This window comes from Microbulbifer echini (assembly GCF_041447225.1).
GTDB classification, from domain to species: domain Bacteria; phylum Pseudomonadota; class Gammaproteobacteria; order Pseudomonadales; family Cellvibrionaceae; genus Microbulbifer; species Microbulbifer echini.
In genome coordinates this window covers 1-57,671 of the sequence record NZ_JBGMEL010000019.1, presented here as the reverse complement: position 1 = coordinate 57,671, position 57,671 = coordinate 1, and the positions used below count along the sequence as shown (strand labels likewise).

The window sequence follows — 57,671 nt, the reverse complement described above, 5'->3', positions numbered from 1 at the left end:
AGAAGCTGTACTTCGGATCAATCTCACTTTGGTGAGGCAGTAGTTCTTTTACCAGGGGAGCGCGGGTTTCACGATTTTTGGGGAACTGGCTGGCGGCCAGGAACAATCCGGAGGCACCATCGCGGAGAATATAGTGATCCTCAACCTTTTGACAGGCCAACTCAGGCATAGGTACCGGGTCCATCTTGGGAGGCGCCGGTTGACCGTTTTTCAGTAGCTTGCGCGTATTTTTGCAGGCTTCATTAGTACAACCGAAGTATTTCCCAAAGCGGCCGGACTTCAACTGCATATCGCTACCGCATTTGTCACACTCAATAATCGGCCCATCATAACCCTTGATTTTGAATGTGCCCTGCTCCACTTCGTAGCCATTACAATCTGGATTATTGCCACAAATGTGCAACTTGCGCTGCTCATCGAGCAGATAGCTATCCATGGCAGTACCGCATTTGCCACAGCGGCGCTTCTCACGCAGCAGGCGGGATTCCGCCTCCTCATCCTTATCGGCATCGACAGCTTCATCACCAGAAACCAGGTTCATGGTGTTGGTACAACGCTCCTTAGGAGGTAGTGCGTAGCCAGAACAGCCGAGAAAAACACCGGTAGAGCCAGTACGAATCTGCATGTGACGACCACATTTATCGCACTCGATATCCGTATCCGTCGGAGCATTGCGGCGCATGCCCGCTTCGCTCGATTGGGCTTTCTCAAGTCTCGAAGAGAAGTCCTGATAAAACTCATCGAGGAGCTGCTTCCAGCCCTTATCACCATCGGCCACCGCATCCAGGGATTCTTCCAGGCTTGCAGTGAAACCATAATCCATCAGGTTTTTGAAACTTTCGCTGAGTCGATCGGTGACGATGTCACCCATTTTTTCAGCATAGAATCGGCGATTCTCAAGGCGCACATAACCGCGATCCTGAATCGTGGAAATAATCGAGGCATAGGTGGACGGACGGCCGATACCACGCTTCTCGAGTTCCTTCACCAGGGCGGCTTCACTAAAGCGTGCTGGCGGCTTGGTAAAGTGTTGCTTCGAATCCAGTTGTTGCAGAGAGAGCTTTTCCCCAACCTTCACGTCAGGCAGCAACAAATCTTCATCTTTCTTACCGGAAGCGGGCGCAACCTTAAGAAAACCATCGAAGCGAATCACTCGGCCACGAGCACGTAATTCAAATTCACCGGCACTCACCACAATGGAGGTCGAAGTGAACTGTGCTGGAGTCATTTGACAGGCGACAAACTGCTGCCAGATTAAATTGTAAAGGCGCTCCGCATCGCGCTCGACACCGGAAAGCATATTTGGGGCAATACGCACATCGGAAGGGCGAATTGCTTCGTGAGCCTCTTGCGCGCCCTCCTTGCTGCTGTAGCTGTTCGCTGTTTCCGGAAGATATTTACCCCCAAAATTCTCACCAATATAGTCGCGTGCAGACTCAACGGCCTCTTTGCTCAGGTTGGTAGAATCGGTACGCATGTAGGTAATGTGACCAGCCTCATACAAACGCTGCGCCAGGGTCATGGTTTTCTTAACACTAAAGCCCAAACGGTTACTTGCCGCCTGCTGCAGTGTCGAAGTGATAAACGGAGCCCCCGGTTTGGAGTTGGTCGGTTTGTCGTCCCGGCTGCTGACGACAAACTGGCCGCCCTGCAGTGCTTTAACCGCACGGCTCGCATCCGCTTCATTGGTTGGGCGAAAAGCCTCCCCAGCCTGCTTTTTCACTTCAAGACGCAGCTTGTTGGCTTTGCTGGTCTCGGTATCAGCAAAAAGCGTCCAGTACTCTTCCGGGATGAACGCGCGGATTTCACGCTCGCGCTCGACTACGAGCCGCACCGCCACCGATTGAACCCGACCCGCAGAAAGGCCGCGGGCCACCTTTTCCCACAAGAGCGGGGATACCATGTAACCCACAATGCGATCGAGAAAACGGCGAGCTTGTTGCGCATGTACCCGGTTAATATTCAGGCGCCCAGGGTCTTTGAAGGCCTCCTGGATCGCAGATTTGGTTATCTCATTAAAAACTACACGACGATAGCGCTCATCGTTACCACCGATTGCTTCGCGCAAGTGCCAGGCGATTGCCTCTCCCTCGCGGTCCAAATCTGTTGCCAGATAAATATGATCGGCATTCTCGGCAAGCTTTTGCAGCTCACTGACTACCTTTTCTTTGCCCGGCAAAATTTCATAGTGAGCCTGCCAGCCATGATCGGGATCAATACCCATACGCTTGATCAGCTGCTCACGATTTTTCTTGCGCTTATAGGCCTCTTTCGCCTCGGGGGCGAGTTTACGTGTTTCAGCCGCACGCCTTGCCCGCTCTTTTGCGTCGACAGGCTGCTTATTGCCCCCACCGGTAGGCAAATCGCGAATATGACCGACGCTGGACTTAACAACGAAGTCCTTGCCGAGATATTTATTGATGGTTTTCGCTTTGGCCGGTGATTCGACGATGACCAGTGATTTACCCATAAGCCTTTGATTTCAAATGAAAAATTTACTGCTTTTAAAAGCATTTCAGTCCCTTCAATCGGGCCTGCGCTGCGCGAATATATAAGCCTCACTTAGTGCGCGGTCAAGCAAAGCTGACAATTTTTGGTGTCTATTCGCCAATTTTTACCCTCCAACAGGGGCAAAATTGTGACATTTTCCCCTTTTTCAGACGCCTGGTGATACGGCTAACGCCTTAGTCCTCAGGGAGTTTGATCGGGCTAACTTTGCGGACAGCACTCTCTATAAGAGGGGCGTACTCCGCCAAACTGTCCGACAACTGAGAAAAAGCCTTTACCCCGCCATTCTCACGCCACTGCACTCCCAATCCGACATCGGTTGCGATAATTGCGCAACAATCCGCCGGGAGACTATTCAACAACTGATGTAGATACGGCCATGCTGCCTGAGGTGCCTTGACCCTGCTGCCCCAATCCCAACTACCGGAAAAATTTAATTCGTGCAGAATACGCTGGCGCTGTAATACCCAGCCAATCTGCAAGCGCTTTCTTTCACCCCATCGGTAGTAATACACCGCTGCTGTTCCCTCCCCTAGTGCCGCTGGTAACGTCTGGATCTGTACGGTAATGCCCTGCCTAGCTGCGCGGCCGCGCAAATCTGCCAGGCGGCTGTCGCGCTGGCTGGGCTTAAGCCACATTACCGGCCCAAGCACCAGGGTAATAGCAAAGCCAATAATGATTACCGGAAGCCACTCGGACATAAAGATTCCTTAAAGGGTTTCAAAAAGCGGCCTATTCTGCGTCGTCTTATATGATCCATGTCAAACAGTTTTTTTTACGGTAGACTGAAAATGGCTGTCGAAAGAAGCCCCTCCGGGCAAAAAGAAAAGGCAGGAGTTAATGGATCATGACGAAATATCAACGAATTTTGGTGGGGCTGGACCTCTCGGAAGAGTCCTCACAGGTACTGGAAAAGGCGGCGGCCCTGGCCGGGGCATTCAATGCCGAGCTGAGTTTAATGCATGCTATTGAGCCCCTGACATTTGCCTATGGCGGCGATATCCCCATGGACTTGTCAGAGGTACAGGATCAGCTACAAAACCAGGCCAAGGAACAACTGCAAAAAGCCGCACTTTCTTTAAATATTCCCACTGAACGGCAACACGTCATTCTGGGCCAGCCATCCACTGAGATACACCGCTTAGCCAAAGAGCTGGACGTCGATCTTATTATTATCGGTAGCCATGGGCGTCACGGTTTGGCGCTATTGCTCGGCTCAACCTCCAATGGCGTCTTACATGGCGCCAAGTGCGATGTTTTAGCCGTCAGGGTGTATGTAGACGAAGAGTAACGATTACCTCCCCTGTCATAGGGAGTGGTGGCAAGCACCACTCCCCTGAACTGCCCTGACCCTACTCATCGCCCCCCTCGAGTTCAGACCAGCGATCGAAGGCCACTTCCAGCTGTGACTGCTTGTCTGCGAGGAGATTCAATCGCTCCTGCATCCTGGCTTGCTCCTGCTGGTAGAACGCTGGATCCGCCATTTCAGTCTCTATAGCGTTAACTTCCCCTTCAAGCTGTTCAATCAGAGCCGGTAAACCATCCAGCTCCCGCTGTAATTTGTAGCTGAGTTTCTTTTTCTTAACCTGGGGGCTCTCCGCTTCAGCAGGCTTGGGTTTTCCCTTGCTCTCAGAGAGTTTTTCCTCTTTAGACTCCTGCTCGAAACTGCCTCCCTGACGAATAAAGTCGGCGTATCCACCAACATATTCGCGGATGCAGCCCTGCCCCTCAAAGGCCAGACACGAATCCACCACATTGTCGAGAAAGGCCCGATCATGGCTCACCAGCAAAACGGTACCGCTGAAGTCCAACAAGAGCTTTTCAAGCAGTTCCAGGGTTTCCACATCCAGATCGTTGGTGGGCTCATCGAGCACCAAGATATTGGCCGGCTGACTGAATAGCTTGGCCAAAAGAGCACGGTTACGCTCTCCCCCGCTCAGTGCCCCAACCTTGGTACGGGCCTTTAATCCGGTAAATAGGAAGTCCGACAGGTAGGACATAATGTGTCGACTTTTTCCACCAACCGTAACTGAATCACGCCCCTGCCCCACATTATCAAGCACGGTGAGTTCAGGATTCAGCTGGTCTCTACGCTGATCAAAGTAGGCGACCTGCTGCTTGGTACCCAAGCGTACCTGCCCAGATTGCGGTTCAAGGTCCCCGAGTAAAACCCGAATCAGAGTACTCTTACCAACGCCGTTGGGACCTATCAGGCCAACCTTGTCACCGCGCATTAAAGTAAATGAGAGGTCTCGGATCAGCGGCGCCTCATTGGGGTAGGCAAAAGAGACGTTGCTGAGCTCTGCCACCAGTTTACCGGAGACCTCTCCACTATCGAGGGACATCCGAGCGATGCCCTGCTGAGTTCTACGCGCCTCTCGCTGGCGTCTGAGCCCCTGTAAAGCGCGCACACGCCCTTCATTGCGGGTGCGCCGAGCCTTGATTCCCTGGCGAATCCAGGTCTCTTCCTGCGCCAGCTTCTTGTCGAACAGCGCTTCATTCCGAGCCTCCTCCTCCAGCAGTTTTTCCTTTTCCTCCTGGTATCGCTCAAATTGGCAGCGGAATACGCGCAAATACCCGCGATCCAAATCCCACACCGTGCGAGACAGACGCTGCGCCAAAGCCCGGTCATGACTTACGAATAACAGCGCACCTCTATAGGTATCCAAGAAACCCTCGAGCCATTCCACCGCGGCAATATCCAGGTGGTTGGTTGGCTCGTCGAGGATGAGGAGATCAGGTTCCGTCACCAGCGCTCGGGCAAGGGCTGCGCGGCGTTGCCAGCCACCAGAGAGATCCGCCACAGACTCCTCCGGGTCCAGACCCAAGCGGTCGAGCACACTGTCAACCCTGGGCAGGAGATCCCAGCCGTGTCCCGCCTCAATCTTGGCCTGCAGTTCAGCCGAGGGCGTGTCCCGGTAGCCGGCCAACACCTGACCTATAGGCCCCAGACCCTCGGCGACATATTGGTAAACGGAGTCGGGGCAGTCCGCTGGCAACTCCTGCTCAAGAGTCGCCATAACCAACCCGCTGGCACGCACAACCTCTCCAGCATCTGGGTCCACTCGACCCGCAATTAACCGCAACAGGCTGGATTTCCCCTCCCCATTGCGCCCTACAAGGCAAATACGGTCGCCCCGTTCAATTTTTGCGCTGACATTGTCAGCGAGTATTTGGGCTCCGTAGCGAAGACTGACCCCATCCAATAGAAGCAACATAATTAGGCACTACAATTAACAAACCCGGTTAACATTCTCGCTCGATAAATGAATGAAACGAAAAATGATGCTACGGGTCCTGTGAAAAGTTCGCTATTTTACGCATTTTTGCCAAGCCGTCTCGTAAACTTACGCGACCAGGCTCAACATTGGGATATCTGACATGCCAGTTAGCATCAAGGCGCTCCCCCTACTACTCGCCTCCCTGCTCGCCTGGATCAGTCTCAACTCCCAGGCAACAACGCCGGAGCCAGAACGACAAGAGGAAATACAGGCCACTGATACCACTAGCCAGCGTCAGCTACTGCAAAAAGCCCGGCTCGCCATCCAGCGTGACGACAAGAAACAGCTAAAACAATTGAAAGCCTTATTATCGGATTACCCCCTGGCCCCCTACATCGACTATTGGGCGATTGGTAGATATTTGCGCCAATTACCCTTGGTAGAAGTCGACCGATTTCTTTCCCACAATCAAAATACGGCCCTGGGTGACTGGATGCGCATTCGGTTACTCAAAGAGCTTGGCCGACAGGGTCGGTTTAAGACCTACCTGAAATATTATCAGCCCGAGAAACACCGTCGCGCGGCTTTGCGCTGTTACCATGCCGATGCCCTATCTCGACATGGAGATAAAGAAAAAGCCAATCAGCTCATCAACGAACTCTGGTTGGTTGGCCGCTCCCAAGCTGAGGAATGCGATCCTGTCTTCGCACGCTGGATGCGCAGTGGCGGCCTCACGCAAGAGAAAAGCTGGGCGCGTCACCTGCTCGCCCTCAAGGAAGACAATCCTGAACTGGCCACCTATATTGCCAGAAAAATGGAGCCCCCCTTTAAGCGCAAAGCCACACTCCTGCGGGAAGTACATAAATCCCCAAAGCTTCTTCTCAACTACTCCCGATTCCTACAGGCTCCCGAGCAAAACCGAGACCTTATTCTGCATGGTTTGCATCGTTTGGCCCAAAAAGAGGCCTCCATCGCCGAGGAGGCGTGGCGGCGCTACAGTGCAAGTATCCTGTTTAGCGATAGCGAACAAGCTGAAATGTTGCGCCATCTTGCACGGCAGTTCGCTCGTCAGGATGATATCCACGGACTGCTCAACCTGACCAACAATCAGGCTATCCGCGATGAGCGCTCAATTGAGTGGTTGGCACGACAATCCCTGCGCAAGCTCGACTGGGAGCAAGTCGCCTACTGGATTGACCGACTCCCTCCAAAGCGGCAGCAGCGCGACCGCTGGCTCTACTGGAAAGCCCGCTCACTGGTAGAACTCTACGGCAACTCCCAGTCTGGAGCGGCATCCATGCTCTACGGGAAAGCCGCTCGCGAACGCAGCTATTACGGCTTCCTTGCCGCCGATGCCCTTGGGCAAAACTACAGTTTCGTACATCGTCCTGCACCAATCACACCGGTGGAGGTACAGAAAATTGCACAGCGTGCCGGCTTGCAAAGAGCTCGCGAACTGCAAGCCATTGGAGAGCTATTTCATGCGCGTAGGGAGTGGAACTACGCAACCAGGGGAATGGATCACGGGGAATTACTTGCGGCGGGGAAAGTGGCCAGTGCCTGGGGCTGGTATCACAAGTCCATCCAGTCTGTGCTCGCTGCAGATTATCTGGATGACCTGGAACTGCGCTTTCCCCTCGCCTTTGCAGATATCGTTCAAAGTGTGAGTGCGCAGGTCGGCCGGCAAAGTGCACCACTGGAACCCTATATGATTTACGCTGTCGCCCGACAAGAAAGTCACTTTAGCCACGATGCAAAATCCAGTTCCGGAGCACTGGGGCTAATGCAACTACTCCCCTCCACCGCCCGCGCAACGGCACGTCGCTCAGGCGTTCGTTACCGCCGCAGCTGGGATTTGCTCAGCCCCAAAACCAATATCGCTTTGGGCAGCTTTTACCTGAGCACCCTGTTACATCGCTTCGATAACAACCGTTTCCTTGCAGCAGCCGCTTACAACGCCGGGCCGACACGGGTCGCTAAATGGCTGAAGGAGACCCGCCAGCGCCTTCCCCACGACGTCTGGATCGAGACCATTCCCTACAGCGAAACGCGAACGTATGTACAGAACGTGCTCGCTTACACCGTAATTTATGCTTATCGAAGTGGGACAAAATTACAACTGCTGCGGGCTAATGAGGCGAGCAGTAAGCTCTAGGAAGCATCTGACACACTCTGTGATAACCCAATTTTCACAGCAACTCGCGCTCCCTAAATGGAGTTGGTGATCAAGCTGATCAGGGCACGCAGGATCTATACACTTTCCTATGAATCACAACGCGGAAGAAGACCTCTGAGAAATACCCTTAGAAATTTCGAAAGCTGCGGAGCTTCCTAGATCAACCGCTTGCTCAACCATTCTTCGAGTTGCTCTTTTTTAAAGGGCCAGGTACAAACTTCTGTCGGGTCGCCAAGCCCCACGACGGGAATTGATAGGCTAAAACGCTCAAACAAAGCTTCGTTATCGGCAATATCCACCTCCCGTAGCTGCAACCCAAACTGAGTCAGTAAAGGCCATATCTCCAACTTGGCCTTTTCGCACAAACTACACCCAAGAGTAGTGTAGAGAATAAGCTCGCGGGGCTGAGTCATGCGAACACTCCCTGAGTATTTACCCATAAATAACCGGCAACGCCCACAACCAATAAAAGAGCCAGCCCAATCGCCCTCAACGACATCCGGGACTTTGCCCCCCCCGCCACCCGGTCGCCTTCCCTATTTTGTCCGACCTCCTGCGGCTCTGAGAACGAAGACCTTTGGGTTACATCTTCACCAGACATTTCACCAGCGACAAACCCTGAGGACTTCATCAATTGAGATGAAATCGCCGGGCGTACTGCTGTTCGATCAAGGTCATCTGCAGGCCCCACTACCGAAAAACTCAAAGAGTCAAAACGCAACTCATCTCCTCGACGTACACGACTTTCTGTAATCCGGCGACCATTGACGAAAGTGCCATTAGCCGAACCAAGATCGACCGCAAATAGAAGACCTTCGCGCACTTCAAGCCGCGCATGACGACGCGAAAGATGCGATAGAGAAAAAGTGATATCGCACTCATCGGAGCGTCCAACCACCGCCCCCCCTTTTACCGGGAATACTTTACCGGCTATCACTTTATGGTTGGCCCTCAGTGCCCAGGCATTATTTTTAGCTTTTCCTACGGCAAGTTTAGTTACCTTGGGATCAACAATTTGTAGCGTTCGGGTACCAATTGCCACTCGATCATTCAGTTTTAATTGGCAAATTGACGCTACTGGCTGGCCATTAACCAAAACCTTAGCGCTACCTGAGACATTCGCCAAGGTCAGCTGATCCCCTTTAATCGCGATCTTTAAATGCCGCTTCGCTATCGAGTCATCTGGTATACACAGATCACAGCTTTGGTCGCGCCCCACGGTTACACCGGGCGGCACCAGCCAAACACTCTGGCCGGAATTATTTACATCACAAAGTTTGAACATTGATCTCGCTCCTCAGCCCCAAGGAGATTGAAAAAGGGATACCCTAAATGTGAGGGCAAGCTCCAATTAATGGTAAAAACTGTAAAAATTTGCTGACTAATGACAGGGCCAAGTTTAACACGGGGCATATCATCAGCGTGTGATTCGGTTTGCAGCTTACAATGGCTTAAAAGTCTAATATGCTAACCAGGCAAGGATGAGCATTTCTGCTGTTACAGGCATCGATGGATAAAGTACACTTGCAGCGCCATAAGGAAAAGACAGGCTTTGCCATAGCGGCGGTCGCCGTCAATTATAATGAGAAACCATTACAGGTAGTTGCACGCCAGTGAGTGAAGCCAAAGTACGCGAAGTATCGCGGCACAGCGAAGTAGTTCAGCGCCCTCCGAGTGCTACGCGTAGCGCTGGCGCCACCCATCCTGGCTATCGACGTGAGCAGAACGAAGATGCCTACTGGGGTGATGAAGATAAGGGGATTTGGATTGTCGCTGATGGCCTGGGTGGCCACCACGCCGGTGAGATAGCCAGCCAGACAGTAGTCGAAGAAATTCAAAAATCTGCTGCCACCGATCGCCACTATGAGCGGGCCCTGCAAAAAGCCCACGCCTTACTCCTGGGAGACGAACACAGTACAGCCAATATGGGCTCTACCGCGGTGGTTCTCGCCGAGGAGGGGGATTACTATCACATCTATTGGGTTGGAGATAGCCGAGCTTACCTCTGGACACAGGGCGACAAAGGCGGGGAGTTGAGCCAGCTAACCAGTGATCACTCCTACGTCCAGATGCTGATGGATTCCGGTGCGATTAACCCTGAAGAGGCCGCTGCACACCCCAACCGCCACGTGATCACCCGATGTATTGGCGGCAGCACCAACCCCAAACTGGAAGTTGATCGAGTATCTTACCGTTGGAGCGCCGAACAAAAGTTGCTACTTTGCAGCGATGGTCTTAGTTCAGAAGTCCCCAGTGAAAAAATAGCCCGAATCATTACCGAGAATACCGACAACGAACGTATCGTAGCACTTCTTGTTCACGCCGCCCTTGATGCTGGCGGCAAAGATAATATCACCGTACAAGTTATCGACGCTCCGTCTGAGGCCCAAGCTATTCCCTCCTCCGCAAACCTTTCGCAAGAGCCTCACAAAAAAAATACACTATTCAAAACGCCCAATAACAGAGGCTGGCGCCTGCTCCTGACTTTAGTTATTGCCTGCGGAGTAATTGCCGCACTGGCCGGTGGAATATCTCAGCTGCTTTGATCGAGCGACAAAACACTATGGAAGTCGTCAACAGTGGCAATTCATCGCTACAAATACCCGGCTATCGCATAGTCCGCAAAATTAATCAGGGTGGCATGTCCACGGTATACTTAGCCATCCAACGCAGCGTGGGTCGCCAAGTAGCCTTAAAAGTTATGTCGCCGGTGCTCAACGCGGACCCCATTTTCAGCGAGCGATTCCAGCGAGAAGCTAATATCGTCGGGCAGCTCTCCCACCCCAATATTGTCGGCATCCACGATATCGGGCGTTATCGCAGCCTCAATTATATCGCTATGGACTATATGTCCGGGGGCTCTGTTGCCGAAAGGCTTGCCCGAGGCCCGATGGAGCCCCTCGAAGCGCTGAATGTTGTACGACAAATCGCCATGGCTCTGGACCATTCCCACAGCAAAGGGTATGTGCACAGAGACTTGAAACCGGAAAATATCCTGTTTCGCGAGGACGGCTCTGCGGTATTAAGTGATTTTGGTGTGGCCCGCGCAGTGGCACACACGACCCGAATGACCAATAGCGGCATGGTGGTGGGAACGCCCCACTATATGAGCCCCGAACAGGCCAGAGGCAATACCATTGATGGTCGCGCCGATCTGTACAGCCTCGGCGTAGTTTTTTATGAAATGCTCAGCGGTGCCGTGCCCTACCTGGCCGAGGAAGCGGTGGCTATCGCCATCAAGCACTTGACCGACCCCATCCCTAAGCTGCCCGCCCGCTATGCGCTATATCAGTCGATCATAGATCGCGCCCTGGCGAAGGACCCGGTCAAACGCTTTCAAAGGGGTTTAGAAGTTGCCGATGCGACCGATCAACTGGTTGCGGCTCTGGCCGGTAAACCCAGCCAGCAAATCAGCCAGCTCAATAATGTTTCTGTCGGAGTATCCAGTCTGGCGCGCGCACTTTTCCTGACTCTATTCAGCGATCTACGAGACCGGTTCAGCAAAATCTGGCAGGTGAAGCAGGGAGACCCCGAAGAGACTAGGCATGCGCGCAAAGAACAGGACACCGTTGTACGATTACGTCAACTGGTCAATGAGCCCATGAAGCACAAACGCCCATGGACACTTAGTACGATCACAGCCGCTTTACTACTGGGCTGGGCTTCTTTTTCCCTGTTCAGCCCCCGGGAACCCCAGCACAGTGAAATTCCAATGTTGGATAACGTCAGTCGCCTTACTGGGGATACCAAAGCGGGGGCAAACAGCCCTGACATACAGCAAGTGAACGAAGAGGAAGCCCCAGCCGCATTGAAGCCAGCCAGGCACGATTTGGCCAATAATGGGATTCACTCTGTTGAGGCAACTCGCGCCCGCGCGCAAAGCCGCTCTCTCAATCCGCCCCAAGTCAGCAAAGCTCCTGATACGCAGCCTTCAGCCATCGCCCCAAGAGAAAGCGTAATCTCACAGGAAAACGCCTCCGCAACAGTCTTCGAAAAGTCTGAAAATGAGGCCAGCCCCACACCATCTTATGGACTCACCGTAAAGACCGAACCGGAAGCGGCCCGAGTTCGCATTATGAATATTACCCCACGCTACCAACCCGGTATCCGACTTAAACCCGGGCTATACGACGTGGAAGTCAGCGCAGCTGGCTTTATCCCTTATCGCCGCTGGGTCCAAGTTGGTGATCGAGACTTGAAACTTACTGCAAAGCTACAGAAGTCTTATATTGCCGGTAAAACAATTCGCTCAAAACTCAACTCAGGCGGCTTTGGGCCACAAATGATTGTGATTAACTCCGGGGGGTTTTCCATGGGCAGCGAGAAGTTTAAAAATAGTCGCCCAGCGCACAGGGTGAATATTTCAAAACCATTTGCCATTTCAATCCATGAAATTACGTTCGCGGAATATGACCGCTTCGCCCTGGCTACAGGTACCAGCCAGCCAAGTGATGCAGGCTGGGGCCGCGGGGAGCGACCGGTAATCAATATAACTTGGCAGGAGGCACAGAAGTATGTTGAGTGGCTTTCAAACGAGACCGGAAAAAAATATCGCCTGCCCAGCGAGGCCGAATGGGAGTACGCCGCTCGCGCAGGTATAGACCATCCATTTTGGTGGAACCGTGCCGATGCACGGGGCAAGGCCAACTGTAGACGAGGCTGCGACAGCGAGTTTAATAGCCTGTTTACGACAAAAAGCGGGCCCGTCGGGCACTACCAAGCCAACCCTTTCGGTCTTTATGACACCGCGGGCAATGTTGCTGAGTGGGTACAAGATTGCTACCAACCCGGCTACGATAAAAGCCGCACTACCGCTTCCCCAGTATCCATTAAAAACTGTCAATTACGGAGTGTTCGCGGTGGCTCCATGCGAGAGCCTTCTAATCGGATCGGGGCAGATTACCGTAAAGGCCTGGATGAAAACAGTCGTGCGAAGGATATTGGAATACGTGTGATAATGGAGCTGAATTGACAGCCAAATAATTAGACTCCGGACTCTTATCAATTCCCTGCTGCCACATACGGCTTTAATAAAAGCGGGGCCATGGTGGAAAAGCTACCGTTTTAATTGCGTTCGTTATTAGCTTTCACAGAGCACTTACCCAGCAAAAGACATCAGCTGTTTTATAGCTAATGCAAAGCAAAATACAAAAAACCATCCACACTTAAAGCCCTCCAGCGTACCCGATAGTTAGCCCACTAGCTTTTAGCAGAGCGGTACAAGTGATACCACCAAAAGCCTAGCCGAATGTACAGGCATCCATACACTATTACTCACACCCAATGTCCATAAAATACTGATATAGATATATCACTCGGCAGACATTTTCCGGAGAAAAAGTGACGCCGGCCACTGGCCGGCGACAACACACCCCTGCACCACATTAGCCCTGTGGATTTTTAGTGATCCGCTCTCAGCCTGTCCTTACCCCTTCGCCCGAATTTCCCAAACATTATGAATTTTGGGGTTGCGCTGAAAATCTTTATCCAATAATGGCAACTGCTGTACGGAAAATGCTTCGGCAACGGACTGATCCATTTTGAAGCTACGCAGGTTATTGGAAAAAATAAGGGTCCCTCGCGGTGCGAGTAGAGACATGCACTGAGAAATCAAACTATTGTGGTCGCGCTGAATATCCAGCACCCCACGCATTTTGGCCGAATTCGAAAAGCTCGGGGGATCAAGGAAAATCAAGTCGTAATGTCCCTTGCGGTTTTGCTGAGCCGACTCCAGCCACTGCAAGCAATCCGCCTCCACAAGCTGGTGCTGATAGGGGTTCATATCATTCGCACGGAAATTTCGCGCAGCCCAGGATTGATATGTCCGGGACATATCCACACTGATACTCTGCGCACAGCCTCCCAAAGCCGCCTGGACCGTGGCGCTTGCGGTATAACAAAACAAATTGAGAAACTTTTTCCCGGAGGCCAGTTCACGTAGGTATTTCCTTACGGGACGATGGTCGAGGAACAGGCCGCTATCGAGATAACTCCACAAATCCACCTCCAGCTCTGCACCAAACTCTCGCACCTGCAAGGTCGATCCTGCCTCAGCCTGTTTTTGGTACTGGCCAGCCCCTTTTGGGCCACTTTTGTGGCTGTGACGACGGCGCTCTTTAATACTGACCCTGCTTCTCGGCAGATCCAATACTGATTGCACCGCGCGAAGCAGATCCCTCAAACGGTTGCGCGCTTTGCCCTCATCAATACTGGCCGGTGGGCGATACTCCTGCAGGTGAGCGTATAAAACCCCCTCCTGGGTCTTGTATAAATCTACCGCAGCGGCGTACTCAGGCAGGTCGGCATCGTAGAGACGGTAACAGTCAATACCGTTTCTAGCGGCCCACTTTCCTGTAGTGCGCAGGTTTTTACGCAAGCGGTTGGCCACCATTTCCACCTCGGGAGAGAGCTTTCGCTCCCTCTCAGAGTCGTCGCCTCGCTCACTGTGTTCACGCACCTCAAATAGCAGTAGCTGACTGGGAATGGTACCGTTGTACAGCTGGTAGTGCTTATGGGAGCGCAACCCGGTGGAGTAACCCAGCTCGGGGTTGCCGGTAAAAATACCCACCTGCCAGCCGGGGAACTCCGCCTTCAGCTGGCGCCCAAGTTCCGCATATGTTTCACGCAACGCTTCCTGCTCCCCGAGGCGTTCACCGTAAGGCGGGTTGCTCAGCACCAAGCCAACCTTAACCTCCCGATGACTTGGCACCTTGAAGGCATTAACAGGCCTGCAGCTGACCCGAACCTGGCGCTCCAGTCCCGCTCTGGCAATATTGGCCTCGGCAGCAAACAGCACCTTGGCATCGGCATCGTAACCGCGAATTTCGGGAAGCGACAATGCTAAACCCGCAGTACGACGCTGCAGGGCCTCTTCGCGAAGCTCATTCCAAATATCGTTCTGGTGATTGAGCCAGCGCTCAAAGCCAAAGCTCTCACGGAATAGGCCCGGTGCGATATCTGCCGCCATCATGGCCGCCTCGATCAAAATGGTGCCCGAACCACACATGGGGTCCAGGAGGGCACCGCCTTCCGCCGCAATCTGCGGCCAACGGGAGCGCATTAGGAGCGCTGCCGCCAAGTTCTCTTTTAGCGGTGCTACACCGACATGGGTTCTATATCCTCGTTTATGTAAACTTTCACCGCTGAGGTCTATGGCGATATCCAAGCGGTCCCGATGAAGTCGCAGAGCGACAGTCAGGTCAGGATTGTGCTTTTCTATACTGGGTCTCTCCCCAGTCTGCTGGCGCAAACGGTCTACGATGGCATCTTTTGTCTTTTGCGCACCGAACTGACTATTACGTATTTCTCGGTTCGTTCCTGAAAACTGCAACCACAGCTTTCCCGAGGGCCCGATATGCGCCTCCCAGGGCTGTTCGGAAACGGCTCGATAGAGATCTTCCGCACCGTCGATACGCACCTGGTCGAGTTGTAGGAGGATTCGGTTGGCCAAGCGGCTCCAGAGGCAGCAGCGATACGCGACTTTCAGTGAACCAGAAAAAGAGATCGCCGCGGGTTGCTCCCGCAGAATATTGGCGCCCAGTGACTTCAGCTCTCCTGCGAGCAGGTTCTCCAGTCCCTTAGGGCAAGTCGCGGTGAACGTAAATTCTTCTATATGTGAGTCGGTCAAAACTTTTACTCGATGAACCCCATTCGGCGGGGTGAATTTAGCGCCTATTGGCGCCATTTAAAATAGTAGGTGATCGGTCAAAGGTGCCGGTATGCAGTATCCACTTCCTCTGACCAACCTTATTTGGCGCGATTATCCCATTTTGTAGCGGCTGAGCCTATGACAGACAGCTTCGGGGCTGTCTCAATAGTCATCTCCATTGCTCTCTTGGCATCCAGTAGCGATGCCCCACAAGGCCACCTAATAAGAACTGGCGAGAGGTCCCAAACATTGCCCGGCCCAGCTTTTTCCGATTCCCTTCAACCCACCATATTCTTGCAATGTGAGGATGCGAAGGGAGTCAAGCAGCTGCCCGCGGAAAAGATTCGCTACGCTTTAGTTGTCGATGCAACAAAATCGTAATAAAGCATCCAACGGGCCGCGCAGCAGTCCGTAAATCTACAAGCGGAGGTGCCGTATAGATGAAACGCCAAAAACGCAATCACGCCGATAGGGCCTTTTACAAAGGATATCTTGCAGCCTTGAACAATAAGTCTATTGATAGCTGCCCCTTTGTGGAAAGTGACCCTCACCAGGAGTGGGTAAACGGCTGGCGTGAAGGGCGGGAAGACTACTGGAATGGCTTTGACAGGACCACCAAGGCGCAAAAACTGGAAATTTATGGCGCCATTTCTACCGATATTCAGTACCCAGACGGCTGGAGTACCATTTAGTCAAAAGGGGTGATGCCGTAAAACCTGCATCTTTTTAAGGCCACCACGATCAAAGCGCGCCTTAACGGCGCGCAAAGCCCGAGGAATCTACCAGGCAACTTTACCTCTTTATTTACTCGAGCTACGTCGGCGCTCCAACGCAATTGCTTCCACAGCTTCACGAATCAGTTGGGGCCCGCGGTAAATAAACCCGGTATAAACCTGAACAGCCGTTGCTCCGGCGCGAATCTTTTCAGCGGCGCTATCGCCCTCAAAGATACCGCCCACGCCAATAATGGGGACCTGCTTGCCAAGAACCTTTGATAATTGTGCGATAACCTCTGTAGAGCGCTGCTGAAGCGGCTTGCCACTGAGCCCACCCTCTTCACGACCATGGGGCAAATTGGCCACAGAGGACTTGTCGATCGTCGTATTTGTGGCGATAACGCCATCTATACTGTACTCACAGAGCGCTTCGGCAATTTGCTCAATAGCCTCTCCCGCTATATCTGGAGCAATTTTCACCGCAACCGGCACGTAACGATCGTTCTTTTGCGCAAGCTCTGCCTGCTTGTCCTTGATACGACAAAGGAGCCTGTTCAGGCTCTCACCGAACTGCAGGTCCCGCAGCCCCTTGGTGTTCGGCGATGAGACATTGGCAGTAATGTAATCGGCATAGGGATAGACTTTTTCCATGCACAAACAGTAATCGTCAGCCGCGCGCTCTACGGGCGTATCAAAATTTTTGCCAACATTGATACCCAAGACCCCCTTATAGCGGCGATGCTTCACCCTTTGAACCAAGTAATCAACCCCCAGGTTATTGAATCCCATACGGTTGATAATGGCCTCAGCTTCCTCCACACGAAATAGGCGCGGCAACGGATTTCCCGGCTGTGGGCGAGGGGTCACGGTACCCACCTCCACAAAGCCAAAGCCCAGGGTACCCAAACCGTTAAACGCCTGGGCATTCTTATCGAGCCCCGCTGCCAAACCAACCGGGTTCGGCAGGGTCAGCCCCATCAATTCTACCGGGTCATGCGTGACGGATTTTTTGAAAAAAGACATCAGGCCGAGGCGTTCGGCGGCACCAATTGCGTCCAAAGAGAGGTGGTGAGCTCGCTCGGGATCGAGCGCAAATAGGGCTTTACGCAGAGTTGAATACATACCTTTCCTTACGTGGGAGCAGAATCCGCTCGCCCGGTACAAACGTGCGGATATCGTGGTTCAATGTGGCCCGTGAAGTAGTGACGCGGATTCGCAAATCTGCGTATATTTCACGGGCTCGCGCCGGTCGCTTCCCGGCACATTAACGGCCTATTCTGCCAGGGACTCGCGGTCTGCTGTGGCGTGGGCAAGATACATCAACTCACGCAACGCAACAGTAAACATCGCAAAATCACTCACAGCGGCCGCCTTCAGCTCAGCAATCATGTTATGCCAACGCTGAATAGCCGGCGCCATAATAGCGCTCCAGCGCGACATTGCACTATCTACGTCCAAATTCTCCGCACTAGAGAGGCGCAGGATATTTACCGCCAGAGTGGCGAGCTGGCTATCCAGGTCATCCATGCTGGTCTCGCGGGCCTGAGCCTGCCAGAAGCTATCCACCGGTAGATCCACGATCAGGTTGCCAAACCAGTGCAGGTTCAAAGCATCGGAGAGGCTGAAGTAAACTTTAGCCACCTCTTCAACCGGCCGATCACTGGCATAGGCAGACTCAGAAATCCCAAGCGCCGAGTACAAGTAAGTTGGAGAGGCTGACAGCAATGCGACATCTTCTGGTAAGCCCGCCTCCAACAGCTTCTGGTAGCGCTGCTCCCACTCGCCCAGCGGAGCCCCACTAAGTACTTTAGGCAACGCCTTAATCACCCTTTGCACCTGGGACTGGAACAGTGCGCAATTCTGCGCGGGCTCCAAGTCACTGCGGCGATTGCGCAAGAACCAGCGCGCGGCGCGGCGAACCCGGCCAATCATAGAGTTGAGTAGCTCGGTCTGCAGCTCGGCGGGCACCTTGTAATCCAATGCGGCCAATTGCTGTTGAAATTCCACCATCTGATACACATCGCGGGCGCTGATATAAGCAGCCGCGACATCGTTGACATCGCCCCCTGTTGCACTGCTAATGCGGCTGTAGAAGGTGATCCCCATGCTGTTCACCATTTCATTGGCTACCTGGGTGGAGACAATTTGGCGCAGCAGTGGATGCTCGTATACCTGGTCCTTGTAGCGTTCAACCAATGCCGCAGGGAAGGCAGATTCCGCCGCCTCGCGCACGCGGGGGTTATTGGTAATTTCCGCCTCCTGAAGCTCTTCCTTCAGTTTTACTTTCACATAGGAAATTAAAACCGAAAGCTCCGGTCGAGTCAGGGTTTGTCCTTTGTGCACCCGCTCAGAGATTTGCTCATTGTCAGGAATAAATTCCAACGCCCTATTTAAGCGGCCATCGTCCTCGAGGCTGTTAATGGTGCGACGATACTCATCCAGGCGCTTGGAGACCTGATATTCAGCCACACTCAAGGCGCGGGTCTGGTCGTAGTTGTTATGCAACACCAGATCGCTCACGGAATCTGTCATACCATGCAGCAACTGGTTGCGCTGCTTTTCGGTGAGGTCACCATTAGCCACCACTTTATCGAGCAGTACCTTGATATTTACCTCGTGATCAGAGCAATCCACCCCGGCGGCATTATCGATAAAGTCGGTATTACAGCGACCACCCTTGAGGGCAAATTCAATACGCCCACGCTGGGTCATCCCCAGGTTGCCGCCCTCACCAAAAACTTTAGCGCGCAATTCAGAACCATTCACGCGCAGGTGATCGTTGGATTTGTCTCCTACCTCACTGTCGGATTCGGTGCCGGCCTTCACATAGGTGCCAATGCCACCATTCCAAATCAAATCTACCGGCGCACGCAGTAGCGCACTAATCAGATCATTGGGCGTCAACCGGTCTTCCTTGATATCGAAAGCCGCCTTCATCTCCGGACTGATACTGATCGCTTTGACCCGGCGCTCAAAGATACCACCACCCTTGGAGATCAACTTGCGATCGTAATCCCGCCAGCTGGAGCGAGGCAGCTCAAAAAGTCGCTGACGCTCTTCAAAACTGATCGCCGCATCGGGGCTCGGATCGATAAAAATATGCATATGGTTAAAGGCGGCCTTCAACTGGATGTGCTTCGAGAGCAGCATCCCGTTGCCAAAGACGTCTCCCCCCATATCGCCAATACCGATTACAGAGAAGTCCTCTTTCTGAACATCCACTCCCATCTCACGGAAGTGTCTCTGCACAGATACCCAAGCCCCGCGGGCGGTAATGCCCATTTTCTTGTGGTCGTAGCCCTGACTTCCTCCCGAGGCGAAGGCATCACCCAACCAAAAACCGTAATCCCCTGCAATACCGTTGGCGATATCCGAAAAGGTGGCCGTCCCCTTATCCGCGGCCACAACTAGGTAGGGGTCGTCCTCATCTCTACGCACCACCAACTTGGGCGGGTCAATTTCACCATCTTTTAGGTTATCGGTAATATCCAGCAACCCGCGGATAAAGGTTTTGTAACAGGCAACGCCCTCTTCCATCATGGCTTCGCGACTACCATCCACCGGGGGACGTCGTACAACAAATCCGCCCTTGGCCCCGCTGGGGACAATCACCGCATTCTTCACCGCCTGGGCCTTCACCAAACCCAATACCTCAGTGCGGAAATCTTCCAGGCGATCGGACCAGCGCAGCCCGCCACGGGCCACCTTGCTGCCGCGCAGGTGTACACCTTCTACTCTTGGGGAATAAACAAAAATCTCAAATTCCGGACGCGGCTCGGGGATACCGGGAATATCCCGCGGGCTGAATTTGATGGAGATATAATCTTTAGGTTGTCCATCCGCTCCCGTTTGGAAGAAGTTGGTGCGCAAGGTGGCGAGGATCAACTCAAGATAACGACGCAGTACCAGGTCTTCGTTGAGGTTTTCAACCGCATCCAGGCCATCGTGAATCTTTGCGATCAAGCGCTCGACTCGGGTTTGCTCCTGCTTACCGCTACTCAGGCGCGGATCGAACAATGCGCGAAACAGCGCTACCAGGTTACGGGTAATTTCCACCTGGCTGGCTAGGGTTGCGGCAATATAACTCTGGCTGGCACCGGACTTTGTCTGCTTCAGATAGCGGGCATAGGCGCGCAGCATGGTAACTTCACGCCAGTTCAGGCGCGCGGCCAATACCAGGCGATTGAAGGCATCACTCTCCGCGGTGTGGTTCCAAATCGCCGCAAATGCATCCTGGAAAAGCCCGCGCGATGCCTGCGCATCGATTTTCGTTGGAAGACCAAACTCCAAGTGGAACTCATGCATCCAAACATCGGTACTACCACTGGGGCGAATGGTATAGGGGAACTCTCCAATTACCCGCAGACCGAGATTCTCCAAAACCGGTATCACATCGGAGAGGGTCAAGCCGCTGCCCCAGTTAAATACTTTGAAGCGCAAACTGCCCTGGGGCGCACCAACCGGCTGATAAAAGCTCATCGCCACCCGATTGTTTTCGTTGAGGTCCTGAATTGCAGCCACATCCTGAACGGCAATGCGCGGTTCAAAGTCCTCCCGATAGCCCGCCGGGAAGGCGCGGCCAAAAGTTCGGAAAAGACGGTTACCCTGCTCCTCTCCGCTGCTGTCAATTAAGGATCGTTGAAAAATGTCTTCCCAGGAGCGGGTTATGTCCACAATTTGCGCCTCCAGCAGCGCTACATCGATATCGACAGGTTCATCAGCCGAAACGCGGAAAACAAAGTGCACCCGCGCGAGAATCGATTCGGAAAAATAAGTCGTAAAGTCAGACTCTTTGGCCTTAATCGCTTTGGAGATATGGGAGCAAATGACTTCGCGCACATCACTGCTAAACTGATCTCTCGGCACATACACGGTGGCGGTAACAAACTTGCCAAAGAGATCCCTGCGCATAAACAGGCGAACATGGGCGCGCTCATTCAGGCTCAGCACCCCCATCACTACATCAAACAACTCCTGAGAGCTGCTCTGAAAAAGTTCATCGCGGGGGAACGTGTCCAGAATACGACGTAACGCCTTGCCATCATGCCCATACCCAGTCAAGCCGCTGGACTCAATAATTGAGGCCATCTTGCGCCGGATAATCGGAATCTTGGCCGGACTCTCTGTATACACCGGTGAGGTATAGAGGCCCATAAAGGCCGACTCGCCAATCACCTCGCCCTCTGCGTTGTAGCGCTTGATCATCACGTAATCTGAATAGGCGCTGCGATGTACACGGGATTTCACCGACGACTTGGCAAAAGTCAGGTAGTTGGGCCCCTGGTAAAAGCGTTGCTTGCCCTCGCTGAACGAGGTTTCATTCATGGGCGCAGCAGCTTCCTCCAGCTTCTTGAAGATCCCCAGACGGCGGTTTTCAACCTCTGTGAGGATTTTCTTGTCGTCAACTTGGCTGAATTCATATTCCCGGTACCCCAGGAAGGTAAAGTTGCCATCGCGCATCCACTGCAGGAAGGCGCTGGCCTCGAGGAGATTGGTATCGTCCTCCGAGATGCCCTCCTTCAGCTGCCCTTCCATCGTGCCACAGGTCTCAAGCATCGGCGCATAGTCATCAACTACCAACTCCACATCCCCGAGCACATCCTTTAAGGCCGCACTAAGGCCCGAGGCAAAGTCGGCCGATGTATCCCGGTTGACCTCTATATAAATCAGCGCCTCACTGATGAGCTTCGATCCTTTGGCAGACTTGCTCTCCTTCGCCGTGACATGATCAAAGCTCAGATTCTGGATGGCGTCTCGAGAAGGGTGTAGGTGTTTTAATTTGCCACTGGCACTGCGCTCAAGGTGAAACACCGTACTTATTATCGAGTGGATAACAGTATTTTTCTGATTGACCTCCATTCGCACCGAGTCCACCAGAAAGGGCATATCGCGCACCAGTAACCCTATTACCGTGTGCGGACATTCCCAGCCGTCATCCTCCAGGCGTGGGTTAAAAATCCGCACCTTGGGCAAACCATCAGAGCGTTGCTGGATAAAGTTCCACCAGGAGTAAATGCAGCCGTAGACATCCACCAGGCGCCGGCCCTGCAGGTCTTCCAGCGGGTACTGGTGCAGAAACTGCTGAGCAAAGGCCACAACGGGCTCGGCATCAGATGCCAACGTATCGCGAATCAGTTCACAAACCTGTGCGACCAACTCTTCACGGCTATCGGTAATCACCGTCGCCATATTCACGGGGAACCTCCCAATCTCATTTTTGTCACATCGAATCTAATGACAGTAGATCCGAAAAGATCGTCATCTCATCCCCTAAATACTGCAGGGACGAGTCCTAAAAATTAAACTTTCCATTAACCTTTGAAGTGGCACCAGAGCCCCTCAAAAGAATGTCGCCTATCAATGGGCGTAAGTTCGGTGGTTGCCTCTTTATTTGGTGCCGCTAAAATCAACAAGTCCCACCGCTTTGGCGGCGACTATATATAAAAGATGGTAGATAGCCACCCGTATCGACAGGTCGGGCACATTTATAGAAGAAGAGACGCTATGGAAGCAAAACGGAATATCAGAGATCGTATCACCGCACTGGGCGACTGGCTGGAAGAACAGATCATCGGCCAGGAGACACTGGTTAATCGCATCTTGATTGCTCTGCTTGCCGATGGCCACCTTCTCGTGGAGGGGGCCCCAGGCCTGGCCAAAACCAAGGCGATCAAAACACTGGGCGAAGCTATTGAGGGAGACTTCCATCGAGTTCAATTCACGCCAGATCTACTGCCGGCAGATATTACCGGCACCGACATTTACCGGCCGGAAACCGGAGAGTTCCATTTTCAACCGGGACCGGTATTTCACAACCTTATCCTAGCCGATGAAATAAACCGCGCGCCCGCCAAAGTACAATCGGCGCTGCTGGAAGCCATGGCCGAACGACAGATTAGTGTAGGTCGCAAAACCTATCCGCTACCGCAATTATTTTTAGTGATGGCCACCCAAAACCCTATTGAGCAAGAGGGGACCTATCCTCTACCTGAAGCGCAATTGGACCGATTTCTTATGCAGGTAAATCTTGCCTACCCCGGCGCCGAGGCGGAAGCAAAAATCCTGCGCCTGGCCAGATCCGAGGCCACGCTTGGCGAAAATCGCCCTACAGAAACTATTAGCCAAGAGACGATTTTCCAGGCCCGTAATCAGATCCTGGAAATGCAAATGGTCGAGGCCGTGGAGACCTATACTGTCCAACTTATCATTGCTACGCGCGAACCGGCGAAGTATGACAGCGAGCTGGCGTCATGGCTAGATTTTGGTGCAAGCCCCCGAGCAACAATTGCACTCGATCGCTGCTCCCGTGCACATGCCTGGCTTGAGGGCCGAGACTTCGTAACACCCGATGATGTAATGGCCGTAGCACCGGATATTTTACGTCATCGCCTGCTGCTTAGCTTTGAAGCCGAGGCGGCGGGTATCACTACAGATCAGGTGATTCAGCGCCTATTGCAACAGGTACCGACGATCTGATGCAAACGGCAATACCCCCTTCAGATTTAGATTTGCGCGGAGCCTACCCTGAAGTGAGCTCGCTGGTGCAGATGCGCTACATCGCGCGCCAGCTACAACTCTTTAAACCGCGTCTGGTGCGCAGTGATCAAGCCGGTAATTTACTCACCCGCTATCGCGGACGCGGAATGAATTTTGAGGAGGTCCGGGATTACCAGCCTGGCGATGACGTGCGCACAATTGATTGGCGTGTCACTGCACGCACGGGTAAAACCCACACCAAGCTTTATCAGGAAGAGCGGGAAAGGCCTATTGTTATACTGCTCGACCTCCGTTCGCCGATGTTTTTCGGCAGTCATCGGGCATTTAAGTCTGTGGCCGCAAGCGGAATCGCCGCAGCATTGGGATGGGCCGGGCTGCAACATAGCGACCGCATAGGCGCGCTGCTCTTCTCCGACCACGACATAGACACCGTGCGCCCAAAACGCAGCCACCACGCCGTTTTGGCAATGATCCACAGCGCTGTAGACCGAGCCGCCAAATTGCAAAGCCCAATCCCAGAGCACGGTAGCCAGTCCATGCAAACACTGCTGGAGGAGGCCCGCCGTATCGCTCGCCCAGGCAGCGCACTGTTTTTGATCAGTGACTGCCACGACCTCAACCAGCCGTGCTCTCAATCCTTATACTTACTTTCAAGGCATGCTGATCTACAAGTGATCCGGATTACGGACCCCTTAGAGATGCAGTTACCCAGTCAGTCTCTAACGATTTCCGATGGCCACCGACGCACTTTCCTGAATACTGGCAATCGCCCATTGCGTGAGTACTTTGCTGAAAAACAGGCTCAGGCTCGGGCCGATGTAGAGCAGCTATGTCGAAAGCATCGACTACCACTGCTGGACTTTGACAACACCAAGCCCCTGGTCGGGGAATTAATGTCTTTTTACGGTTCTCGCCAGCAAAATGGTTGGCACAAAAACAAAAGGCAGTAGCCGTGATCGATATGAAACACCCTTTATTTTCGCCATATAGCATTTATTTGACCGTTTCAATTCATAGTGTCGGCAGCCGCATTCTGACCGGGGGAAAACCGTGCTGAGAAAACAACAGCAACTACAACCTCCCTCACCAGAGACGCAGGAGTTGTTAGCACAGCTCCACGACATCCAAGAGCCTCCTCCTGTGAGCTGGTGGCCACCCGCCCCAGGCTGGTGGCTGCTCGCCCTATTGATATTCGCCTTTCTGCTAGGGCTCACCCTTTGGCTTCACCGCAAGAAAAAACAGGCCGAACGCAATCGCTACCGGAAAGAAGCTGTCGCCTTATTGGAGACGATAAATACACAGAAGCCAGAAGCCGCCGAAGAGATCAATGAAATATTAAAGCGCGTCGCGGTAACCACGTTCAGCCGAGCGCGCTGCGGCAACCTCACCGGTAATGCCTGGCTCAAATTCCTCCAAAACAGCGCCCTCTTGGAACCCCCTCACCAGGTGCATGCAGTGTTACTCGAAGAACTTTACCGAGGCACATCCGAACCAGAGAGTAGCCAGGTTTTTTGCCAATATGCCATTCAGTGGGTCCAGCAACACCAATATTCAGAACAAGCGCCTGCCCCCCGCGTTGACAAGGAGCCTGCCAGTGTTTGAGTTTGCCTGGCCCTGGGTATTTCTACTTGCCCCACTACCACTGCTTGCACGACTACTATTAGCGCAGGCCAAACCTTTGAGCAGCGCACTCAAAGTACCCTTTTACTCGGAGCTTTCCCAACGCGGTGGCGGGGAGCAAAACAATCCGATCAATCTCCTATTGCTCACCTTGATTTGGCTGCTGCTTATTTGCGCAGCAGCGCGCCCGCGCTGGTATGGAGAGCCTATTTCCCAGGCCAGTAGCGCACGGGACCTGCTGGTTGCGGTAGATATTTCCGGCAGTATGGAGACCCCAGACATGCTTTTAGGTGGCCGCCCCGCGATGCGCATCAATGCGGTCAAGCAGGTAGTGGGCGACTTTGTCGAGCGGCGCCAGGGCGATCGTCTGGGGTTGGTGCTCTTCGGCACTCGCGCCTATTTACAGGCGCCGCTGACTTACGATCGCGAAACGGTAGGGACACTTTTACGTGAGGCTCAAATCGGTTTTGCCGGCCAAGGTACTGCCATTGGTGACGCTATCGGTCTGTCGGTTAAACGCCTCACCCAGCGTCCTGCAGAACAGCGCGTATTAATTCTGCTTACCGATGGCGCCAATACCGCAGGGGAAGTCTCCCCACTGAAAGCCGCAGAACTGGCGCAGCAGGCTGGAATTACGGTCTATACCATTGGCGTGGGTGCCGAAGAGATGGTTCAACCGGGCCTTCTGGGCAGCCGTTATGGTAGCCGGCGGATCAACCCATCAAGAGATCTCGATAGCAAAACCTTACAGGCGATCGCCGATACCACCGGTGGGCGCTATTTCCGTGCACACAACCCCCAAGAGCTTGCAGAAATCTATTCAGAACTGGATGAATTAGAGCCGGTGGAACAAGAAGCGGAGAGTTACCGCCCGCTAAAATCCCTGTTTGTCTGGCCTCTGGGCCTTGCCCTACTATTAGCGGCAGTCTGGGCATTAACCCCTCTCTGCATAAATTTTCGATATCACTCGACCACCAACAAACCCTCAGCTACGAACGGAGGCCGGGCACAGTGAGTTCACCTGAACTACTCCAGTCTTTTCACTTCCTGCGTCCCTATTGGCTTTGGCTGCTGATTCCGGCTGCAGTACTTTGCTGGAATCTGAGCAAAATGTTCTTAAACAACGCTCAGCTACAAAAGGTAATTGATGCAGATCTATTACCACATCTCTTAATGCGCGGTGGCGCCAAGCGCCCATGGCTGTTCGGATTGATCTTCGCTCTGCTCGCCGCCATGATTCTCGCAATGGCCGGGCCCACCTGGCGAAAGCTGCCAACACCGGTCTACAGCAACCAAGATGCCCTGGTGATCTTGCTGGACCTATCACCCTCCATGATGGCGACGGACCTCTCCCCCAACCGCCTCACCCGCGCAAGGTTGAAAATTCTCGATATATTGCGCGAACGAAAGGACGGGCTGACGGCCTTGGTAGCCTACGCCGGCGAAGCTCATGTGGTGACACCACTGACAGAGGACACCGCCACTATTGCCAATCTAGTACCTTCGCTATCACCAGCCATTATGCCCGTACCCGGCAGCAATATAGAGATGGCGGTAAATACTGGTATTCGCCTCCTTAAAGATGGCTCTGCAGGGCGCGGGCAACTGCTCTCTGTCACCGACGGTATTGATCCAAGCGCTGTAAGTGCCATCGCCAAATCCCTGGCCGATGCTGACGTTGAGCTCAGTATTCTTGCGGTCGGCAGTGGCGAGGGAAGTCCAATTCCCCGAGGCAACAGTGGGGGGTTTGTAACAGACAGCAACGGAGCCATTGTCATTTCCAACTTTGACCCGCGAGAGTTGCGTAACCTGGCCCGCGACAGTGGTGGCCGCTATGCAAAAATCACAGTGAATGACTCAGACATTGAACATCTACTCCCGCAGGATGAAAATCCGGAGCAGGCTGAGCTGACCGAAAGGGAATTCGATCAGTGGCGCGATGAAGGACCCCTTTTAGTCCTGCTCCTTCTGCCATTTGCCGCACTACTGTTTCGTCGTGGCGCTCTCGCCTGCGCCTTGCCCCTTGTTTTAGTGATCAGCTTCCCCAATGAAAGCCAGGCATTGGAGTGGAAAGATCTCTGGCAACGCAAAGATCAACAGGGGCAACAGTTGTTAGAAAAAGGGGAAACCTCTAAAGCCGCTGAAACATTTCGCAACCCTGAATGGCGCGGCGCGGCAAATTATCGCGCAGGCGACTATGCCGCTGCTCAGCAGGATTTTTCTCAACAAAAAGATCCACAGGGTCTCTACAATCTGGGGAATAGCCTTGTACAGCAAGGCGAGTATGAGCAGGCCATAAAAGCCTATGACCAAGCCCTAACAGAAGCGCCCCAATTCGCAGATGCACAGCACAATCGGGATATTGCGGAAAAACTCAGAGAGCTTCAGAAACAGCAACAAGAACAGCAACAGCAGTCACAACAACAGGCCGGGGATCAGGATAAAAAACAGCAGCAGGAACAGCAAGCTGGTAACCAGCAACAAAATCAGCAGGGCCAGCAGCAGGAAAACCAACAACCACCACCCTCAGGTCAACCCCAAGAGCCCTCCAGCCAGGAAGCTGAACAGGAACAGGAGCAGTCTGCTCAACAACAAGCTCCTGAGTCAGAACAGGAGCAGGAACAGCGCGCACAAGACGGGGAGAAAAAACCAGGGGAACCTCAGGAAGAGTCCAAGGGGGCCGGTGTAGAGGAAGGCCAGTTAGACCCTGAAACCCAACAGGCCTTGGATCAATGGCTACGGCAAATCCCCGATGATCCCGCCGGCCTGATGCGAGAGAAATTTAAATATGAGAGTTTACAGAGGCGACGTGCCTACCGCAGTGGAGAATGGGAACCCCCTGAAAACGGAGCCACCCAGCGCTGGTAGAAAATGATCTCCGAAGCCTAGTTTTTATGTCTGGTTTTAAATGTGTTCAAACCCAGGGAAGCTCATGGAAAGCTTTTTAAGAAAAAATAATTCAAACAACCCTGTACATTTATCAGGGGTCCGTTATTTGCTTCTTTTGCTCGCACTCTTTTGCCTGCCTGTAAATAGCCAGGCAAGTGACCTCAGCGCAAATGTCGATAGAAATAAAATTGGTATCGATGAAACCCTAAACCTAAGAGTGCGTTATTCTGGCGATGAGAATGGCGGCCAACCCGATTTCGAATTACTAGAGCAGGATTTCGACATTCTCTCTCGCCAGCAATCCAACCAATATCGAGTCATCAATGGCCGTGCAGAGAGCTTCGTAGAATGGATACTCACACTCGCACCAAAACGTGAGGGAGAGTTATTTATCCCCTCCCTACATTTTAAAGGCCAAGTCTCCGACGCAATCCCTATTAAGGTCAGCGAGGCCGGGAGCGCACCCGATGGCGCCAAGCGCAAAGCCTTTATGGAGATTGAGCTGGACAAGGATGAAGTCTTCGTACAAGAGCAACTACTAGTAAAGGTCCGTTTGTACACTACCATTGGCCTGCACGATATCGCTACCGAGCCCCTGCAGGTAGCCGGCGCACATGTAGAGAAAGTTGATGAGCAACGCTATGAACGAAAACTGGATGGAGTCAGCCATGCCGTCTATGAACTTACCTATGCGGTTTTTCCCGATAGCTCCGGGCAACTCTCTATTCCCGCGCTAACTTATGTTGCTGTTGCTGGACGTCGAGATCCCTTCTCGCTATTTAATCGTAACAGCCAAAGACTGCGCCTACGCTCCCAGGGAAAAACCATCGAAGTGCTCCCCAAGCCCGATAGCTACAGTGGCGCTCACTGGCTACCTGCGGCAAGCCTGGGAATTGTGCAAACTTGGAGTCAAGACCCAGATACCTTTGCGGTCGGTGAACCTATCACTCGAATCCTTACCATTCGGGCCGAGGGCCTGCGCGCAGCCCAGCTACCCCCTCTTCCCAAACTAGACCTGCAGGGTCTTAAAACCTATCCGGACCAACCACAACAGGAAGACCAAGTTGGTCCGAATGGTGTCACTGGCAGCCGCATAGAAACCACCGCAATCGTCGCCACTCAGCCCGGCGATTATCAACTACCCGCCATCACCCTCACCTGGTGGGACACTAAAAATAAGAAGCAACGCACCACTCAACTCCCCGCATTCCGCTTTAAGGTCAGCGGCACTGCAGCCACAACACCACCGTCACAAGAATCCGGAAATCTGCCCACTTTAGCGACGCCTAGCACCATAAACTTAGAAAAGCAGGGTCATTTCTGGCGCAACCTAGCTATTGCTGCCATTGCCTCCCACCTATTGTGGATTCTTTATTTTTATCGGCTCAACCAAAAGCGAACCAAGCTTCAAACAACGAATCCAAACCCAGAAAAAAAAGAACAGCATGAGGGCAAGTTGAAAAAAGCTATTGAAAGCGAAGACCCAATACACATCCAACAAGCCTTACTGGAATGGCTACAAAAGCAATGGCCTCGAACAGGTGGAAATAATCTCAGTGAGATTTCTCACCAATTAGGATTTGAGGAACTAGTAGAACTTCAGTCACTTTTAGCTGCAAGCCTCTATCAAAAACCGATGATAGCTTTAGATATAACGAAGCTAAAAGCACTTGTTGGTATACTCACGAAACGCACGAATAAAACAAACGAAACATCTAAGCAAAGGGATCTCCCAAAATTGTTCTCATGACTAAAATTAGTTTAGATGGTTCAATCTGCCACGGTCGTCAAAGTATAGAGTAATCAATTTTATGGACACCACAACTGAAGAAATGATAAAGAGCCCTTAATCCCCCAGCTCACGAGCTACTTATTTTTTGGCATCCTGCAGAGAGGCCCAATCCCTGTAGGCAAGGTCGGTTTTTTAGGGTCACATCAGTATCATTTCACCCGGGGTAAACTTCAGACTTTCCGTAAATTTACAGTGCGGCTTGCCCTTTTATGGCGGTACGGTCATCAATTAAGCAGCCAGTCTGATGGTAAAGTTTGATTTCATGCCCCGTGCCTCTACTGAAATGTCTGTCGCTAAGCGTTCCGGGTGCTGCCAGTATCGCTCCAGTTTAATTCGCAGAGGATTTCAATCTATTGTCGTTCCTTCAAAGTTAAATCAGTATGGTTTTCCATGAAGTTTTTGACTAGGTTATGTGAAAGCTAGCTAGCCTTCCCTCAGCCGCCCCTTTCGGCACCTTCACATGTATAGATTATTTTAGTTATCAAGGCTGCATTAGCGCTACAACATTCCCACTATGGGAACCTGGGGGTACTGCCACCAAAAATATATTTTCTTTAGGCTACCATACGCATGCCCTGATTAGTAAAATCAAAAGCCATTTAGGAAATAAATTAGATCTAGAAAGGAGGTTACTGAACTTCAGGATCATAGATAGTTTTCATCTTCGACTCAGAGCCGCTTACCTCCCCAAGGTCTACACTACCTAAAAGAAATATATTCTAATAATTTAAACGGCACTTTAAATGTCATCATTAACAGGTTTGTATACACATTATTTTCGCGGCAAGCTTTGACAATTTCCCTATTCTGGTGGATCTTCCAAAATACTCCTCTATTACTAGCCCCTCCATCTCGCATTTTCACAATAGTTCTAGGAAGCCTCTTAGAACTAACTCCATTACACAGTAAATACCTAACCAGGAGTTCAAAATCAGCGGCAACCTTATAATCAGTCTTATAGAGGCCGAATTGATCATAACACCTCTTTCTTATAAAGAAAGTCGGGTGCGGAGGCATCCAACCCCATCGAAACTTAGAAATATCGAATTTTTTAGAATCATAAATACGAATTTCTTTTGAAGTGTCATCACGAGAAACTATCTTCAGATCAGCGTAAATGGAATCTATAGCTTGATCCTCAAATTCGGCCATAACCCTAGATAAAACGCCATTATCACAGTAAACATCATCCGAATTAAGGATTCCAACAACATCCCCAGTCGCAATAGATATCCCTTTATTCATAGCGTCATAGATGCCGTCATCAGGCTCCGATATTACTTTCGCAATACCATCCTTATAGCCTTCAATCACCGATAATGTATCATCGGAAGAGCCACCATCCACGATTATATGCTCTATATTCACATAATCCTGAGACATAATGGAGATTATCGTATCCCGTATCGTTCTACCGCTATTGTAACAAACTGTAATAATGCTAATTTTTTTCATTTAAAACTTGCTAACAAAATAATAATTAAGTACGAACACTACTCACAGAGCCACCTTTAAGTGAAGAGCTATACCACTCGTAAGTATTCCTTAAGCCTTGACCAAGCATTGTCTTTGGGGCCCAACCCAGTTCCGACAAAAGTGAAGTGTCCAATAGTTTCCTGGGTGTACCATCCGGCTTACTAGTATCAAATTTAAGGGACCCAGAATAACCCACAGTTGCAGCGATTTTCTTGGCCAAGTACTCAATCGAGCAATCCTTACCATAGCCTACATTAACATGTGAATTTTTTTCACCAACAATAGAACGATATAACCCCTGCCTCATATTCATGATATAGATACAGGCTTCCGCCAGGTCATCAACATATAAAAACTCCCTCATAGGAGTGCCCGTACCCCAGATAACAACCTCCGGCTCCCCAGTAGACTTCGCCTCATGGAATCGACGAATTAAAGCAGGGATAACATGTGAATTCTCAAAATGAAAATTATCACCTGGACCATAAAGATTGGTAGGCATAACACTCCTATAGTCACGCCCATATTGCCGAGAGTAGGCTTCACACAACTTAATTCCAGCAATTTTTGCAACAGCATACGGCTCATTTGTTGGCTCGAGCCCCCCTTGCAACAACGCACCTTCAACTATTGGTTGAGGACATATCCTTGGGTAAATACATGAAGAACCCAAAAAAAGTAAATTTTGAACGCCAACCTTATGAGCATAATGGATCAAATTATTTTGAATCATTAAATTCTCATAAATAAATTCAGCTGGATATTCATTATTTGCGAAAACCCCCCCCACTTTAGCCGCTGCCAAATAAATAATATCGGGCTTCTCTTGATAGAGAAACTTCTCAACAGCAGCTTGATTCGTTAAATCAAGCTCACCTCTACCAAGAGTAATTATTTCCTTACAGCCCTCTTTCAACAATGCTCGATGAAGGGCCGAGCCCACCATACCATTGTGCCCGGCTAAAAAAACACGCTTCTCAGTATGCATTTTACTCACCCCTTCTAAATGGTATGTCAAACCCATTACCGGCCAAAAGGGCTTCTTTTTTTGCTATATTAAGATCACTGATCATCATTTCAGAGACCAATTCATCAATTGATATCTTAGGTTTCCAACCGAGTTTCTGCCTAGCCAAAGAAGAGTCCCCCAATAAAGTATCCACTTCTGCAGGACGGAAATATCGAGGATCTACTCGTACTATTACATCTCCAACGGTGAGGGCTGGGGCCCTATCCCCTTCTATAGAAGTCACAACTCCCACCTCGTCCAGACCACACCCCATAAAATTAATTATGACGCCTAAATTTGAAGCCGCCATTTGAACAAAGTTACGAACTGAATATTGCACTCCCGTTGAAACCACAAAATCTTCTGGATTATCCTGTTGAAGCATTAGCCACTGCATTTCAACATAATCCCGTGCATGGCCCCAGTCTCGCAGGGCATCCATATTTCCAAGATAGAGAGTCTTTTCCAGACCCAGAGCTATATTGGCAAGGGAACGAGTGATCTTACGGGTTACAAATGTCTCACCTCTTCGAGGAGATTCATGATTAAAAAGAATGCCGTTGCATGCATAAATGCCATACGACTCTCGATAGTTAACGGTAATCCAATATGCATATAATTTTGCCACTGCATATGGGGAACGAGGGTAAAATGGGGTTGTTTCTTTTTGCGGGGCCTCTTGAACAAGCCCATATAACTCTGAAGAAGAAGCTTGATAAAATCGAGTTTTATCCTGCAAACCAAGCAATCGTATTGCCTCAAGAATGCGTAAAGCCCCAAGGGCATCAACATTTGCAGTATACTCGGGCATATCAAAACTTACCGAGACATGTGATTGAGCCGCCAGATTATATACTTCGTCAGGCTGCACCTCCTGCAAAATTCGAGTTAAATTAGAGGTGTCAGTTAAATCGCCGTAATGCAGTACAAAATTACGGTTCATTTCATGAGGATCTTGATACAAATGATCGATTCGTTCCGTATTAAACGAGGATGAGCGGCGCTTAATACCATGTACTTCATACCCCTGACCAAGTAAAAACTCAGCCAAATATGAACCATCTTGCCCTGTAATTCCTGTAATCAATGCCTTTCGCATTTATTCAACCACTCCCAAAGAGGCCACTATTCAAAAAATAAAAATTGTTATGCAAGCAGGGGGGTTATAGCCTTGTAGAAAACAGCCCGCTGAAATTCCGGCGTATAATGAGTGTCAATAATGGCTCTGCAATTCTCCGCTGTAATACGCCCTGAATCCATATCCAAAAAACAACCCTGAATTTTATCAGCAAGATCATAAACATCGTCGTTCCGAAAAAAGGCACCGCTGTACCCTGGTATGACTGCTTCAAATTCTGGCATCTGATTTGGGAAATCATCATGTGTGATTACCGGCGTCCCACAAACTAACGCATGCATTGCAGTCAACCCAACTTCACCAGGGGATACACAAATATCGGCTGCAGCAAGTAAAGGCAGTACTTCTTCATCCCGGTAGCATTCACCGTAAAAAATAATTCTCTCACTTACATCCATCCCCCAAGCTACGCCACACAGCTCATCTCGGGCAGAGCCCTCACCGATCAGAAGTGCCTTGACAGCAACTCCGCGTGTTTTGAGTAGTGCTACCGCGCGAATTAATAGATCTAACCGCTTGGACTTCTCAAGACGGCCCACAAATACAAGTAAACGCTCAGGATTATCACAATACTGATACTTGATGTTTTGTAGATTTTCAATGCCATAAGTACCAATCAATTTACGCTGGGCATTGACATCTAGAGAGTTATTAATCACAAATAGCTTATCTGCGGGCAACCCAGCCCTTTCAAGTTGTTTCCGTCCGTGCTCTCCATACAACAGTAGAGCATCCGCAAGACGATAAAAACAAGTTCTTATAATACGTTTTACGCCCTTTTCATTGCCGTAAATACCGTGGGTCCAAAACACCACCTTTTTGCCAAAAGCTTTGGCAAGGATCACGCTTAACCAAGTTGAAATCCTATGGGCTTCCCCCCAGTAGACAATAACCCGGCAAGGACTTGATACTGCCAGTTTAATCATCCCTGTCTGCCAAAAACATATATTTTTGAAATACAAACTTCGGATTTTCATCCACCGAACACCACCGCTTTTAATGTTGGTGTTACAAAATTCAGCAGATACTAACTTAATCCGGGATTCATCCTCCCGAGGGTCTGCATAGATTACAACAGAGGTTTCGGCAGGACCTTCGGTACTAATCAACCTAAATACAGGATATCGATATAATGCAAAGCGGTCTGGCACTAAAGCTATCGACCGATTTTCCTTACTCACGCTACACCTGCACTTTCTACTTTTAATCTATAATATCCAGTAGCGCCGAATTCAAGGTTCCAAAATGGTCTTACGCCATCATGAGGATGAAACAGGGGTTTGGCTGATGATATTTCGGGAAGCTTGAATTCATCTTTATAGTCGAATTGACCGTATTGATGCTCATAGCCAAAAGCTATTGGTAAAAATCGCTGTGAATCGAAATTATCAATTTGCTTATATGGCCAGGATTTTTCAGCATATGACAGGAACCACTCCGCTCCCTTTTGAATACCATTGCCAGATCGACCAGAAAAATTCCAGATATCTTCTCCAGCTGCTTCTGCAATACGGCACAAATTGAACCATCCCTGAAGATTGAAACAACAGTAATGCGCAGTGTTTGTTCGCTTCATTTCATGAGGCTGATACCCATGCTCATCGAACTGCGCTAGTAACCTAAAGCGAGAATCACGCAACGTCTCACGCAAAAGTTTTGCCTCTCCCAAAAATGCACAGATTGCAGAAACCTGTAAGTCGTAGTAAGTACCATGATTATTGAGGGCGGATCTCTCTTCTACTCCCTGCTTACTGTGCTGAAGCCAATGTAGGTAGGTGCCAAGCCAAGTCTTGAAAGCAGAAATTTCTTTCTCAGAAAGAAATTTCCCAAGTTCCAACACCCTTACAGCATCAAGAAAGTAGTACAAGTCTTTAAATTCAATAATTCCTGAAGCGGCCCCACGATTCTTATTGTACCCGCGGCGGACCTGAGCAAAATCTAGATGAGGAGTCATGGCGGTATCAGAGTCTAGAAACCAATAACGTACGAACGACGCACCATGCTTTCCATACTGTTCATCACCAAAGTGATACCAGGCTAGTGCAAGCACATAAGTATCATCAAACAAACGTTGCAATCGGGTCCGATCATACCTGTCACTTAACGGTTCATACATTCGAGTTCCTGGCACGCGCTGTCCATCACGTCGTATATAAGGCAAACCAGGAATTTTAAGCGGGTTAGGCCAATAATAGGGCGCCGGGTGCCAATAATCATGACGGTTACCGCCAGGAGGGAGCGTTGTCTTATGCGCGACGGAATAAGGCCCACGGTCGAGAGCTTGATCAGCCGAAATTTTAAGTTGCTCTAAAATGACATTATGCTTTCGTGAAGCATTATTTGGGTTTATAAAAATAAGCTTGTGCTGTTCCAGATTGACATCCAAAGCTTTCGCATCTAGATGATCTAGCATACCAGTAATTGCCTCTGTTCGAGCCTCTCCTCGACCGACCCACGCCTTATGATCACGCTGTTTCTCAAGCTCTGCTTTTCCGGAAAACAGACGGGCCACCCACCCTGCATAACTAAAGTCCCCAGCATCGGAAGAATAATCTGGGCATGGAAGGTCCCATGGCTCAATTGGCCATTTATCCCACTTACCTGGGACACCCAGCCTCCAGAAAAGCTCAACCTTTGGGCGCCTTCCATAACTATATTCTGTATTAAACTCTTCCTTTGCATCAGCTCTGAACAACACCTGAGGCTCCTCAATTGCTTCCGGCCGAAAACTTGGATTTAGCAAATCCTCGTTATCCGTGATGCGAGCCATCGGCACAATGTGGTAAGGGAGCTTCGAGTTCGAGATAACTGATCTGCGAATCTCACCCCATGAATTCTCTGTCAAGAAGCAATTTCCGTCCCATGGAAGTACCCATTTCGCCCGGCCTCTACCATCCTGTAAAGCAATGTTTCTTGCGCCATTGTTATTCATTGCGTAATTGTTCTTATAACGGTAAGTACGCATGATTATTGCTGCCCGCAATGGTGCAGGCAGCTCTCTTAATGTCGACGCATACGGCGCAAAATCACAAGGAATTCCTTCTATATCCCAGCCCACCTTCCTGTACTCCTCCCAGTCAAATGGAATATGGATATAAGGGTACCCGGTAGACTCAAGAAGATTGATGATTTGAAGCTCTTCTTCAGGATCTACAATTCGATTTACAACAAATCGCTTTTCACAATCAATCAGGTCGGGCTCATATTCAAGGATGAAGGCAAGGTTATCTCTGGACTGCCCCTTTTTATGCCGAGGCACCAAATCATTGCCAATGATCCTATAAAGGCAAAAGCTTTCAACGGTAAGTGGACTAATGCCTATTTCCGGACAAGTGCTCACAACACAGTTTTTCCGGTCACTCTTCATCCTATCAGAAGGAAAGCCAACATCTCGACCATTTGGGTTAAGAGCTTTATCAATACGCCTTTTAACCTGGCGTGCATATGGGAGCTGCGCAATAAAAGAACGAAAATTAAGCACTTTCACGCTCCATTAGTAGGACGTCACTATCAATTAAATTTTCAGCGATAGACAAGCACTCTCTGTATTTTTTTTTACTAAAGGCCGCCTCAAACTTTGCCATTTTATTTATTAGTATAGCGCTATCAACTGTAAACTGACTCTCTAAATCACTTCGCTCGAGGGACAGCTTGCTTAATATAAGCCGTATCTCGGACTTTTTGATTCCTTTAGGGAACTTATATCCAATCGGTTCAATTGACCAGCGATCCCAACCCGAAAAAAATGGTTCAATGAACTCTCTATGGACCAGAAAATTATCTACACCCCATGAATGATTATGCAAATAGAGGGGGGAAGAGCTTAGAATCTTTAATATTTCACCCCACAAATCCTTAAGACACGTAAAAACCTTAACGGTTTCTTCGGTATCCACAGCCACCAGCAACTTATTGATGGATATACGAGAAAGTCGTGTGATCAATGTTGGAGCACAATTACGATACGCTGCCACCAATTTATCGCAAGGCTTCAGCGACCACTGCAACTCAATTGCTTTATGTATGACCATATCATATTCATCATTATCTCTAACCAGCCGAGATTGCTGGAGATCTAATATTTCGCAATGGTAACTATGCCTCTCAAAACTTCTTATACTTGGTGGTAATCGCAGTTGTTTCCGCCCCATATATTCAAGTAACAGCTTTTCACCATTCATAACACGGCGTGATTTCATATCATATATACGAACTTGATACAAAGGCTCTGCATCTAGGCGTTCACGACGTACCAGATTTATAAGGAACACGTCTTGAACGATACTATCGACCCATAAAGAGAGATAGCATTCATGGCTAACACCAAAGTCAACTAACTCAGCAGAAATCCAAGAACTGCGTGAATCGGCTGCTAAAAATTGATGTAAATCTGATAGCTCTAGTGATTGACCGTCATCGCGAGAGGAGTATGCCTCAAACAATAATGTATCAACCTTATCCTTCGAGCGAATAAATTTAAAGAAACTCTTACTCGAAGTGGAAAATGTACTTAGCAGCTGTCTAAGAAGAATAATAGATACTATCGAGAAAAGCAGGTTTGCATCACCACCCACCAGGAATGGCTGTAAAATTACAAGAAAACCAGTCAAAAAAGTCACGGAAGTAACAAGTTTTAGGTAACCTCCAATATCCTCATCTATCAGTTTTCCGATGTTCCCCCCGCGCCCATTTATATAATTTTGATAAGCGCAATAAGAAAGCCCATAAAAAGTTAAAGCCATCATTATGATGTATGCAGCGAGAGGTAAATTAATGAAAGTTACCGCTACAATAGCTACAATGGTGAAAATCGAATTTGAGAGAATCGTACAACAAGTCGAGTAATACCCTTTAATTCTTTCTTCTTGACGACTGTCACCCTGTGCAACTGCTACACCCGCCAACCCCCTTCGCATCTGAACTAACCTTCCACCATTGGCCGCTATTCTATCCGCGAAAAGTTCGGCTATTAACGAAATAACGTAGAGGAGCAAAGCAACTAAAGAAAGCCCAACAATCCATTCGGTTTTATTCTCCGGACGGATAAAGACCTGGGAATACGAAGGAACACCATCTGAACTCGCCAAAAGTAAAACTTTTAGAGGCATTAAAAAAGCAATCAGGCTTGTAGTATGAGCTACAATACCCGCAACAATCGCGAACAGAGCCAAACCAAACTTCTGCTCAAACATGTAACCACAAACCCTAGAAAACCAGGATAAATAGTATCTAGCATTTTTAAACATCATTCTGCAACCATATCTTAGCGGCGTTCGGGGGGGTTACCGGAAAAAATAAGCAGGACCTCTATCATCTCTGTAAGCCACAACCTCATCTGAACTAACACCGCAATAACCCTGTGATTAATCGAGGTGTTTGACTTACAAAAAAATTTTTTTACCGCTCGTACTGGGGGAGTATAAACACCTAAAAGCACCCTCAATCTGTTTACATTTGGCCTTGATAATTGCCCTCCGACTATCCTCCTTGCTTTAGTTTCCAGCTCATACCAAGTTTTACGTGCTGGGTGGTTCACAACAGAATCAGGTAAATAGATAAGCTGTACTTTGCTCCGTATCGCTTTTTTACAAAAATCAACATCCCCCCCGGAATAAGCCCTTTCCGAAAATGCACCTAATTGCTCAAACAAACTTCTTTTGACCGATAAGTTAGCCGTAGCAGCATAACCACTCTCAACATATTGTGCTTGATTTATCCCCTTGACGGAGTCATAAATCTCATACCAACTTGCGTTTTCTGAAGATGAAATATCAACCTTTCCTGCTAAGATTGCAGGCTGATCCTTAAGCCCATTGATATAAAAATCAATCGCACTTAACCAATCAGGACGAGGTATGCAATCAGAATCTGTAAAAATTAACCATTTTCCCCTGGCATTTTCTGCCCCAAGGTTTCGCGCTGCATAAGAACCCAACCTATCGCACTTAAGAATCCTAACATTCAAGCCGTTATAGTTCGGTTTCTCAATAACAGTAGATCCATTATCCACAAGAATTATCTCATACAATGCCTTGCATATAGATTGAGCGCTCAAAGCCTCCAATAAAACTGGAATCAAATTCCACTGCTCATAAACTGGAACTATGATTGAGTACACAACCTCTCGAGGAGAGAAGCAGGAGCTATCATAAGGAGACCTAGCCATAGATTAACCCCGGGGCTCAATATCTGCTGATGAACTGTCAATAAGCTGTGAAGAGATAAGCCCTCTCACATCTCTTCCTAGGCCCATAAACTTTTTAAGCATACGAACATCACTAAACAAAGTGATCGAACCATAGGGTGAAAGGTGATGATTATCACGATGCAAAGCCTTACCATTATTTGTAAAGATACACTCATCATCCGGACATTGAATATCAATAACAGATATATAATTCGGAGTAAGCTCCGCTAACCTTAAGTTATACCTTACTTCTTTAGATACAGCCTTCAATTTAGGACCGCATATGCGACTTAACATTTCCTCAGTATGAAAAAAATCCGGAACAGCCCGACATTGGGCCAACTTCATCTCTGGCCTGATAAAATCCCCTAAAATATACACATTGTGTCCAGATTTAGACAAATATGATGTGAGCTCATGGTTTATTTCAGCTATTTGTTTCGGTGTATTTCTTTTAGCGCTTGTTATAAGAGTAAGTACAGGTTTAGGCGCATCTGATGCCCAATTAAGAAACTGGCGATTCTTTTTTATACAGCTTTCCGTTAGATCCTTGCGTTTCATATCACGGACCAACCCATTAAAACCACTCTGAGGTATGCACCCCGGCATATATGCAATTGCAATATTCGTATCCGGGAAAATTTCTGAAATGCCTGCAACCGTATGCAAAGCGTGGCTATCTCCCCACACGACGATAGTCTCGCTAGAATTTCTATCATTTTGACAAGTGAATATATCCTTTGGAAATTCAGGCATTTCCCCAGTACAGTACTTTTCTCTCTCAAACTTCCGCCACTCGGAGTTTGTTAACGTTTTGCGTTCCACGGGAATACGATCTTCGTAATCCTTGGCGACAAGCGCCAACATTGCCATTAGTGCAGCACAGGCAGGGAGTGAAGCCCTTTGCATGACCGCCCTATATGTCAGGGGTTTTACCGTCAAGTACGACGCATTGCGCATTGGGTTTTCGACTGTAAAATAGAGCAAATAGCCCGCTAAAATGGTTAAAGCAAGCAAAACCAGTTTCGACTGAAGGGAAGTCAAATCTCCTCCCAGAGAAACAAAAAAAACAATAATTGGCCAGTGCACCAGGTAAAGGGAATAACTCACCCTCCCGAAGAACCTTGCAACATGATTCCCAAAGACGAGTCCCGCTATGCCAGAATCTTTTCCTGCCCAAATAATCAATCCAGTACCCGCAGCAACAACCAAAGCATTATAATATGGAAACACTGCATCCTCAGAGAGCAGCACCATATACAATACGATAATCGACGTCCCCAATAGGACTAGAAAATCCGCAACACTTTTGCGAAGTCGCCCTATTCCAGGGCCAATAAAAACAAGGCCCGCGCCAACCATGAACTCGAAAATACGGAAGGGAAACCAATAAAAGGCTGTGGTTCCACCGTCATTGAAGTTGACTAACAGCTTACTCTGTCGAGCCACCACAGCTCCGAGATCGCCACTTATAAAGAGGGCATTTAACGCAAATGAAGCGGAAAAAAGAACAAAAATTGCAGTTTTTGTTAGAACTAAACGATTAAGCTTTAACAGCCCAATCAGAACGAATGGCCAGAATAGATAAAACTGCTCTTCAACACCGAGCGACCATGTATGCAATAGGGGCTTGGAAATTGCATCCGCATCAAAATATCCCACACTGGACCAGAAATAGATATTTGATATACTTAAAATCGCTGTAATTGAAGACCAAACAGTTGATTCAAACTGCTCTTTGGAAAATAATAAAAAGGCGGCAATAACTGTCAAACCGACAGTGGCCAAAACCGCCGGCACAAGCCGTCGTATACGCCTCCAAAAAAAAGAACCAAAGTTCACCGTCTGATTCAACCTGAACTCTTTGGTAAGCAAAGCTGTTATGAGATAACCGCTGATCACAAAAAAAACATCGACACCAACAAAACCACCCTTTAGCTGCTCAAACCCTAAGTGAGCGCCAACCACTCCCAACACTGCCAGGGCCCTTAAACCATCAATATCTTTACGATATTCAATCATTACAACTAATCCTATTCTCTTTCCATGCTGCGAAAATTACGCTACAGCGGACCTCGATCTACCCATAAAACATTTCTGAAAATCGCACTCATCGCAACTTTAATCACTACAATTGCTTTATTATCCGCCGGTTGAGGGCACTCTATGATTAACATTTAACGGTGGTCATAAACAGTAAGATTCGTGTTAATCAATTCGTCAGAGACAGAAGCGGCACATGGAGCTTCAAACTTTCGCTCGACCTGAGGAAAATCGAGGTACGCTGAATCTTCAGAAATAGTTTTGTGCCAGCCTTTCCATGCATCCTTATATTTTATTCTTGAAGAAGAAATTCCAGCCACCTTATCAATACCATGAACGGGATGATTGGTTAAACTACCTTCTGCATCAAGACAAATCATACTGATTGTTTCCTGCGTGACGAACTTATCCCCAAAAATTATTTTCGCCCTCTGAATTAACTCACTGTCACCACCAAAGCGCACACTGTCCCAATAACCCAACTTTTCCCGGAAAGAATTCATCTCAAACATGCATGATATACTTGCGAGCCTAGCAACCCCATCAGGGCTAACCTTACCTATCCGACTAAAATGATCAACACCACGCCTTTCATTCATACGAATCATTCTCGTAATACTGGCGTTGACATCACCTGCACCCAACATCACTCTCATTTGATTCTCAATTCTCTGGGGGTGAGCCCAGTCATCCGCATCATGGCCAGTCAAATACTTACCTTGCGCAATTCGAAGTGCATAATTTTTTGAGACATAGGGGCCAACATTAACGTGGTTTCGAAGCGCTACAATACGATCATCAACAGCAGAGTAAGCCTTGACTATCTCCCAAGTTTGATCAGAACTGCAATCATCAACAATAATTAATTCAAAATCTCTCCATGTCTGCGCGAGAATAGACTTTATAGCGTGTTCCACTGTCTTTTCAGCATTAAACGCCGGCATTATAATAGTCACCTTACACGATGAATCGACCGTGTAATCGCCTGGCACTAGACACTCTATTCTTTGAAACTCACCACTTTTAGACGGGGCTCTTGATGACAATGATATCGGTAAAAGTCCAAACGACTCCAAGTAATTATTTATATTTCCTAACCATTTTTCTTCATCATTCAAATATAGATTTAATGATAAAAGCCATCCAGCAGCAAGGTTCTCACCAGTCAGGTAGAAGTCAAAGAAATCTACCGCCTCATCCACTCCATACTCTCTTAATACACCCATTGACAAGAACGCAAGATCTGATCTACTCGCATTAGGCTTAGGCCAATAGTTTCTATATTTGATTCTTGCCGAAGTGATTCCGCGCAAAGAGATAACATCAAGTTCCCGAACTTCATACTCATTATTGACAAGTGCATTTTGTGCACGACGATATGCAAGAACACCTTTTATCGTGAACAGCATAGCAATCGGTAATCTAGCAAGGAATAACCCTCCTTTCCCGAGAGCTGAAACGAAGGAATCACCAACATAGTAAGCTAGACTGTTTGTAATTCTATGTAACTTGATCCTCTCTTTCTCAAGCTCACACCTTAAGCCTTTAATTAACCTGGCTTTCGCTTTATAGTCGTTCAATTCAAACTTTAAGCTATCCGCCAAAGCTGCTTTTTTTTGTAAAATTTCAATCTCTTCAACTGAAAAATCAACTGTTTTCACTTTTTCTTTGTGTTGCATGGGTTCTTTTTTAGTAGGGCGCTAATGTAGCTTTGGTTATCAATTGATTTACTCAATGTAGAATTAAGCGGTAAAAATGGTCAGTTAAAGTATTTTGTGGATTCTCTGTTTCATCTGCCCGGTTATTTCCTCACTCAACGGTAGTAAATTTTTCATTTGACTACGATTATTTTCAATAAAATATAGCTTTGAGGCCCAGCAAAAATATGTGAACATTTTTATTTCAACTATCCCGTATCTAGGCCCACCGAAATAGGAAAAGACCAAATATTTAACACTCGAAATATCAACTTACTTTCACATATTTCAAAATTGGGCTCACATGTGATTGATAGAAAAGAGACTTGAAACAAACATTCTTGGTAATACTAAAATCTTTATATAGCCATTTATACATTGCTGCAGATCCAATCAAGTTGGGCTGCAGCATTAACACTTCAGCCTACTTTACAAATCAATTAGGCCCTAACAACCTTTTCATGATTTGTGTCATACCGACCACGAGTATCAACAACAAGTGCAGCATTAGCGACGATATAGTCGTAATCAAATACGTCATGATCTGTCGCGATTAAGACACAATCAGCATTAGATAGGGAGATCCTGGTTAATTCAACGCTTTTCATATCTAAGTTATGTCCGCGCATTTTTGGCAGTTTGGCCACGAACGGATCACTATAACTGACATTCGCACCTAGCTCCTGCAGCTTTTCAATAAGTACTACAGAAGGTGACTCACGCATATCATCAACATTTTTCTTGTAAGCCGCTCCTAATACTAAAACCTTACTACCACTAACCGGCTTTTTATGTGCATTAAGCGCTTTTGAAACTTTTGCTATAACGTAGTCAGGCATCAACGTATTTATTTCACCTGCGAGTTCGATAAACCTCGTATGTAGGTCAAACTCCCTAGCTTTCCATGTCAGATAAAACGGGTCAATGGGGATGCAGTGACCACCAAGCCCCGGTCCAGGGTAATACGGAACAAAACCAAAGGGCTTCGTTGCAGCCGCTCGAATCACCTCGTAAATATCGATACCCATTGCATCTGCAACCACCTTCATTTCATTCACTAAGCCGATGTTCACTGCCCGGTGTATATTTTCAAGAAGCTTGGTCATCTCTGCAGCTTTGGTAGAGCTGACTGGTACCACAGCACTAATAACGGATTCGTAGAGGGCAATGCCAACCTTCATACAATTTTCGGTATGACCGCCACAGACTTTGGGAATTGACTTAGTTGTGTGGTTCTTATTGCCTGGGTCTTCTCGTTCAGGAGAGTAAACTACAAACAAGTCTTCCCCTACTGTGAAACCAGCAGCCTCAACTCGTGGCACAAGCTCCTCTTCAGTAGTACCTGGATAGGTAGTACTCTCCAAAGAAAGAACTTGCCCTTTGCGCATAAACGGAATAACCCGCTCTACAGTCGAAATTACATAGGAAAGATCTGGCTCACGATACTTATTTAGCGGCGTTGGCACACAAAGAATAATTGCGTCCACCTCTGTGATACGGGAGAAATCAGTCGTTGCAGAGAGCCCTTTCTCGGTTGCATCTTTTACGCCCTCTGATTCAATATGCCTAATATAGGATTTACCCGCGTTAATCGCATCAACTTTGCTTTTATCGATGTCGAACCCCAGTGTGACATATCCACTTTCCGAGTAACTCAGAGATAGGGGCAAACCCACATAGCCGAGCCCGACAATACCGATTACAGCTTCTTTAGAGCTCAGTTTTGATGTCAACTGTTGAGCCATTACGCCTTCCTAATACCTATTGCTATATTTAGTTCAACCAGCCCAATTTGGACCGACAAGTTTCGTAAAAATTATGATCTATCGGATGAATTAAGGTCAGCCGATGCGGTTTCTTATGAATTCGCACGATATCCCCAGGCTCAGTAATGACCTGATCGTGGCCATCACACGTCACGTAGGGTTTGGCAATATTGTGTTCACCAACAATGATTTTTAGCTCGCTGCTTCCTTCAACAACAATCGGGCGGCTACTCAAGGTATGTGGGTTGAGTGGGACAAGGACAATCGCGTCGAGCTTTGGATGCATTATCGGCCCGCCGCCCGAAAGCGCATATGCCGTGGAACCAGTAGGCGTTGATACAATCAGGCCATCCGAACGTTGTGTATAGACAAACTGACCATCAATGTACAGATCGAATTCAATCATGCGAATAAATTCGCCAGGATGAATCACCACATCATTTAGAGCTGCCCCCTTTCCGATGGGGTTCCCCCTTCGAGTAACCGACATATCCAGAAGGAAGCGGCTCTCAGCCATATATTTACCAGCAAGCACCTCGCCCACTTTCTTTTCAATTTCGTCAGGAGTGATATCGGTGAGAAAGCCCAAGCGGCCACGATTGATACCCAGCAAAGGAACGCTAAACTTCGCCAAAGCGCGAGCGGCGGCCAAAAGGCTGCCGTCACCACCGACTACAATGACCAGATCGCAGAGTTCGCCGAGCTTATCCCTCGAAGACACACTTGCACCGTGGCTCTGCACTGTATTTGCCGTATCCTCTTCCAGCACAACGGCAAAGCCCTCTCGCTCCAGAAACACCATCAGGCGCTTAAGCGAGATAACAGCGCTTTCACTTTCGGTGCGGCCAACTAGGCCAATATTCTGAAATTCCGACACCACTTCCCCAAGGTGCCCGATTCAGGGCCCTGCGATCAATTCTAACTTTTCTAACAAGTAAACGACTTGAAACTTAAAAAAGCAAAAGGAGCTTTTTTCCTTCTACGCAAAGAAGGATTATGCCTGAGCCTGTCAGACTAGTCGATCCTGTCCAGCTGGTCAGCCAGCAAATCCGATCACTTTTTAACCAAAATGCTAACTAAAACAGCCTAACCTAAAAAGCAGTCAGACGAAATGACAAGCTGGTCACACCTGGGCTAACCACCTGAGCTTGGTGCCACCAGGGTTTCAGGCAGTTGTTAAAGCGGCTACCGGATAACAGAAAGCCAAACTCATCACGGAAGCCGTTCGAACAACATATCAGTAAAATATCTTCATGAAATTTAGCCTAAAAATTCAAGTGTCCAACAATCACAATTGCCAGTTACCACCCCAAGAACGATCAAATTTGAATAAAGATGGTTTATGATAAAATTCAGCAGACAGCAACCTTGCAATACTCAACAAATAAGATGACCCAAATATTTGTCCACTACCGCTATAAGCAACTCAAGTCGTAACCACGACGGCCCTGCAGTCCCCCAGAGTGAACTATAAGTACCCTACACTTATATGGAGACCCAAAATAATCATCATTCTTCGCAAGGGCTGCCATTAGCTTGACAGTGTAAATAGGATCAAGTGGTGTATTGATACTTACTTCAAAAAACTCCTGAAACCCCCTCAACTCACCCGGATACTTACCATAACCACCAAAATGATGCCCCCCAAGCAAAAACTCATCAATAGAAGCCAACTGAAATTGATGCTTTACCTGCTTATCCCCCCCTCCTTTACATGACGACAAGTATATCGACCCAAGCCAACGCCTTACCTGTTCCAGAGTACTATCCCCGGCCTTCAAAACTTCCACCCCAATTACAGGGGCACTTGAAATACTTGAATAGAGGCCTGCAAATGTAGCCCCAGTCCCACAAGCCACCCACACCTGATCAAAGTCTACGGGCGCAGTCTCCTCTATGACCTGCCCCAGAAGCTGAATCCCCCGCACACCGGCAAGATTTGCTCCTCCCTCGGGCACAAAATAGGCAGCATCTAGCTCAAGACCTACCTGCCTAAGGAAATCCTCCTTTCCACGTTGTCGATAGAGGGATCGCGTTACAAACATTAGTTGCATTCCGAAGCGCTCGGCATCTTGCAGAGTTGCACTAAGCTTTGCGGGCCTCTCCCCCCTAACAATACCGATAGTCTTAAACCCAAACCGGGATCCTGCAGCCGCTATGGCGTGAATGTGATTTGACCAGGCTCCGCCACAGGTGATGATAGTTTTTGCCCCCTTATCTCGCGCGTCTAGCAAGTTAAAGATGAGCTTGTAAGCCTTGTTACCTGAAATAAGCGGGTCAATTAGGTCATCGCGCCTCACCCAGACATCTAGATCAGGAAAAAAACCCGCTTTTAGCTGCTGATATGGAACATTTCGAGCCGCTTCGGTAAAGGCCTGAAGATCCAAGCTGTTTAGTAGGCGGGGATACATGGTTACTTCTTTTCTCTGCTTAATATCATGTCGGCCTTAGTTGAGCCTCATTCAGGAGAAAGCCCTTCAAGCTGGTGGCTTCTGCCTTCCTTTCTACTTCACAAGGCATGCTGCTTTATTGTGATCGACCATATCAACAATACCAACCTCCTGAGGAGCTGCGGACTTTAAAGATACACCTGGATTAGGCAGGACCCCGTCAATACCTTCATAGTTGCCCGCTGGAAACTGAGCTAACCCTACCTAAAGAATTCGAACTGAGGACTCAATGATCCCGCCCACCAACAAGCTCCTCGCAACTTCACTGTGAGTTCAACTCGATATTCAGACGAAAAGGCAGAGTGACAACCAAAAAAGGGGCTAAAGATAAAGCTGGCACATCGTGGTAAAGTTATTATTCACAACCCGCTGCCTCTAGAGCTTGCCGCCATTCCCTCTTAAACAGGTCCCCCGCATTGAAATCTCACACTTAACAATACTGCCAAAAATACACAACCTGGGAATAACAATAACCTGCGGCCGGGGGTAACAAATACCCTACATCCAGCCCCTCAACTGACCATTTGTCCAAATTCGGGCATTTTCTGGGCAGCATACAATTCAGTTATCGCTTTTGAGGGAGGCTCGACACTAGAGGGGGGAGAAAATCAAAACCCCAGACACAAAAAAACCCTCAAAAAATGAGGGCTTTTTTGTGTCTGGCGGACCGGACGGGACTCGAACCCGCGACCTCCGGCGTGACAGGCCGGCATTCTAACCAACTGAACTACCGGTCCTCGGTAGTGAACTTCCCAAAGGGAAGTTGGTGGGTGGTACAGGGGTCGAACCTGTGACCTACGGCTTGTAAGGCCGTCGCTCTCCCAACTGAGCTAACCACCCAATGCTCTTTTTCTTTAAGGGCCTAGCCCCCTTGAGCGAGGCGCATAGTACCGGATTGAGTTTCTCTGTCAACAATTTTTGCGCCAAAACCGTAAATTATTCATCCGTTAGGTTCTCAGCCGGCACAGACACTGGTGCTGGCTTTACTTCGCCCTCTCCTACATTCGCGCCCTGTAATAGCTTACCCTGCCGATAATCTGGGTCGATTAGATGACCTGCAATCCTCACTGGGACCTCCTGAGGGATTAACGGCTCTTTTGGTCGTGCCAAGTCCTGTTCATTGTAATTACAAACACCCGTTGGGAAGATCCGCCGCAGGTCGTCGATGCGCCCGGAAATTTCCTCGGTATGCGAACCGTATATGCCTTTGGCCAGTGCCCGCTCTACGGGCTGGAGTGCACACTTAAAGACATCGTCGGTCACCGGCCCCCCCGCAACCTGCCGCGAGGTACTATGAGTCGGGTATACCCTCATACACCTCCCTTGCGCCAGGCTATTCCAGTCGCCATTCCAAACATCGGATCCTGCCGCCAGCACATTGCCTTTTTGATCGAAGCAGCGGTCATTCGCGTCTTCCGGCCGATTGCCCACAACGCCAGCAGAAGGGTCATTGATGATGTTTTGCATCCAACGGTCAACGAGATCCAACGCCTCGCCCAATGGATTGTAATCCTTATGGCTGACCCAGATTAACTGGTTGTCTGCATGACCCCGAGCACGCCGAATCCGCTCACGGGTGGAGAAGGATGCAGAGCTGTGGTGCATATCTGGCTCTTCATCCAAGTAGTGGCGCATATCGATAATCGGTATTTCCACATCTCCTAGGAAAACATGCCCAGAGCGGTATATCCCGTTGATCGCCTCCATGCTCCCACGGCTGCGCTCTGCGGGGCTTGTGAGAGAGCCCATATTTAAGTTTTGCTCACTCCATATAGAAAGACGCACAGGAAAGAGCCCTCCGTTGAGGAACCATAATTTCTCATCGGTTTGATTCTGCTGTGCCTTCCAGCCGCCAATAGCGGCATTGATTCTCAGGAAGGTATCAATACTAATCTCGCCATCAACCAGTGTTTTAAGTCCGTACTGAACCCCTTCGTTATCCCAGGCCGTATTTGCATAGCCGTTTTCACCCGCCCCATAAAATTGGCGGAGATCCTCCCAGTGGGTCCAGTGCACTCTATCTGACAAGTCCCCGGAAAAGCTTTTGAAGAAATGTACAAAATTTGGATTATTCACCAGGGGCACCAAACCCCGCCAACCCTCGACACATTCCGTAGCACCACTTGCCCTTCCCCGATAACGACTATCGAACAAACCAGCGGCCATTGTAATCATCTTGAAACGACTACTCGCCTCAGGGTTCGCCGCCAACCCTTGTATAGCTTGGCGCTCCTCGACATTTTTCCAGCCTGAATTACCCACATCCAAAACGTCAAAGAAATATTCGAGCGGTTCACAGTCGAAGGCATAAATTGTCTGGGTGACCATATCTGGATAGGAGTACAGCGGTATCGCCGCATCGATAAGACCTGGAGCATTTTGTGCGAAAAGGTACTGCTGGATAGCACCCCCAGAGCCACCTACACCCACCGTGTACATAGGCTCACCATAAAGCGCCTGGAACTGCTTCTTGACGCGCCGTGCGGTATCCTCTGCCAGCCAAAGGTTATAATGATTCCTGGTCTGGTTGGCCGTTGAGTACACCACGGCATATCCGCGCGCCAGCTGGTCCATACGCCGCCTGGTAACATCGCCTTTACTGATTTTCCCCTGCCGCCAACCTATTCCAACCCCGCCACGAAACTGATAGATCAGGCGGCGATTCCAATTGCTACCATTGGGCTTTTCAGCGGTTTCTCCCTCCCCACGTAAAACAGCGATTGCATAAAAGTGCCGATTGATCGTGCCAGTTTCTACTCGAACAATAAAGTCCACATGGCGACCATTCACTGTGACCTTATCGATGTCATTTCGGGCCTCATGCAGGTAGTGGAACTTACCGTCGTTTTTACTGCGGTAAAAGTAAGTAACTTCTGTCGCATGACTGCAATCCCGGCTGTAACCGATTACCTCCTTGGTTCTTTTCCCTTCGTCATTCAGAGCAAAAACGGGCACTCCTTCCTTGGCTTGGTTATCGACCAGAGGCTGCCTGCCGGTGACCATATTTCTGCCACAAAAGAATGGATATTTTGAAGGGCCGGTAAAAAGTGTCTCTACAGGTCCAACCTCGCCAATTGAGATGGGGAATGGAAAGTACTCTGGCGGCCGCGACATCATTCTGGGGTGGGGCCCAGCATAAGCCGGTGTAGGGCCGTACTCGAGCGCCCCGGAGGGCACACCGAGCACGGGAGCATCCACTTTGCCATGCACTTTTGGCAGTTTTTCGTACGTGACCCAAGCGCCCACCCCTAGCACTCCGGCCAACACCAAAAACAAAACAGAGAGAAACCAAGCTCCCCTTGTCGACATAAACGCCTCCACAGCTGTCAACTTCATGATCTAGTACAGGTTGAGTATATGAAGGGATAGAGCGGTCAGTCGGCAGTTGGCGCAGAGGGGGACTTATAGGAAGCAAGTATCAGAGGAGGAGGAGGCCAAGCGGCCATAAAATTCACCCAAAATAATAAGGGAGGCCAGTAATGGCCTCCCTTATTACGATACGGGCAGCCTGGAAACAGCTTAATCCTTCGCGATAATGCCCTTTTCCTGCAAGGTGGCGATAATGACTTCCACCTCTTGCTCCAGGGTCATCTCTGCTGTGTTCAAGCGCAGCTCTGGAGAAACAGGCGCTTCATAAGGGTCATCAATACCGGTAAAGCCTTTAATCTCACCTGCACGAGCCTTTTTGTAGAGACCCTTAGGATCGCGGGATTCCGCCTCCTCCAGTGGACAGTCTACAAACACCTCCATATAAGGAAGGCCAGCATCCTCGTGCATCTTCCTGACCGTCTCACGATCTTCGCGGTAAGGGCTGATAAAGCTACTCAAAACCACTACCCCAGTATCCGCAAACAGCTTGGAAATTTCACCTACTCGGCGGATATTCTCCTGGCGATCTTCGGCAGAAAAGCCAAGATTAGAGTTGATCCCCAAGCGAATATTGTCACCATCTAGACGGTAACTCAGTACACCGCGTGCAGCCAGAGCCTTCTCTACCGCTACTGCCACCGTACTCTTACCAGAGCCGGACAAACCAGTGAACCACAGGGTCACCCCCTTGTGGCCAAGGATGGCCGCCCTATTGTCGCGGGTTACGTCGCCATCATGCCAATGAACATTGGTCGCCTTGCGTTCAACTGTAGTCGTCACCGATCACTCCAAGATTGCAGATTCAATTCCTATTTGCTCCACCGGGAAAGCGGCACAGTAGTACTGCTTAGCCCGAGAAACTTGGGGGCCAATTATCGAGGATTAGAGCCATAAGCGTAAAGGCCCTGCTTAGAGCATATTTAGCCGCCTATACCATAAGACTGCATAAGGAGAGCCAGAGAATCTTTCTAAGCAGAATGTCACAGGGGTAACCAAGGAGTAATAGAGCCCTATAAATAGGGAAAATATCCTAACAAGAAAACCTGAGCCCTCGAGTCTCCCTCAGTCATCAGGCACCACTCACCGCTATTGAGCAACAGAGTCGACATGCTCACTCACTGAAGATGCTTGAGCTGCCAGCCCAGTGGTAGATCGCTCATCTTTTAGACAGCCCGAGCCACCAAATATTGCGCCAAGCTTACGGTGCAGGCTAGCCCGAATAATTATTCGGCCAAAATTTAGTTGTCAACTCGACACCGGTACATCAATGGTTCGCAGGTACCTTTGTCAAGCACGCAAGCATCATTGGGCAATTTCTATAGTAGGATGTTTTACTAAATAAAAAATCACCCGAAAGAAAGCCCATGAAATCAACACCACCATTGCTCGCAACCGTAATAAAAAAGTAAAATAACCCCCCTCTCTACACCTGAAGGTTAACCTCAAATAAATAATTGTAAATAATACAAAAACAACACAAAGGGACCAGAATATTTTACAACTACCTTATAAATGTCTGCTCTTCTATACGCCTCCACCACCCCGATCAAATAAGCCTTTCTTAGTGACCCCCTTAAAATTCGCGCGGAAATTTATGTATTTTTTCTTTCCATAACCCAACAAGTGAGCCATCCCCAACGATAAATGCCTGTCAATATAGATAACGACGCTGCCTGCATGCTAACCTCCATCCCTATAAATAGATTAACAGCCCCACATTTAGTAGGGCTTAGCCTTCAAGAGGAGGGAATTAGCCGATGGCAAAAAGCGTTTTAGATAGGTTTAAGATTCGCAAAGGAAAAGTCTTTGAGGCACCGCTGGAAGAGGCATTTGGCCGTCTAGTTACCCCCTTTGAAGAATTTATTCATCGACAAAGTAGCAGTGGTATTTTGCTGATGCTTTCAGCGTTGGCCGCACTCATTATCGCCAACTCTCCTTTACAGGATACTTACAAACACCTGCTACATATGCCCATCAGTATCGGGTCAGGAAACTGGGAGCTTTCTCTTTCGCTACACCACTGGATCAATGATGGCCTAATGGCCATCTTCTTCTTTCTGGTGGGACTGGAATTAAAACGTGAGTTTATGGTGGGGGAACTCTCCGATCTTCGCCAAGCGGTTTTACCAGTAATGGCGGCTATTGGCGGCATGATAGTTCCTGCGCTTATTTATGCCTCTCTTAATAGCGGTGCGGAAGGTGTACGCGGGTGGGGTATCCCGATGGCCACGGACATCGCCTTTGCTGTGGGCTGTATCGCACTACTGGGCAGCCGAGTCCCCCGTGCCGTTGTGACCTTCCTGGTAGCCCTAGCGATCGTAGATGATCTGGGTGCAATCCTTGTGATTGCGATTTGGTATACCGAACAAGTGAATATTACTGCCTTGATCGCTTCAGGTTGCCTGGTTGGGCTTTTGGCCCTTCTAAATGCCGCCGGCGTTCGCCGCTCCTCAGCCTATGTATTTATCGGGGTACTACTATGGTACGGACTCTATCTGGCTGGTGTGCACGCCACTCTTGCCGGGGTAATTACGGCTATGGCACTACCCGCTAAACCGAAGTATGACCCCGTAGCCTTCAGCACCTTTGTAAAAGATATCATTCGTAGTTTTGATCGCTATTTCCGCCCAGGTGACAAAATCATCGCCAACGATGCACTGCACGCGCGAGTAATGGCTCTGGGCAATGGTGTGAACATGGCCCAATCCCCCCTGCAGCGTATGGAAACCCGGCTGCATATCCCGGTTGGTTTCCTGGTAATCCCTATCTTTGCCTTGGCTAATGCTGGCATTCCTTTCGATAGCTTTAACAGCTCCACAGCTGTACTCAACCCGGTAACCCTTGGAGTTATTGCTGGCTTGGTTGTCGGCAAACTGATCGGCATTGTCGGCGCTACTTGGATCGGCTGGAAACTCGGGTGGGGTAATTTGCCGAAGGCTGCTAACTTCCAGCATATAATCGGTGTGGCACTGCTTGCAGGCATCGGCTTTACCATGTCGATCTTTATAGCCGAACTTGCGTTTAGCGGCCAGGACGAACTACTCATCCAAGCCAAAGCGGGTATCCTGCTGGCATCGGTCATCGCAGGAATTGCAGGCTTCCTAGTTTTACGCAATGCACCCGTATCTGTAGATCATGAGGGTGAGCTCAGAGAAGAGGATGATATTGAGAATGCAGAGGTCGGATATCCGCCCCACTCCGCACCTCAGTAATTAGCCGCTTAACTATAGATTTTCCCTAAAAAAAACTCAGGGTCGGGTAGCAACAGCTACTCGACCTTCGCTCTATCCCACACTATTTGTTACAACACCAACTCGCCACCACTCCAATATGAGCGATACTAGTGAACATGAATAAGCATAGATATTGGCACAACTTAGAGATAACAGGCGCACCAACAACCAACCTGAGAATGAGTTTCTCCTGTGAGCGGCAAATACTGCGCTTAGTTGTTTCCAAAAGTCTGATACAGACTAAATTCTAACCAGCGTTACATCACAGTGCGCATGATTTACGATACCATTCGCAGTAGAACCAATAAGAGAACTTATACCTTTCTTTGAATGCGTCCCCAGCACTATCAAATCTGCATTTCTTTTTTCGGCCTCCCTACAAATAACCTCATAAGGCTTGCCCACTTTAAGGATGCGATTCCTTTTAGCAACACCAAAGTCAGAAACGATTTCCTCAAATTTTGGAATCGCACTCTCTTTAAGCTCCCGCTGGTAGTCCTTTGGCAAAAAGCTGTAAGGCAGCACATTTAACACTATCAATTTACTATCATGCTGCTTACATAGCTCTACCGCCTTTGAAAGCACATAACGGCCTTCTTGGGAAGCCTCAATGGCGCAAAGTATGGATTTATACAAACCTCTCCTCCTTAGATTTTATGCTTGAACGCTCATATTAAACGGTAAATCAATAAGCACCCAAACCTCAATAACCCAATGAATTTCATTAAAAAATCAGGAAATCTCATCAAATTCAGCCTGATCACATGAAATATACAATCGACTACGCGCATCATGACAAAATTCCAACATAGGAACCCCTTATGTGGCGCAGACCAAGCTGAGCCCATCGACTCTTAAAGCACTAAAAATATAAAATTAATAAAAAATCACATCAACCAGCGTATGGGAACTCATATCGTATTTTCAGGTATGAGCTATCAACAATCACCTCCAAATAAGGGTAAACATAAAACAAAAGCTAGCGCTCTCCAGCATCCACAAGTGCCCGATAAATACGATCGGGGTAATCGCCAATAATACCATCTACACCCAATGAAATACTGCGTTCGATATGCTCCTCATCATTCACGGTCCAAAGATCTACAATCACCCCTTTTTTCTGAAAAAAACGCACATAGGGTTTGGTTGTAATTCCATACGGCAACTGGGCAACATCAAATTTTGGTCTGAAAGCCCACCCAAACCCCGAACTCCAGGCAAGGCTTGCCTCAATAAGCTCTCCTATACTTGCACTAGTTCTAACCCCTCCATAGCTGATATCTCGAAAATGATTCATAGCCTTGCTATGCTGGCTGGCAACAGTGACTTGCTGCTCCATCCGATAATCTGAAATGACCTGCCAAAGTACTTCTGATAGCGTTTTATCATTAGGTTTTATTTCTATATTAAAAACACCATCGGGATAACGCTCAAAAATCTCGTTCAGCGTTATCAGGGTGAGTCCCTGACTTCGAAAGGGATAGCTCTTACCACCATCAAGAGTAAATTTGTAGCCAGCATCCAAGACTTTGATTTCACTCAAGGTCAAGTCTTCGATTTTATCGGGAACCCCAGCGTTATCTTTGAGATCAGCATCATGATTAATGATGATATAATGGTCTTTAGATAAATGCACATCCATCTCCAAAATATCAGCCCCCTGCTCCAGTGCCATGTCAAATGCCAGCGCTGTGCCTTGTGGATACTCACCAGATGCCCCCCTGTGAGCAAGAATCTCAATAGCCAAGGCCTGATTACAAAAAGTGATAGCAAGAGCAAGAAAAGCAATGGCTTGTAAATTTTTTTTCATTTAGAGAGTTTCCTTTACTATTAAGAGATCAGCCACTCCACGAAACACAGCCAAACACCAACCAAAACCGAGAATTCAAAAATTCCATCCTCTAGGGGTCAAGATTTTCTTCTTACGCGCAAATAACAAGGATACTTTAACCCCCCAATCCAACACTTGAGGCCAACGATTAGCCCGACGGAAAAGAGAGTTATTCACACCCTGTAGTGCCGACGCACTTAATTCAATATTTTTTTATTACACACGAGAAGAAACCCATCCCTATCGTAATATTTCAAGTCAACTGGATAAATTTTATTGACATCCAAGTGTAAATCTACGTACGTAATTAATGCAACATCGAGGACTCGGAATACCTCGCACTTTATACCTAGCTCGAATCCAAAGGACGTACAGCGCACGACACCGCAATAGAAGTTTCCTATCTTTGCGGTGCACGCCAGCAGGATATTTTAGCATTGAAGCGCCAGGATATTACCGAAAAGCAACTGCGGCTCTCGATCACAGAGCATGCATCTGATTCGCGGCAAAACTGGCCAGGGTTTCACTCGTGATGGTTTCAATAGTACTTGAAGCAGAGAACAACGAGCCGCCGCCGAGGCTAACGCCCTTCCCAACCGGTATCGTTTTCACGATTTAGATAATGGATATCTCAAATTTTGTCGGGGACAAGCAAGAGTTCAGTGGGCATAAGGCTCGTAGCATGATGGAGCGCTACAGCCATACCGCCGATAAAGTTGCCTCTTTCAACAAGGCGAGAATAATAGGAAAGAAAGGAACGCCAAAAGACACTGGATAAATGTCCAATCCAGGAGGATGAAAAAATCAATTGTGGTAAAAAATACCCCCTCGAATTACCCCTCAAAGACCCAAAACGAAAAAACCCCGCACTAGGCGAGGTTTTAAGTCCTTGATAAACAAGGAGGAATTTGGGGTGGCCGACGGGGATCGAACCCGCGACCTCAGGAGCCACAATCAAACTAAAAACTGTATTAATATCATAGAGTTATATGTATTAGTGTGTAAATACTAGGGCCGCTCAACCCCTCGATAAACCCCGTGATTACTCAGCGAGTAAATTTTTAGTACACATAAAGCTGTGTATTTTCACAGTGGATAGACCACGATCTACGGCAAATATCCCCACCGAGTTGTATAGGCAGGCGATGCAAACGCCTGCCGCGCAATCAGTTGGAATTTTGGAGCTGGATCAAGAGAATTTTAAGCTGCTACAAAAGAGACTAACCACTCTCAAATAAGCACCTATACAGGTTGGAAAAGTCACTTTTCTCCTCTTGCTATTAACCCGGCGGACAAATAGTTCCACTATGCTGCATATTTAATCGATTCATGCCGGAAGTAGGATGCTACACGCGCAGGTTTCTTTTGTAACATTCTCATGTGAGAAAGCACTTTGCTTTTTAGC

General features: G+C 49.0%; 36 protein-coding genes and 2 tRNA genes (1 of these 38 running past the window's edge). 12 read left to right on the top strand and 26 right to left on the bottom strand.

Features of this window, described 5'->3' with window-relative positions; genetic code table 11:
- A protein-coding gene (gene topA, locus ACCI51_RS16515; RefSeq protein ID WP_371844559.1) for a type I DNA topoisomerase crosses the window boundary here: on the bottom strand, positions 1 to 2,470 show its 5' portion. 215 nt of this gene lie to the left of the window's left edge; only the first 2,470 of its 2,685 coding nucleotides appear in the window; the start codon lies at positions 2,468 to 2,470; the stop codon falls past the left edge of the window.
- Positions 2,471 to 2,684: 214 nt separating this feature from the next.
- Positions 2,685 to 3,209, bottom strand: a complete 525-nt coding sequence (locus tag ACCI51_RS16510; RefSeq protein ID WP_371844557.1) for a hypothetical protein — start codon at positions 3,207 to 3,209, stop codon at positions 2,685 to 2,687.
- 146 nt (positions 3,210 to 3,355) lie between these two features.
- Here ACCI51_RS16510 and ACCI51_RS16505 point away from each other — a divergent pair, with 146 nt between their 5' ends.
- Entirely contained in the window at positions 3,356 to 3,799 is a 444-nt protein-coding gene (locus ACCI51_RS16505; protein WP_299586395.1) for a universal stress protein, read from the top strand.
- A gap of 61 nt (positions 3,800 to 3,860) precedes the next feature.
- Here ACCI51_RS16505 and ACCI51_RS16500 read toward each other — a convergent pair whose 3' ends face one another.
- Positions 3,861 to 5,726: an ATP-binding cassette domain-containing protein gene (locus ACCI51_RS16500; RefSeq protein ID WP_371844555.1), complete on the bottom strand. Its 1,866-nt coding sequence runs from the start codon at positions 5,724 to 5,726 to the stop codon at positions 3,861 to 3,863.
- Between the two features lie 163 nt (positions 5,727 to 5,889).
- On the opposite strand from ACCI51_RS16500, the gene ACCI51_RS16495 reads away from it, so the two are divergent.
- The gene (locus ACCI51_RS16495) at positions 5,890 to 7,884 is read left to right on the top strand and encodes a transglycosylase SLT domain-containing protein (RefSeq protein ID WP_371844554.1); all 1,995 of its coding nucleotides are present in this window, start codon (positions 5,890 to 5,892) and stop codon (positions 7,882 to 7,884) included.
- 176 nt (positions 7,885 to 8,060) lie between these two features.
- Here the strand turns inward: ACCI51_RS16495 and ACCI51_RS16490 are convergent, their stop codons facing one another.
- Positions 8,061 to 8,318: a glutaredoxin family protein gene (locus ACCI51_RS16490; protein WP_299586402.1), complete on the bottom strand. Its 258-nt coding sequence runs from the start codon at positions 8,316 to 8,318 to the stop codon at positions 8,061 to 8,063.
- The gene (locus tag ACCI51_RS16485) at positions 8,315 to 9,190 is read right to left on the bottom strand and encodes an FHA domain-containing protein (RefSeq protein WP_371844553.1); all 876 of its coding nucleotides are present in this window, start codon (positions 9,188 to 9,190) and stop codon (positions 8,315 to 8,317) included. Before ACCI51_RS16485 ends, ACCI51_RS16490 begins: the two co-directional genes overlap by 4 nt.
- A 328-nt stretch (positions 9,191 to 9,518) precedes the next feature.
- On the opposite strand from ACCI51_RS16485, the gene ACCI51_RS16480 reads away from it, so the two are divergent.
- Positions 9,519 to 10,451 (top strand): PP2C family protein-serine/threonine phosphatase, encoded by a 933-nt coding sequence (locus ACCI51_RS16480; RefSeq protein WP_371844551.1) that lies wholly within the window; start codon positions 9,519 to 9,521, stop codon positions 10,449 to 10,451.
- Positions 10,452 to 10,468: 17 nt separating this feature from the next.
- Positions 10,469 to 12,877 carry a bifunctional serine/threonine-protein kinase/formylglycine-generating enzyme family protein gene (locus ACCI51_RS16475; protein ID WP_371844549.1) on the top strand — a complete coding sequence of 803 codons (2,409 nt, stop codon included), beginning with the start codon at positions 10,469 to 10,471 and terminating at the stop codon, positions 12,875 to 12,877.
- Between the two features lie 453 nt (positions 12,878 to 13,330).
- Here ACCI51_RS16475 and rlmKL read toward each other — a convergent pair whose 3' ends face one another.
- Positions 13,331 to 15,532 carry a bifunctional 23S rRNA (guanine(2069)-N(7))-methyltransferase RlmK/23S rRNA (guanine(2445)-N(2))-methyltransferase RlmL gene (gene rlmKL, locus ACCI51_RS16470; protein ID WP_371844548.1) on the bottom strand — a complete coding sequence of 734 codons (2,202 nt, stop codon included), beginning with the start codon at positions 15,530 to 15,532 and terminating at the stop codon, positions 13,331 to 13,333.
- Positions 15,533 to 15,993: 461 nt separating this feature from the next.
- On the opposite strand from rlmKL, the gene rmf reads away from it, so the two are divergent.
- The gene (gene rmf, locus ACCI51_RS16465) at positions 15,994 to 16,245 is read left to right on the top strand and encodes a ribosome modulation factor (protein WP_299586416.1); all 252 of its coding nucleotides are present in this window, start codon (positions 15,994 to 15,996) and stop codon (positions 16,243 to 16,245) included.
- Between the two features lie 108 nt (positions 16,246 to 16,353).
- On the opposite strand, the gene ACCI51_RS16460 is transcribed toward rmf, so the two are convergent.
- Both ACCI51_RS16460 and ACCI51_RS16455 read right to left on the bottom strand, forming a co-directional pair.
- Positions 16,354 to 17,391, bottom strand: a complete 1,038-nt coding sequence (locus ACCI51_RS16460) for a quinone-dependent dihydroorotate dehydrogenase (protein WP_371844547.1) — start codon at positions 17,389 to 17,391, stop codon at positions 16,354 to 16,356.
- A gap of 150 nt (positions 17,392 to 17,541) precedes the next feature.
- Positions 17,542 to 22,458 (bottom strand): NAD-glutamate dehydrogenase, encoded by a 4,917-nt coding sequence (locus ACCI51_RS16455; RefSeq protein WP_371844574.1) that lies wholly within the window; start codon positions 22,456 to 22,458, stop codon positions 17,542 to 17,544.
- Between the two features lie 315 nt (positions 22,459 to 22,773).
- Here ACCI51_RS16455 and ACCI51_RS16450 point away from each other — a divergent pair, with 315 nt between their 5' ends.
- The 6 genes from ACCI51_RS16450 (at position 22,774) to ACCI51_RS16425 (ending at position 30,025) form a co-directional block, all read left to right on the top strand.
- Positions 22,774 to 23,745 carry an AAA family ATPase gene (locus ACCI51_RS16450; protein WP_299586422.1) on the top strand — a complete coding sequence of 324 codons (972 nt, stop codon included), beginning with the start codon at positions 22,774 to 22,776 and terminating at the stop codon, positions 23,743 to 23,745.
- Positions 23,745 to 24,716, top strand: a complete 972-nt coding sequence (locus ACCI51_RS16445) for a DUF58 domain-containing protein (protein WP_299586425.1) — start codon at positions 23,745 to 23,747, stop codon at positions 24,714 to 24,716. Before ACCI51_RS16450 ends, ACCI51_RS16445 begins: the two co-directional genes overlap by 1 nt.
- 100 nt (positions 24,717 to 24,816) lie before the next feature.
- Positions 24,817 to 25,368 (top strand): DUF4381 domain-containing protein, encoded by a 552-nt coding sequence (locus ACCI51_RS16440; protein ID WP_299586428.1) that lies wholly within the window; start codon positions 24,817 to 24,819, stop codon positions 25,366 to 25,368.
- Positions 25,361 to 26,401, top strand: a complete 1,041-nt coding sequence (locus ACCI51_RS16435; protein WP_299586430.1) for a vWA domain-containing protein — start codon at positions 25,361 to 25,363, stop codon at positions 26,399 to 26,401. Before ACCI51_RS16440 ends, ACCI51_RS16435 begins: the two co-directional genes overlap by 8 nt.
- Entirely contained in the window at positions 26,398 to 28,254 is a 1,857-nt protein-coding gene (locus ACCI51_RS16430; protein ID WP_371844546.1) for a VWA domain-containing protein, read from the top strand. Before ACCI51_RS16435 ends, ACCI51_RS16430 begins: the two co-directional genes overlap by 4 nt.
- A 127-nt stretch (positions 28,255 to 28,381) precedes the next feature.
- Positions 28,382 to 30,025, top strand: coding sequence for a BatD family protein (locus ACCI51_RS16425; RefSeq protein WP_371844545.1), 1,644 nt, complete (start codon positions 28,382 to 28,384; stop codon positions 30,023 to 30,025).
- Positions 30,026 to 30,766: 741 nt separating this feature from the next.
- On the opposite strand, the gene ACCI51_RS16420 is transcribed toward ACCI51_RS16425, so the two are convergent.
- From ACCI51_RS16420 to cysC, 16 genes are all read right to left on the bottom strand, one after another.
- Positions 30,767 to 31,522 carry a glycosyltransferase family 2 protein gene (locus tag ACCI51_RS16420; RefSeq protein ID WP_371844544.1) on the bottom strand — a complete coding sequence of 252 codons (756 nt, stop codon included), beginning with the start codon at positions 31,520 to 31,522 and terminating at the stop codon, positions 30,767 to 30,769.
- A gap of 25 nt (positions 31,523 to 31,547) precedes the next feature.
- Positions 31,548 to 32,531: a GDP-L-fucose synthase family protein gene (locus ACCI51_RS16415; RefSeq protein WP_371844543.1), complete on the bottom strand. Its 984-nt coding sequence runs from the start codon at positions 32,529 to 32,531 to the stop codon at positions 31,548 to 31,550.
- Between the two features lies 1 nt (position 32,532).
- Complete coding sequence (gmd, locus tag ACCI51_RS16410) at positions 32,533 to 33,651, bottom strand: GDP-mannose 4,6-dehydratase (protein WP_371844542.1); 1,119 nt, start codon at positions 33,649 to 33,651, stop codon at positions 32,533 to 32,535.
- Positions 33,652 to 33,698: 47 nt separating this feature from the next.
- The gene (locus ACCI51_RS16405; RefSeq protein ID WP_371844540.1) at positions 33,699 to 34,871 is read right to left on the bottom strand and encodes a glycosyltransferase family 4 protein; all 1,173 of its coding nucleotides are present in this window, start codon (positions 34,869 to 34,871) and stop codon (positions 33,699 to 33,701) included.
- Positions 34,868 to 37,171: an alginate lyase family protein gene (locus tag ACCI51_RS16400; protein WP_371844538.1), complete on the bottom strand. Its 2,304-nt coding sequence runs from the start codon at positions 37,169 to 37,171 to the stop codon at positions 34,868 to 34,870. Before ACCI51_RS16400 ends, ACCI51_RS16405 begins: the two co-directional genes overlap by 4 nt.
- Positions 37,164 to 38,882, bottom strand: coding sequence for a hypothetical protein (locus ACCI51_RS16395; RefSeq protein ID WP_371844537.1), 1,719 nt, complete (start codon positions 38,880 to 38,882; stop codon positions 37,164 to 37,166). Before ACCI51_RS16395 ends, ACCI51_RS16400 begins: the two co-directional genes overlap by 8 nt.
- A 71-nt stretch (positions 38,883 to 38,953) precedes the next feature.
- Positions 38,954 to 39,808, bottom strand: coding sequence for a glycosyltransferase family 2 protein (locus ACCI51_RS16390; RefSeq protein ID WP_371844535.1), 855 nt, complete (start codon positions 39,806 to 39,808; stop codon positions 38,954 to 38,956).
- Between the two features lie 51 nt (positions 39,809 to 39,859).
- Positions 39,860 to 41,899, bottom strand: coding sequence for an acyltransferase family protein (locus ACCI51_RS16385; protein ID WP_371844534.1), 2,040 nt, complete (start codon positions 41,897 to 41,899; stop codon positions 39,860 to 39,862).
- A gap of 155 nt (positions 41,900 to 42,054) precedes the next feature.
- Positions 42,055 to 43,599: a glycosyltransferase family 2 protein gene (locus tag ACCI51_RS16380; RefSeq protein ID WP_371844533.1), complete on the bottom strand. Its 1,545-nt coding sequence runs from the start codon at positions 43,597 to 43,599 to the stop codon at positions 42,055 to 42,057.
- A 458-nt stretch (positions 43,600 to 44,057) separates the two neighbouring features.
- Positions 44,058 to 45,362, bottom strand: coding sequence for a nucleotide sugar dehydrogenase (locus tag ACCI51_RS16375; RefSeq protein WP_371844531.1), 1,305 nt, complete (start codon positions 45,360 to 45,362; stop codon positions 44,058 to 44,060).
- Between the two features lie 28 nt (positions 45,363 to 45,390).
- On the bottom strand, positions 45,391 to 46,260 hold the full coding sequence (locus tag ACCI51_RS16370; RefSeq protein ID WP_371844530.1) for an NAD(+) kinase: 870 nt from the start codon (positions 46,258 to 46,260) through the stop codon (positions 45,391 to 45,393).
- Between the two features lie 538 nt (positions 46,261 to 46,798).
- On the bottom strand, positions 46,799 to 47,794 hold the full coding sequence (locus ACCI51_RS16365; protein ID WP_371844528.1) for a 1-aminocyclopropane-1-carboxylate deaminase/D-cysteine desulfhydrase: 996 nt from the start codon (positions 47,792 to 47,794) through the stop codon (positions 46,799 to 46,801).
- A 699-nt stretch (positions 47,795 to 48,493) separates the two neighbouring features.
- Positions 48,494 to 48,570 (bottom strand) — tRNA-Asp (locus ACCI51_RS16360).
- 27 nt (positions 48,571 to 48,597) lie between these two features.
- Positions 48,598 to 48,673 (bottom strand) — tRNA-Val (locus ACCI51_RS16355).
- A gap of 96 nt (positions 48,674 to 48,769) precedes the next feature.
- Positions 48,770 to 51,142, bottom strand: a complete 2,373-nt coding sequence (locus ACCI51_RS16350; protein WP_371844526.1) for a DUF6351 family protein — start codon at positions 51,140 to 51,142, stop codon at positions 48,770 to 48,772.
- A gap of 210 nt (positions 51,143 to 51,352) precedes the next feature.
- Positions 51,353 to 51,982, bottom strand: coding sequence for an adenylyl-sulfate kinase (gene cysC / locus ACCI51_RS16345; protein WP_371844524.1), 630 nt, complete (start codon positions 51,980 to 51,982; stop codon positions 51,353 to 51,355).
- A 977-nt stretch (positions 51,983 to 52,959) separates the two neighbouring features.
- On the opposite strand from cysC, the gene nhaA reads away from it, so the two are divergent.
- Positions 52,960 to 54,414: a Na+/H+ antiporter NhaA gene (gene nhaA, locus ACCI51_RS16340; protein ID WP_371844523.1), complete on the top strand. Its 1,455-nt coding sequence runs from the start codon at positions 52,960 to 52,962 to the stop codon at positions 54,412 to 54,414.
- Positions 54,415 to 54,675: 261 nt separating this feature from the next.
- Here nhaA and ACCI51_RS16335 read toward each other — a convergent pair whose 3' ends face one another.
- The gene (locus ACCI51_RS16335) at positions 54,676 to 55,071 is read right to left on the bottom strand and encodes a universal stress protein (RefSeq protein ID WP_299588992.1); all 396 of its coding nucleotides are present in this window, start codon (positions 55,069 to 55,071) and stop codon (positions 54,676 to 54,678) included.
- A 343-nt stretch (positions 55,072 to 55,414) separates the two neighbouring features.
- Positions 55,415 to 56,245 carry a glycerophosphodiester phosphodiesterase gene (locus ACCI51_RS16330; RefSeq protein ID WP_371844522.1) on the bottom strand — a complete coding sequence of 277 codons (831 nt, stop codon included), beginning with the start codon at positions 56,243 to 56,245 and terminating at the stop codon, positions 55,415 to 55,417.
- Positions 56,246 to 57,671 lie beyond the last annotated feature (1,426 nt).

Coding starts and splice junctions, on each gene's coding strand:
- ACCI51_RS16510 (WP_371844557.1), bottom strand. CDS start 3,209: ATGTCCGAGTGGCTTCCGGTAATCATTATTGGCTTTGCTATTACCCTG.
- ACCI51_RS16505 (WP_299586395.1), top strand. CDS start 3,356: ATGACGAAATATCAACGAATTTTGGTGGGGCTGGACCTCTCGGAAGAG.
- ACCI51_RS16500 (WP_371844555.1), bottom strand. CDS start 5,726: ATGTTGCTTCTATTGGATGGGGTCAGTCTTCGCTACGGAGCCCAAATA.
- ACCI51_RS16495 (WP_371844554.1), top strand. CDS start 5,890: ATGCCAGTTAGCATCAAGGCGCTCCCCCTACTACTCGCCTCCCTGCTC.
- ACCI51_RS16490 (WP_299586402.1), bottom strand. CDS start 8,318: ATGACTCAGCCCCGCGAGCTTATTCTCTACACTACTCTTGGGTGTAGT.
- ACCI51_RS16485 (WP_371844553.1), bottom strand. CDS start 9,190: ATGTTCAAACTTTGTGATGTAAATAATTCCGGCCAGAGTGTTTGGCTG.
- ACCI51_RS16475 (WP_371844549.1), top strand. CDS start 10,469: ATGGAAGTCGTCAACAGTGGCAATTCATCGCTACAAATACCCGGCTAT.
- rmf (WP_299586416.1), top strand. CDS start 15,994: ATGAAACGCCAAAAACGCAATCACGCCGATAGGGCCTTTTACAAAGGA.
- ACCI51_RS16460 (WP_371844547.1), bottom strand. CDS start 17,391: ATGTATTCAACTCTGCGTAAAGCCCTATTTGCGCTCGATCCCGAGCGA.
- ACCI51_RS16455 (WP_371844574.1), bottom strand. CDS start 22,458: ATGGCGACGGTGATTACCGATAGCCGTGAAGAGTTGGTCGCACAGGTT.
- ACCI51_RS16450 (WP_299586422.1), top strand. CDS start 22,774: ATGGAAGCAAAACGGAATATCAGAGATCGTATCACCGCACTGGGCGAC.
- ACCI51_RS16445 (WP_299586425.1), top strand. CDS start 23,745: ATGCAAACGGCAATACCCCCTTCAGATTTAGATTTGCGCGGAGCCTAC.
- ACCI51_RS16420 (WP_371844544.1), bottom strand. CDS start 31,522: ATGAAAAAAATTAGCATTATTACAGTTTGTTACAATAGCGGTAGAACG.
- ACCI51_RS16415 (WP_371844543.1), bottom strand. CDS start 32,531: ATGCATACTGAGAAGCGTGTTTTTTTAGCCGGGCACAATGGTATGGTG.
- gmd (WP_371844542.1), bottom strand. CDS start 33,651: ATGCGAAAGGCATTGATTACAGGAATTACAGGGCAAGATGGTTCATAT.
- ACCI51_RS16395 (WP_371844537.1), bottom strand. CDS start 38,882: ATGTTTGAGCAGAAGTTTGGTTTGGCTCTGTTCGCGATTGTTGCGGGT.
- ACCI51_RS16385 (WP_371844534.1), bottom strand. CDS start 41,899: ATGATTGAATATCGTAAAGATATTGATGGTTTAAGGGCCCTGGCAGTG.
- ACCI51_RS16380 (WP_371844533.1), bottom strand. CDS start 43,599: ATGCAACACAAAGAAAAAGTGAAAACAGTTGATTTTTCAGTTGAAGAG.
- ACCI51_RS16375 (WP_371844531.1), bottom strand. CDS start 45,362: ATGGCTCAACAGTTGACATCAAAACTGAGCTCTAAAGAAGCTGTAATC.
- ACCI51_RS16365 (WP_371844528.1), bottom strand. CDS start 47,794: ATGTATCCCCGCCTACTAAACAGCTTGGATCTTCAGGCCTTTACCGAA.
- ACCI51_RS16350 (WP_371844526.1), bottom strand. CDS start 51,142: ATGTCGACAAGGGGAGCTTGGTTTCTCTCTGTTTTGTTTTTGGTGTTG.
- nhaA (WP_371844523.1), top strand. CDS start 52,960: ATGGCAAAAAGCGTTTTAGATAGGTTTAAGATTCGCAAAGGAAAAGTC.
- ACCI51_RS16330 (WP_371844522.1), bottom strand. CDS start 56,245: ATGAAAAAAAATTTACAAGCCATTGCTTTTCTTGCTCTTGCTATCACT.